The following is a 57671-nucleotide window of genomic DNA, read 5'->3' on the forward strand; positions in this document are numbered from 1 at the left end:
GATGTCGCAGAGCCGCGCCAGCTCGGCGGCGGTCAGGAAGGTGGGGGTGCCGCCGCCGAACGCCGCCGTCGCGAATCGCACCGGCTCCGTGTCGCCCAGCGCCTCCCGGACGGCCACGGCCTGCCGGTCGAGCGCGTCGAGGTAGCGGGTCGTCAGCTCGTCCGGGGCGCCGATCCGGGTGAAGAGGTTGCAGAAGCCGCAGCGGACCTCGCAGAACGGCACGTGCGCGTAGAGCGAGAGGGCGTCCTTCGGCTCGTCCGCCCAGAGCGCGGCGAGCCCCGGCCGCTCGGGCAGCGGCCGGTACGCCGTCTTGTGCGGGTAGGCGTACACGTACGAGCGGTACGGGCGGGGGAGCGGGGCGCCGGTCACGCGGCGGCTCCTTCCCGGGGACCGTCCAGCGTGAACTGCGCGTACGGCACCGTCCACACCACCTCGTGGCCGAGCCGGTGCCCCGTGTACCCGTCGTCGCCGTACGCCGTGCCGTGGTCCGAGCAGACGATCGCGAAGCAGCGGCGGCGGGAGGACATCGCGGCGAACAGCCGCCCGACGTGCCGGTCCACGTACTCCAGGGCCGCCGCGTGGGTGGCCCGCGAGTCGCCGGCCTCCCGGGTCGCCCCCGGCAGGTGGAACCAGTTCGGCTGGTGCAGCGCCGACACGTTCACGAAGAGGAACAGCCTCCGGTCCGACGGCAGCGCCGCCACCACCTCCTCGGCCCGCGCCACCTGCGCCTCGAACGAGGTCGGCGAGGCCACCCCGAAGGACGGCTCCCAGTGGCTCTCCTGGAAGAGGCCGGGGAGCACCGAACCGAGCGGCGGCCGATTGTTGAAGAAGCCGACGCCGCCCACGCACACCGTCCGGTAGCCCTCGGCGGCCAGCGCCGAGACCAGGTCGGGGGCGTCGTACACGTAGGTGCCGTCCGCGGTGGTCTCGCTGCCCGCGAACCGGGCCGCGAAGAGCCGGGGGTGCGGTCCCGGCGCGGCCGGAGTCGGCAGGAAACCGGCGAAGATCGCCTGGTGGGAGGCGTAGGTGAAACTGCCGGGGGCGTGCCGCCGCTCCCAGCGGCCGTCCGGGAGGTGCCGGGCCAGGTTCGGTATGCGGCCGGCGGCGGCCAGCTCGGCGGCCACGTCGTACCGGAGGGTGTCGAGGGTGACCAGGAGCAGGTCATGGCTGCCGACGATCCCGTTCATGTCGGGCTGGTTCACGTGGTGCTCGTTCCTGTGGTGCTTGTTTCCGCGGGAGCGGGTGTGGGGCGGTTCCGCAGCAGGTCGGCGACCTGGGCACCGTACGTGTCCAGGCCCTCGGCGCCGCTGCCGGGGAGGCCGGTGAGACCCGGCAGGAGGTCCCCGAAGGCGTTGACCTCGCCGACCGCGAAGCGCCGCCAGCCGGCGCCCGGCAGCAGGTCCACGCCGACGCAGCGGGTGCCGGGGAAGGCCGCCGCCGCCCGCTCGCACACCGCGAGGGCCTCCTCCCAGCGGCTTCCGGCCGCGGTGATCGCCGCCCGCGCGGCGGCGAGGTCGCCCCGGGCGCCGCCGAGGTGCAGATTGGTCATCGGCGAGCGGCTGGTGCGGACCACCGCGTGGGTGGCGCGCCCGCCGGTCACCACCACCCGCAGGTCGGCCGCCCGGCCGCCCAGCGCCGCCTTCGGCAGCCAGCGCTCCACATGGAGCCCGTCCGGGGCGAGCGCGTCGACCAGGGCGCCGACCTCCCGCTCGCCCCGGTAACGCCGCACCCGCAGCGAGTTGAAGAGCCGGCCGGCCCCGTCCCGCTCGACCGAGGTGGCGGCCTGCACCCTGCCCGCGCCGGCGGTCTCCACGGCCAGCACCCCCGAGGCGGAGGAGCCGTGGGCCGGCTTCACGAAGACCCGGCGCAGCCCTGCCCCGGCCATCAGCGCCACCAGGTCGTCCCAGCCCCGCACCGGCGCCCCGCCGGGACCGGAGGTCGGCGAGGCCGGCACCGGCACCCCGGCGGCGGCGAGCCGGCCGTGGGTCAGCCGTTTGTCGAAGAGGACGGCCGTCTCGGCCGGGTCGTCGACGAGCCCCGCCCCGGCCCGTGCGGCCCCGTCCGCGAGCCCGGCGACGGCGGCGGTGAACCGCTCGTACCAGAGCCGGCCGCCCTCCACCCGCGCCGGATCGTCGATGCCGCGCAGCAGCCGGTCCACCTCGGGCACCTCCCCGGGCGAGTCGACCCGCACGGTCTCGCCCGCCGAGAACCGGGCCCGGCCGCGCAGCACGTCGAGCCAGGAGACGGTCCGCGCCCCGGGCAGCCCGGCGGCGCGCAGCGCGTCCTGGAAGAACGCGACGCGGCGCCCCGCCGGGTCACCGACGACGACGAGGCGCGGGCCGCCGGTCATTCGGCGATGGCGACGTAACGCCAGACGCCCCCGTCGCCGTCGTCCTCACCGTCCTGCGGGTCGTCCAGGACGACCCGCACCCCGTGCGGGGCGAGCGCGGCCGTCAGCCGCTCCTGCATGGCCTTCGAGAGGTAGTGGTGCTCCAGGTCCAGCTCCCGCAGATGGGTCAGCGGCTGGCCGTCGAGCAGCGCGGCCGCGCCCTCGTCGGTGAGCACGCCCATGCTGAGGTCGAGCCGGTCGAGACGGGCGACGACCGGGGCGGACGCCACGGCGGCGGCCACCTCGTCCTGGATCACGCTGTTGCACAGCCCCAGGCTGCGCAGCGCGGGGAAGGTCTCGCCGGAGAGCAGCGGCGCCAGGTCGCCGGGCGTGGAGTCGCCCCCGTACTCGTCCGTCCCGAGCCACAGTTCGAGCTTCTCCAGGGCCGGCAGGTCGCTCCCGGCGATGCCGCGCACGACCTCGGCGCCGAGCCCGCCGGTCTCCACGACCAGGGTCCGCAGGCCCGTGTGCCGCACCGGCGGGAAGACGAGGTCCGTGCCGCCGCGCACGCCGAACTCCCGCAGGGCCGGGTAGGCGGCGAGCAGCGGCGTCACGTTCGACTGGACGATCCAGGAGATCTCGCAGTCCTCGAAGGTCATGTCCCCGAGGAAGACGGCCTCCAGGGCGGTCAGCCGGTTGTTCGCCCCGATGAGCGCGGTGACGATCCGGGTCGAGGAGGTCTCGTACGCGTCCTCCCAGCCGCCCACGACGATCGCGCGGACCCGGCCGGTGTCCACGGTCTTGAGGAAACGCTCGAAGACGTCCTCCCAGCGCTCTTCCTCCGGGTCGCGGTAGGTCGGACTCGACAGCCGCCAGGCCACGGCCGCCGCGTCGGGCAGTTCGGCGGGCGACCCGGCCTCCGGGAGGTCGAAGACGGGGAGGCCGTGGAACTCCTCCAGGTGGGCCCCAATGGTCATGACGGTGCTCCAGACGACGGACGGCTGTACGGACTGACAGGTGTACGGACTGACGGCAAGAGTTCTACCAAGTCCCACCGACAACGGGCGTGCGCGGGGCCGGGGCGGACGCGTTGTCAGTGGCGGCCTCTAGCGTCGTTCTCGTGTTCGGGCACCCGGCGCCGAACGGGGAAGGGGAGAGCCATGTACCGGCAGGGGGACGTGCTGATCGTGTCCGTCGACGAGCGGGCCGTGCCCGCACGGGCGAAGGACGCGCGGGGCGAGCCGAGGGACGCGCGGGGGCGGCTCGTGCTCGCGTTCGGGGAGGTCACCGGACACGCCCACGCGATCCCGGGGCCCGGCCGGCTGGTGCGGGAGCCGGGGCCGTACGGCCCGTACCTCCTCGAACTTCCCGAGGGCGGACGCCTGGTGCACGAGGAGCACGCGCCGATCGTCCTGCCCAGAGGCTGGTACCGGGTGGTGCGGCAGCGGGAGTACGTGCCCGGCGCGTACCGGATCGTGGCGGACTGAGGGGGAGGGGCGGGGCGACATGGCCGTGAGCACGAGCGTGAAGAAGAGGATGGGGACGGGGATGGGGACGTCGGGGGACGGCACGATGAACGACGGCGACACGTACGAGAAGTGGCGGGCCGTCGCGGCCGCCACCGGACCCGCCGACCGGGCGGCCGCCGAGGCCGGGATCCGGCTGGCCTACGAGGCCACCGGGCTGCCCGCGCCGGAGCGGGTGCTCTGGGCGGACTCGCCGCTCGCCGGCGTCGAGCTGGTGGCGGGCCTCGCGGACCGCGGGCGCCCGGTCCGCGAGGAGGTACGCACCCTGCCGTGGGCGGAGGAGCGCCGCCGGCTCCACGACGCGCTCGGTCCGGCCGGCTGGACGGCCCACTGGCAGGCCACCGGCGCCCGGCTCTGGGACCCGACGCGGGCGCTCGCCGAGCGGATCAGAGCCGGGGTCCTGGAGGCGCTGGAGGACCGCCAGGGGCCCGGCGCGCTCACCGGGGCCGCCGGGCGCGAGCTGCTGTACGACGCGGTCCTCGGACAGCAGGACGCCGCCTGGCTCGCCGCCTTCGACGGGCACGGGGACCGGCTCGCGGGCCTCGCGGCCGTCGCGGAGCAGGCCGGCTGGTGGTGGCCGTACGAGAAGGCCGCCGTGGTCTGCGAGCGGCCCGTCGCACTCCACCGGGACGAGGCGGGCCGACTCGACCGCGGCGACGGCCCGGCCCTCGTCCACCGCGACGGCTTCGCCCTCCACGCCTGGCGGGGCATGCCCGTCACGGCCGGATTCCTGGCGGAACTCACGGATCTGACGCCGGAGCGGATCCGCGAGGAGGAGAACGCCGAGCTGCGGCGCGTGATGCTGGAGTACTACGGCTACGAGCGCTACCTGGAGGAGTCGGGGGCCCGCCCCGAGGGCCGCGACGAGACGGGCGTGCTGTGGCGGATCGAGCTGGCCGACGACGAGGACGTCGTCATGGTCGAGGTGGTCAACTCGACACCCGAACCGGACGGCACCCACCGCACCTACTGGCTCCGCGTGCCGCCCGGCACCCGGACCGCCCGCGAGGGCGTCGCCTGGACCTTCGGGCTGGGAGCGGAGGTGTACGAGCCCCTCGTCCAGACCTGAGCGCCTGTCGGCAGCGGCCCGTCGGCTGGCCCGGAGAGGTGAAGGGCGGCCCTGACCAGGAGTGGCGCCCGGGCGGCGGCGGCCCCGGGTGCTGGGATGTGCCCGCCGGAGCCACCGGCACCCCACCGTCGAAGGGACCGCCCGTGCCGCACCGCCCCGCGCCCGCCCTCCCCCGCCGCGGCCTCCGCGCCGCCCGGCTGCTCGCCGCCACCGCCGTCCTCGGCGGCCTCCTCGCGGGCACCGCCGCCCCCGCACTGGCCGCGACCCCGGAGCGCCTCGCCCCGCGCGCCGCCGCCCGGGCCGAGACGCCCGCGACGGTCACCGTCACGGGCAGCGGCAGCGCCTCCGCCGCCCCCGACCTGGCGATCCTCTCGGTGGGCGTGGAGGTCACGAAGGCGACGGCGAAGGAGGCGATGGCGGCGCAGAAGACCGTCGCGGAGGCGCTGCTCGCCGTCCTCCGCGAGGAGGGCGTCGAGGACCGCGACATCCGCACCAACAGCCTCTCCCTCACCCCTGTCTACGCCCAGACGAGCGGCGGCGAGTCCAAGGTGACCGGCTACCAGGCGGGCCAGACCTTCTCCGTGAAGATCCGGGAGATCGGCCGGGCCGGCCAGGTCGTCGAGGCCGTCAACGACGCCACCGGGGACGCCGGCCGGGTGAACGGCATCGTCTTCGACGTGGCCGACCCGACGGAGCTGCGCGCCAAGGCCCGCGAGGCCGCCTACCGGGACGCGTACGAGAAGGCCTCCCAGCACGCCCGGCTGAGCGGCCACCGCCTCGGCCGGCTGGTCTCGCTCAGCGAGGGCGACTCGCTGCGGCCCGGCCCCGGGGCGCTGCAGGCCATGCCGGCCGACGAGCCGAGCGTGCCGCTCGCCCCCGGCGAGATCGAGGAGCAGGTCACCGTCTCGGCGGTCTACGAACTGATCTGAACCGCGGCCCCGAACCCCGGCGCGGCACCGTCCGTGAACGACGCCGTCCGCGCACGGACCCGTGGACCGGGTTCGGACCCCGCCGGCGGGAGCCCCGGCTCGCGGCCGAGGACCGCGTCCGCCCACCGGAGCATTGCCGCCCCGGGGAGGCCGTCGGTGCAGACCGTCGTCCGGACGGCGAAGCCGTCCAGCCCTCGGCCTGCCCGGTCGGGGCGTACCGGCGGACGGCGGCGCGCGGCCACCGCACCGCCGTCGAGCGGCGCCCGAGGATCCGGCGCAGCCGCACGAGGCCGCCCTCCGCCGCGATCAGCCGTTGTTCCTTGGTGGCGAAGCGGTAGAGCACCAGTGCGTTGCCGGCGCCGAGGGCGGCGGCTCCGCGTACGGCCGTATCGCCCGCCGGCAGCGGGCTGGGACGCCCCGGGCCCGGCCGCCCATAATGGAACGACCCCCAGAGACCAGGAGGTCCCGTGACCGGTACCGGCTCCGCCCCTTCGCTGCGGGCCCGGCTGCGCGCCCTGCGGCCCGAGTCCTTCGGCGCCGACCCCACGGGGGAGCGGCTGGCCCGCATCCGCCGCTCGCCGCACTTCGCCGACGGCGTCTTCCAGAACCCCGAAGAGGCCCGCCGCAGCCCGTCCGGGTCCACCGCCGACTTCGCTCGGACCTTCTTCGAGAAGGAGGCCCGTGCGCGCCGGGCCCCCTCCGGCCTGATCCCCGTCCACCCGACGACCGTGGCCGACCTGGCCCGCCCCGCCGCCACCGGCCTGCGGATCACCTGGCTGGGCCACTCCAGCGTCCTCGCCGAGATCGACGGCGTACGGATCCTCTTCGACCCGGTCTGGGGAGAGCGCTGCTCGCCCTTCTCCTTCGTCGGCCCCCGGCGGCTCCACCCGGCGCCCGCACCGCTCGCCGCGCTCGGCCCGGTCGACGTCGTCGTGATCTCCCACGACCACTACGACCACCTCGACCTTCCGACGATCAAGGCCCTGGCCGGTACCGACACCCTCTTCGCCGTCCCGCTCGGCGTCGGCGCCCACCTGGAGCACTGGGGCGTGCCCGCCTCCCGCCTGCGTGAGCTGGACTGGCACGAGTCCACCGAGATCGGCGACCTCACCCTCACCGCCACCCCGGCCCGCCACTTCTGCGGCCGCGCCCTCCGCAACCAGCAGCACACCCTCTGGGCCTCCTGGTCGGTCACCGGCCCCCGCCACCGGATCTTCCACAGCGGCGACACCGGCTACTTCCAGGGCTTCAAGGACATCGGCGCCGCCCACGGTCCCTTCGACGTCACCATGATCCAGCTCGGTGCCTACTCGGAGTTCTGGCCCGACATCCACATGACCCCCGCCGAGGCCCTCCGGGCCCACCTCGACCTCCAGGGCGGCACGCCCGGCGGCGTACTGCTGCCCATCCACTGGGCCACCTTCAACCTGGCGCCGCACCCGTGGGCGGAGCCGGCGGAGTGGACGAAGGACGCGGCCGAGGAGGCCGGGCAGGCGGTGGCGTTCCCCCGCCCCGGCGAGCCGTTCGAACCGGCGCGGAAGCTGCCCGTGGACGCCTGGTGGCAGGGGGTGTCTCAGCCCATCGCGCACCCGTGGCGTCGGCCGGAGCCGGTGGAGGGCCATGGCGGGGCCGTCCGGCGTGATCTCGACCTGGCGGGTGAACGGTGAGCTCGGGTGAGGACGAGCCGGGCAGGAGCCTTCGGTGAATGCCCGACGGTTCGTGCCTTCGCCGACCGGAGCGGGTTCGTCCCGAGGCGTCGTCCGGACACGCGTCACAGGTTCCTGAGCGTGCGGGAGGGGCGGGCCGCACAGCGGTCGGCCGTACCGTTCGGCCGGTAGTCCGCTGGTGAGCGTCCAGAGGATTTCTCGTGACCGAGGCCAGGCGCTCGCGCCGCGTCGGACCGCCTGGGAAGAATCCGGCGCGGTCGCGGCTTGCCGACGACCGGGAAGCGCGCGTCTGCAACACCGCGCAGAACGGACGGAGCGATACGAGAGGCGAACCGGATGCCTCCCGTGCCCCTTCGGCATGTGGCCCATCGGCCGAATACGAAGGGGCGGGGGTGCCGCGCGCCGCTCACGAGAGCGCCGTGGCCGTCCCTGACCGGTCCCTGGGCACCCGGATCGCGTCCAGGCCCGGCTCCGGCTGCGGGCTGTCGCTTCGCTGCTCGGCGGCGACCGGCAGTGACAACGACCTCCGGCCCTGCTCGCACACCGGATGGATCGTCGTGGTGACCTCGCCCCCTCACCTGCCCGGCGCGTCGCCGTCCGGCTCGGCGGTGACACCGCCGGACGGTTCCTTCTGTCCGGTGTCGTCCCGGCGGGCGTCGGCCGCGTGCTGGTGAGTCCGGCAGAGCGTGGGGTCGAGGACGGCCCCCAGGTGGTCGGCCAGGCCGCGTCGGCCTCGGCTGCGGCACGGTCCGGCCCGGCCGGCGAGCCCCCGTCGGCGGCCGATCGGCCGCTGGGGTACAACTTCCTTGACCTGCTTGTCCGTTGATCTCCCTGCGTCGGTGCGCGGTCGGCTCGTAGCGTCAGGGGCGTCAGGGTCGGGGGCGGCTGATCGAGACCGCCGCCGGGAGGGCACAGGAGGGGCGACGGCCATGTCGGAAGTGATCGAGAATCTGGCCTACGAGGGCGGCACCGTGCTCGTCACCGCACTGGCCGCCGGGCTGGTGGGCGCCGCGCGCAGACTCCCCGGCTCTGGCGCCGTTCGGGTGCCGAGGAGCGGATGACGGCGGAGCTGGAACGCTCGGCCCGGGAACTGGCCGAGGCGGAGACCGAGGACTCCGCTGCCGGGGCGCGCGTGGCGGTCGTCTGGGAGACCCGGCTGCGGGACCTGCTGCTGACCGACCCCGAGGCCCGCGGCGAGTTGGAGCAGCTCCTGGCCGAGACACGGCGCGAGAACCCGCAGGTGACGACGGTCACCCAGCACATCACGGCGAGCGGCCCCCATGCCACGGCGCAGGGCGTGGTCGGTGGCAGCATCCACAACCACGGCGCCCCCGCCCCCGATACCCGCTCCCTGCCGCCGTCCGGGGCCCAGGCATGACGGTTCCTCGTCCGCCTGGCGGAGACGGCATACGCGGCGGCGCTTCGGGCGGCAGGATCGTCCAGAACGTCTACGCCTTCGACGGGTTCGCCTACGGGGCGATCAACGCGGACGTACACGTCCACGGCGACGGTCGGCCCGTATACCTGCTCGCGGAGCATGAGCCGCCCAGCGGTGATCCCGACCCCGCGTGGATCGAGCAGCCCAGCCGGCTGCTCAACGCCGGCAACGTGGTCGTGCCCTTCACCGGACGCGAGGCAGAACTGCGGGAGTTGGCCCGATGGAGCGGTCCGGGCAGCGGTGGCCGCGCGGACGGCGGGAACGACAACGGCGGTGCGCCGGCCGTCCGCTGGCTGCACGGGCCGGGCGGCCGGGGCAAGACCCGCCTGGCCGGTCACTTCGCCGCGCACTCCGCCCGCCAGGGGTGGAAGACGATCGTCGTGCGGCACGGCGGCACGGTCCTGGCCGAGTCCGCGGGGAGCCACGACGCCCGCACCGGGAACCTGCGCGGGCTGCTGGTCCTGGTGGACTACGCCGACCGGTGGCCCCTGCGGGACCTGGCCTGGCTGTTCGCCAACAGCATGTTCGACGGGGGCACGCGCACCGACGACCGCGGACGGCGCGTACCGGTACGGGTCCTGCTGCCGGCCCGTACGGCGCATGCGTGGCCGGCGGTGAAGTCGATGATCGGCGACCGGGCCGCCACCTCGGAGCGGGAGTTGGCGGCACTGCCGGAGGAACTCGCCGGGCGGGAAGGCGTGTTCGCCGCCGCACGCACCCGGTTCGCCGAGCCGTACGGGCGACCCGACGCGGCCGCGGCCCCCTCGGCCGTTCCGCTGGCGGATCCCGCCTTCGGGCTCACGCTCACCGTGCACATGGCGGCCCTCGTCGCCGTGGACGCCCACGTCCACGGCCGGACGCCCGCCCGGGACCCGGCCGGGCTGTCGGCCTACCTGCTGGAGCGGGAGCACGAGAACTGGCGGCGGCTGTACGAGAACGGCGCGGCCGGACTGGACTTCCGCACCGCACCGGACGACATGGCGAGCGTGGCGTTCGTCGCCGCCCTGACCGGTGCCACGACCTGGGAGGAGGCCGCGGCGGTCCTGGAACGGGCGGGCGTGGCCACCGCGCCGGAGACCGTACGGTCGCTGCTGCGCGCCCCTCCTGCGGGACCGGCCGGACATCGCCCTCGACGCGGGCAGCGCCGCTCTGGTGGCGGTCAGCGCCGTCACCGCCGCCGGCAGAGAGGTCCTTGTGGGCATCGAACTCGCCGCGTTCCTCGCCCAGGTCGACCGGCCCGAGGACGCACTGGACTGCTCACGGTGGGCCGTCGGCCTGGCCGAGGAGCTGGTCGGGTCCGACCGCGAAGCCCACCTCCCGGAGCTGGCCCGCGCTCTGTGGGGGTACGCGTTCGTCAGGTCCTCATGGGACGCCGACCTCGACGACGGGCTCGTGGCAGCGGCCCGGGCGGTCCGCGCCTACCGTGATCTCGCCGAACGGGACCCGGAGTCGTACACCCCCGACCTGCTGGGCGGCTACGCGCTCGCCGCCGACCTGCTGGAGCGACTCGGCCGGCGCGAGGAGGCCGCCGAGATGCGCCTGACCGCCGCCAAGCGGCGGGCGAAGGCGGCGGGCGGCGGACCGGACCCGCGGGACGAGCTCGAACGGATCCACCGGCAGGAGGCCGAAGCCGGCCACGTGCCCGCCATGATCGACCTCGGCCGTCTGCTGGAGAGGGCCGACCGGATGGACGAGGCCGAGCCCTGGCTGCGACGTGCCGCCGAGACCGGGCACCCCACGGCCGTCGTCCTGCTGGCCGGGGCCCTGCTCACCCGGGACCGGGCCGAGGAGGCCGAGCCCTGGCTGGAGCGGTCCGCCCGCGCCGGCGACGTCACGGCCATGGGCCTGCTCGGCCGGTTGCTGGCCAGGACGCGTCGGGCAGCCCAGGCGGAGCCGTGGCTGCGGAAGGCCGCCGAGGCGGGCGACACCACCGCCATGTACGAGCTGGGCCTGGCGCTGGAGGCGACCCGGCAGGCCCCGGAAGCCGTGCGGTGGTTCCGCCGGGCCGCGGAGGCGGGCCATCCGCGGGCCGCCGCCACCCTGGGTGTCGTGCTGTACGAGGACGACCGCGCGGACGAGGCCGAGCCGTTCCTGCGGCGGGCGGCCGAAGCAGGTGACGCGGGCGCGATGAGCAACCTCGGGACGCTTCTGCACAAGGCCGGCCGCATGCGGGAGGCCGAGCAGTGGTACCGCCGCGCTGTGGACGCCGGGTTCGACCGCGCCCAGTACGATCTCGCGGTACTGCTGCAGAACACCGGGCGGGCGGACGAGGCCGTGCGGTGGTACCGGCGGGCCGCCGAGACCGGGCACCCCCTCGCCGCCGGCGCGCTGGCCGTCCGGCTCTGCGAGGAGGGCAGGCTGCGGGAGGCCGAACCGTGGCTGCGGCGCGCGGCCGGGGCGGGTGACGTCACCTCCATGGTCAACCTGGGGTTCCTGCTCTTCCACAGCGGGCGGAAGGCAGAGGCCGAGCAGTGGTACAGGCGTGCCGCGGCCGAGGGCGACATGACGGCCGCGAAGCTGCTCGGCGGTCGGCTGTTCAAGGAGCCCCAGGCACGCCCGCGGCGACGCCGGGGCTTCCGGAAGCCCCGGCTGACGCGGTCCGACAGCCGCCCCGGCGTCGCCCGGGAGTACCAGGTGCCGTGTTCGCCCGGGGCGGTGACACCGGCGGATCCGCGGTGTTCGTGGGAACCGTGGGGCGGGGGACGGTGAGCAGGAGGTACCAGCTGTAGGCGTGGGTGCCGGCGCCGCCTTCCGGTTCGGTCACGGCAGGGAGACGGGGGCGACATCTACCCCGGGCACCGCAGGCTTCGCTACCATTCCGGCTCCGGACTGTGGGGAGGCTGCGGTGAGCGAACGGTTAGTCCATACGGTCGAAGTGCCGTTGGAGGACCACGGCGGCGAGACGGTCCGCGTGCAGATCCGCGAGGTGGACGAGACCCTCGTGCGGGTCGGTCGCGGCGGACGGTCCATAGCCAGGGCCGAGCGGTCGTTCGGGCAGATGCTGGACACCGTGCGGCCCGTGGCGGAGAGCTTCGTGGGGCGTTTCCGGGAACTGGCCGACGCACCCGACGAGATCACCCTGGAGTTCGGCGTCTCGCTGTCCGCCGAGGCGGACGTCGTCATCGCCAGCACCGCCACCGCGGCCAATTTCTCCGTGAGCTTGACCTGGAACAGGCCTGACCCGCAGCCCGCGCCCGCTGATGACGCGCAGCCCGGCTCGCACCGCTGACCGGCCCGTCCCACCGAGGTGAGGGGGCCCGGTGGAGGAAACGGGAGCCGAGCCGGGTCGGGGGGCGCCGTCGCGCAGTGCGGACGAGGCCCTGGCCTCGGCGGTCGTACGGGTCGCCGGGCAGGACGGGACGGTCTGCGGCGCGGGCGCCCTCGTCGCGCCTGATCTGGTGCTGACCTGTGCCCATGTCGTGTCGGACGCCCTCGGGCGCCCTCGGCGGGACGTGGTGGCCGCCGGGGCCGTGGTCGTCGTCGACTTCCCGCTGGCCGGGTGGCACGCGGCCGGCGCCGGCCGGCGCACGGCCGAGGTCGAGCGGTGGATACCGATCCGCCCGGACCGTACGGGGGACGTGGCCCTGCTGCGGCTGCGCGACCCCGTCCCCGGGACGAGGCCGCTGCCGATGGTCGAACCCGACCGGGTGTGGGAACACGGGGCGCGCGCGGTGGGGTTCACCGGCGCCGAACCGACCGTGCTGTGGTTCCGGGGCCGGCTCAGCGGGGCGACGGAGGAGGGCTGGCTGCAGCTCTCCCGTGCCGGCGGGCAGGAGACGTACGTCAGGAAGGGCTTCAGCGGCAGTCCCGTCTGGGACAACGAACTGGGCGCGGCGGTCGGACTCGTGGTCGCGGCGCAACCGGAGCAGGAGACGCAGCAGGTCTTCGTGCTGCGTACCGCGACGCTCGTGCGCGAGATACCCGAGCTCGCCGGCGTCCTGCTGCCGGCCGCGCCCTTCCGGGGGCTGACCGCGCTCCAGGAGGACGACGCGGACGTGTTCTTCGGGCGGGACGACGAAGTCGACGAGACGGTCGCGGCGCTGCGGGGCCACCACGGCGCCGTCACCGTGTACGGCCCGTCGGGCTGCGGAAAGTCGTCCCTCGCCCTCGCCGGGGTGGTGCCGAGGATGCGCCGGGAAGGACACGAGGTCCTGGTCGTCGACTTCGGCGGTACCGCTTCCCCGCGGGCGGTCCTCGCCACGGAGCTGTTCGAGGCGGCACGGTCGGGGCGTCACGGCCCCTCGCGGGCGGACAGCGCCGACCAGGTCGAGCAGTGGCTGGACGGGCTGGGGCTCACCGGCGCCTTCCACCGGGCGACGGGCCGGCGTCCGGCACGGCTGTTGGTCGTACTCGACCAGGCCGAGGCACTGCTGAACCGCCCCGAGCCGGAGATCGCCCAGGCCGTCGCGCTGCTGTTCCCCGAGCGGCAGCCGGCCGGCCTGCGGGTCCTCCTCACCCTGCGGGCCGACTTCATGGACGCCGCGCTGAGCCACCCGCGGCTGGGTCCCGCCCTGAGGCGCGGAGTGACGCTCCCGCTCACCCCCATGACACGGGACCAGCTGCACGCCGTGATCACCGAACCGGTCAAGGCGGTTCCGGCCGTCGCGTACGATCCCGGACTCGTCGCCCGCATCCTCGACGACGCGGGCGACGAGCCGGGAGTCCTCCCGCTGCTGGGCTTCGTCCTGGAGCAGTTGTGGGAGCACCGGGCCGGCGGACGGCTGCGGGCGGTGACGTACGAGGAACTCGGCGGGGTGGCCGGTGCGCTGCGGCGCCATGCCGAGTCGGCGTGGCGCGCCTGCGTCAGGCCGGAGGACGAGGCGCGGGCGCGGCCGCTGCTGACCGGGCTTGTGCGGGTGCTGCCGGGCGGCGAGGCCCCGATGCGGCGCGTCCTGACCCGGGAGGAGGCCGGGGAGGAACCCTGGCGCCTGGTGCGGGCGCTGGCCGAGCGGCGCCTGCTGGTCCTGTACGGCGGCGACGGCCGCCCCGAGAGCGCGGAACTGTCCCACGAGGCACTGATCACGGCCTGGCCCGCGCTCGCCGAGGAAGTGCGGGCCGGCGCCGACTTCCTGGCGGGCCGCGCGGAGGTGCAGCACGACCTGGAACGGTGGCGGAACGCGGACGGGGCGGCCGACCTGCTGCCGGGCCCCCTCCAGCTCGCGGCCGTGGAAGCGAGGCTGCGGGGGCGCGAGGCCGAGCTGACCGCGGAGCAGCGGGAGTTCCTGGCGCGGGCCCGCCGACGCCGACGGGTACGGCTGGCACGGGCACGGGCGGGCTGGGTGGCAGGGGCGCTGGCCCTCGCCCTGATCGCCGCGCTGGTCACCTTCCTCGTGCAGGAATCGAACGTGAGCGAGCGGCGGGCGGCCGAAGGCCGGTCCCGGGCGCTTGCGGTCCAGTCGGACGAGCTGACGGAGACCAACCCCGGTCAGGCGGCGCTGGCCGCGCTGGCGGCGTACGAGACCGCCCCGACGCAGGAGGCCCGCAGCGCGCTGATGCGCCGGTACGACGCGCTGCGGGACGCCGCGTGGATGCTGACCGGCGCCGAGGGCAAGAACAGTGCCGCGGCCATGAGCGCGGACGGCGCGGTGACGCTCGTGACGTCCGAGAACGGCCGCGCCACCCTGTTCGTCCGCTCGGCCGCCGGCGAGGTGCGGCAGGAACCGCTCCGCCTCGCTGACAACGTCGTCTCCCCGGTGGTCAGCCGCGACGGGCAGCGCATCGCGTACGTGATCGACAAGGACGGGACGGTGGTCTGGCACGACGTGACGCCCTCGGGGAAGCGGCTGGCCGGGCCGCCGCACCGGCTCCGGGGAGCGCTCACCGCTCGTTCTCTGGGCCTGGGCACGGGAAACATGAAGATCATGGACTTCTCGCCGGACGCCCGCCGACTGGTCGGAGTGTCCGCGGCGGACGCGGCACTGCCGGTCCAGGTCTGGGACCTGGACACGGGACGGCCGCGGGCCCTGCCGGAGAGGGTCGCCCGGCTCACCGAGGTGTGGTTCGGGCCCGACGGGAACACGCTGGTGGCCCTGCACAGTCCCGCGACGGGGAAGGACTCCGCACTGGTGGCGGTCGACATCGCCGCAGGCACGGTGCGCGAACTGGCGGCCGGCCTGGAGCACGACGGCCACGCGGTCTCCGGCGACGGCGGCGTCGCGGTGGTGTGCAGAAAGGGCAGACCCGACCCGGACACCTACGGAACGGCCCGCTACGAGGCCGTCCGCGTGGCCGACGGACGGGTACTGCGCCGATTCGACCGAGGGAAGGGCACCTGGTGCGTCGACGTGTCCGTGTCCGAGAAGGGCGAGCGCTTCGCGGTGATGGGCGAGAGCGATTCCTGGAGCGTCGTCGGCACCGGGGCATCGGCGCGGACGGATGGACCAGCCACGTTCTTCGGCCCCTTGACCACCCCCCATGCGACCGCGCGGTTGCCGCTCCTGGGTACGGCGAGCGATCCCGTCGTCGTCACGAAAGAGGGCAACGCCATCACCGGCTGGGCGCTGACCGTCGACGACGGCGGCGTCGCCTTCAGCCCTCCCCAACTCGTCGGAGACGGAAGCAGGATGGTGGTCCGCGTGGGCAGGAACAGCGAGAGCCTGCGCCTCATGGAGACGGAGGGCAAGGGACGCGTCCTCGCCGAAGCGCGGACCCCCGCCGACACACCCCCGGACGCGACACAGCAGATCCAGGTCAACCGCGCCGCCACCCTGGTCGCGGACGTCTCCGACCGGAACCGCATCACGGTGCGCGCCCTGCCCTCGTTGCGCCGGGTGGCCGAGTTCACCGCGGCTCGACCGCCCGCCGGGAACGACGGCAAGCCCGAGCTGCTGAAGTTCTACTTCATCGACGACGACCGGCTGATCACGGTCGCCGGCCCGTACGTCGAACACTGGGACGCCCACGACGGCCGCCGTCTCACACCGCCGATCGACCTGCGCGACCTGGCGCTCACGGAGCAGGCCCGGCCGACGTACTTCGTGGGCCGCCACTCCGAGCCGGGGCACATCGGAGTCACCGTCGGCAACGAACCGGACGTCCACGCCGTGGATCTGGCCACCGGCAAGGAGACGGAGAAGCTGCGCATACGACTCGGCCCCGACCTCAATGTGGCCGTGTTCCTGCGAGACCCGCACTACATGGCCGTGATGACCACCGGAGGCATGGTGGAACTGTGGTCGGTGCGCCCCGGGCAGCCGGCCAGGAGAGTGGTGGGCCCGCTCGGACCGCTGAACCCGAATCGATGGGCGGCGGGCCTGACGACAGGTGCCGGGTTCTTCCTGGCCAACAACAGCTCCGTGCATTTCCTCCGGGCGGACGACCCCGGCTTCCGGGAGTCCTACCGGTTCGCGGAGCGGCAGGGCTTCCTCGCGGCGGCCGACGACGGCAGAGCCCTGCTGCGGTCCCCCGCCACGGGCGGCCGGATCGGGCTGGTCCGCCTCGACCCCGCCCTCTGGAAGCGCCACGTGTGCGCCGTCCTCGGCCGCGGCCTCACCGCCGACGAACGCGGCGGCCTTCCCCCCGGCCTGCCGGCCGACATCTGCCCCGCACCCCGGTAGGCGCTTGTGCCCGGTCCGTCCACGACCCGGCAGACGCCGACGGCGACCGTTCCGTCGGCGCCCCCGGAGTCCGCCGGGCAGCGCGCCGGCTCGGCGTGGAGACCCCGGTCGGCGAGACGCCGCCCCTCGGCCCCGCCCGGCTACCGGTCCGGCACCACCGGGAGCGCGGCCGCCTTCTTCCACACCGCCGACTGCACGTCGTCCACGGGCTTCATCTCGCCCTGGTACAGCTGCGCGTGGCCGTCCCTCGCCGTGTCCGCCCAGGCATGGGTGGCGAACACGTAGGCGCTGCCCTCCTCGAGCCGGTCGGCGGTGCCCTCGTCCAGCCCGTGGGTGACGTGCACGGTTCCCCTGAGGACGGGGCCGACCTCGACCCGGTAGACGCCCTGCGTCCACCCCTCGGCGTCCCGCCACTCCACGTCGGCGTACGCCGTCACAGTCACCGGACGACAGCGTTCCGTGACCGCCTCGTGGGGCGGTTCCGCCGTCACGGGCGCTCCCCTCCCGTACCGCCGGCCGCCGCGCTCCTTCTCCTCCCGGCAGGAACGCTACGCAGGAGGAAGCCGCCCGTGGACGCCTGGTGGCGAGCGATGACCCGGCATGGTGCGGATCGGCCCGGCGACGTGGCCGAAGAGGAACCCGGGCGGCAAGGAACGGCCCGATCGTGCGCACGAGTTCCTCGGGGTGATCGAGCTGCGGCGTGTGCGTGCCCGGGGTCCGCGGCAGCGCGGTCCCGAGGCGGGCGGCGAGCGCATCCGCCGGCGCGGCCCTGGTTCCAGCTGCTCCCAGCCGGCGTCGCCGGAGGCGAACCGCATGAAGTGCTCGACGGCCGCCGCCGGGCCTCCGGCGGCCATGCCTGCTTCGACGACCGCCTCACCGACGGGCCGGTGCCGCGCAGGTCGTGGGAGAAGCTTGTCCCGTTGACGGCGACCGAAGGCATGACCCCCTCCTTCACTCGGTACGGGTCTTCCCGCCGCGCGCTCGGATCCTGCCGGTCCGGCCACCCACGCACGGCTGACGCGGCGCGCGGTGTCGCCTGCGGGTGGGCACCACCCCATGGTTCGCCGCCTTGGAGGCGGCAGGGCTTGGACGGTTCTGTTGTCTTTGTGCCGCTACTCCCCGGCAGCCCTCCGCCCCTCGCCGGGGCGGCCGCTGACGGCGTCGAGCACCACCCGGGCGACCTGCTCGGGGTCGTCGGACATCGGGGAGTGCCCGCAGCCCTTGAGCGCGACGTGCCGGGCGCCCGGAAGCAGGCGTGCCGCCCTGAGGGCCTGGTGGGGCGGGGTCATCAGGTCCCGTGTGCCCCAGCCGACCGTGACCGGCACCGGGACCTCCGGGGTGAAGGCCCGTAGCCGGTAGGCACGCACGGCGCGCTGCGTCGGCTCGAAGCCGGGCGAGCGGGCCAGGTTGCGCAGCGCGCCGGCGGCCGCGTCCTCCGGGATCCGCCAGGGCCGGGCGGCGAGCTGCCAGAAGGCGACGGTGCGCCCGATCGGGTGTGCGGCGATCCAGTGGGGGCGTTCGGCGCAGGCGCGTGCCATCGCGTGGGCGACGCGGAGCGAACCGAGAGCGTACGCGGCCTCGGAACGGGTCCACAGCCCGATGGGGGACAGCGCGACGGCGCCGCCGACCGCGCCGCCGCGGGCCAGCTCCAGGGCGACGGCCCCACCGAGGGAATTCCCCACGACGGGCGGCCGGACGAGGCCGGCGCCGGGGAGCCACCCGGCGACGGCGGTGGCCAGCGCCTCGACGGTGGACATGGTCCCTTCCGGGAGCGAGGGGCTGTCACCGAAGCCCGGGAGGTCGACGGCCACCACCTCGTGCTCGCGGGCGAGACGCTCCAGGACGGGCGCCCAGCCGTCCCGGTCGAGCTGGAGGACGACCACCAGGGGCGGCCCGCTGCCGAGCCGCCGTGACACCAGCTCCATGTCCGGCATATCCGTATCGTAGGAGGGCGGCCCAGGACGCGCACCCGTGCACGGAAGCACGCGTCGGCGGTCCGGCCCCCCTCCGCGCCGGTGAGCAAATCGTCCGGCACCGGTGCGCTGTCCCCCGTACAGTTCGGCAGGCGGCGGGGAACCGCCACACCTAGGCTTGATCTCAGGAAGATCCCTGTCTCGGGTCCCGCGGGATGGAGGCACGATGCTGCGGACACCGGTGTGCGGAGTACTGGGCATCGAAGTGCCGATCGTGCAAGGGCCGCTCGGAGGGCCCTGGCGGCAGGGCATGCGGCTTGCCGCGGCGGTCAGCGACGCCGGTGCGTTGGGCAGCGTTCCCACCACGCTGCGCACGCCGGCGCAGGTCCGTGACGACGTGCGTCGGTTTCGGGAGCTCACCGACCGGCCGTTCGCGCTGAACATGACGCGGCGGCCGTTCGACCCCGAGGTCTTCGACGCGGTGATCGCCGAGGCCCCACCGGTGTTCTCCTTCGCGCTCGGCGAGCCGGGTGACCTGGTGACCCGCGTCCACGATGCCGGCGCGGTCTTCCTGCAGCAGGTGACGACGGTCGAGCAGGCGGTGCGCGCGGCCGAGGCCGGCGTCGACGCGATCAGCGCTCAGGGCACCGAGTCCGGCGGGTTCTGCGGCGATGTCAGCACGATGGCGCTGGTGCCGCAGGTCGTCGACGCCGTCCGGCCGCTGCCGGTACTCGCTTCCGGCGGCATCGCCGACGGCCGGGGCATGGCCGCGGCCCTGGCCCTGGGGGCGCAGGGCGTGAACATCGGCACCCGGTTCCTGGCCTCGGCCGAGTGCGAGGTCAGCGACGACTGGAAGGCGGCCATCGTCTCCGCCGCGAGCCAGGACGCCGTCAAAGTGATGTTCGCCGGGCTCGTTCTGCCCCCGCCGACCGAGGGCGGGTTCATGACCGTCCCACGGTCGCTGCGCACCCGGTTCGTCGAGGAGGGGAACGCCCGCCCCGAAGCGGCCGCCGCCCAGGCGGAGGCGTTGCGCACTGAGGTGATGACATCGATGCGCGACGGCACGGCGCACGAACTGATCCCGCTGACGGGCCAGTCCGCAGGACTCGTCCACGACATCGCCCCGGCCGCCGAAATCGTCCACCGGCTGATCACCGAGGCGGAGGCGGCGCTACGCGCCCTCGCCGACCTGGCGCCGGCGAAGAACGGCCCCGCCGATCCCGGGTAGGAACGGCTGACGCCGACGTCTCGATGTGCACCATGCCCGTCTCTACGGGCGGGCCGGATGCGAACTGCCCCGCAGAATGGTTCTGTTTCCGCGGCCGAATGGCCAAGTGGCCGCGTGGCCGCGTGCTTTGAGGATCAGCCGCGGTCGAGTCGTGGCAGCGACGTACAGAGGCGCGCGGGCAGCTTCGGCAGGATGTCATGGATGCCCGCGCAACCCGCGTCGCCGTTCATGGCGACCGGCTGCCAGCCCGATGCCTCGGCGCGGTAGAACCAGCGCTGGGAGACGCCCGAGGAGACGCAGCCGTCGCCGGTGTCACCGCACACCGGCCCCATCCGGGTCGACAGGTCCAGCACCAGCCACGTGTCGTCGCAGCCGCGTTCCTCCCAACTGGTGTGCTCGGGGACGTCCGTGTCGTCGACCGCCTGCCGGTACGAGGAGGAGGCGCAACGCGGGGGCGTGGGGTCGCAGCCGTTCTCACCGCACTTCCGCAGGGCAGGCGGGGTGGCACCGGCGGGGGTGTACACGTTGAAGCTGTTCACCATGACCCTGCGGGAGCCCAGGGGTTCGCCCAGCTTCACTGTCGCTTCGACCCGCCGCGTCCCGGTGCAGCCGGATTCCCGGTCCAGGGAACGGGTCTCGTACGTGACCCTCACATACACCGTGCCGTGCTCGACGGTCTCGAGCTCACCGCGCAGGCCGCGCACGCAGTCCGGTGCGCCGTCGGGTACCTCGGCGCCGACCACCAGGGACCGGCCGCCGTCGGCGGTGCGGACACCGTCGACGCGGATCGGAGCGGCGAGCGTCCAGGCGGCGGCCGTGGCCGCGTCCGCCGTCTCCTCGGCGGTCCCGGCGGTCTGGGACCCGCAGCCGACGAGGACCGCCAGGACCGCGCCGGACACCACCCTTCGTATGCTCTGCCGCCGCATGTCATGTCCCATTCGCCGAAGACCGGCAGCGTAGCGTTTCCTCGCGGTCTCCTCCCACACGGTTCGCGGGGCCGATGGGCGCGTCGGCGGGCTCGGCGGTGTGCGTCCGGGGCGGCGGCGCGCTGTCCCGGGTGAGGCCGGCGCGGTTGAAGAGGTACGAGGCCAGCAGCACCCCCGTGACCACGAGCAGCCCGCCCCACAACTCGTGGAAGGTCGGGGTCCGCCCCTCCCACAGCAGGTTGAAGGCGGCGCCGAAGACCGCCTCCATGCCGATCACCGGCCCCATCACCGTGGCGGGCAGCCGCTCGGAGGCCAGGTTCCAGAACCAGGTCGCACACCACGAGCCCAGCACGGCCAGCGCCACGCACCACGCGAGGAACGGCCACAGCGTCCCGGCGTCCGACACCGGCGACGGCCCGCCGCCGGTCACGGCGAGCGGCAGCAGGAACAGCGACCCCAGGCAGGCCCCCGCGCCGATGCAGGCGGTCCAGGTGGTGCCGTCGACGGCCGGCCGGCCGTCGTCCCGAAGAGCCCGGCGGTTGACGATGACGAAGTACGACCACACGGCGGCGGAGAGGAACCCCAGGACCGCGCCCAGCGCGAGGTCGCGACCGCTCGCGGTACGACCGGCGGGCTCCGCGCCGTTGACGAGCAGCAGACCGACGGAGATCGCCACGACGGGCATCACCAGCCGGCGCCAGGCGAGCACCTTCTCCAGCCGGTTCGAGACCAGGGTGACCATCAGCGGGATCAGCCCGGTCATCGTCGACGCCAGGACCCCGCCCCCCAGTTCGGCGGACATCGCCAGCAGCAGGTAGAAGCCGATGTAGCCCACCACGCCCAGATGGACGGCCGTCAGCAGCCGACGGGTGCCGAGGGCACGCGGCCCGCCGCGCCTGACGAGCAGCACGGCCAGGGACACCAGCCCGAAGACGGCGTACCGGCCCACGACCAGCCAGTAGACGTTGACGGGGGCCACGGCGGCCGGCCCGAGGAAGGTGAACCCCCACAGGGCCGTCGCCACCAGGGCCGTCGGCAGGCCGACCACGTAGGCGCGGTACGCCCCGACTGGCATGGCTGTCATGGGCGCAATCCTCTTCTCGTCGGCCGGGGTTCTGTGCGGAGAGAGAGGATGACACGGATGCGGCGCGGCTGTAGCGCGGCGGAAAGGAGCCGTCCGCCGCCCCGGCAGACGGGCTTGCCGATCGCGAGGGCCGCCGCCCCACCCACGAGGGCGAGGCGGCGACCATCGGTGAGGTCTCCGAGAAGGAGTGCGGCGGGGAGCTGCGGTGTGTCAGGTGCGGGTCCAGCGCTGGTTGCCGCCGCCCCAGCAGGAGTAGAGCTGGATCAGCGTGCCGTTGGCGGTGCCGTTGGCGGCGGCGTCAAGGCAGAGGCCGGACTGGACGCCGACGATGGAGCCGTCGGAGTTGAGGCGCCACTTCTGGTTGTCGCCGCCCCAGCAGCTGTAGATCTGCACCTTGGCGCCGTTGCCGGTGCCGGCGGCGTCAAGACACTTGTCGCCGTAGACCCTGAGCTCGCCCGCGGCGGTGTGGGTCCACTGCTGGTTGGTGCGGTTGTTGCAGTCCCACAGCTGGAGCTGGGTGCCGTCGGCGGTACTGGCGCCGGGTACGTCCAGGCAGCGGCCCGAAGCGACGCCCTTGATCGGGCCGGAACCGGGCGAGGGGGTCGGCGTGGGGGTGGGGGAGACGGCGTTGAGCGCGTTGAGGACGGAGGTGTAGGCGGACTTCTTGCTGCCGTCGCCGTTGAACAGCAGCGGTGTCTGCTCCGCTCGCCAGGAGTCGGTGTCGCGCACGCCCCAGACGGTGATGCCGACGCAGCGCGGGACGGCCAGGCAGTCGTTGGTCACGTTGGCGTAGGTCGTGGGCGAGGCGCCCTGGATGTCGAGTTCGGTGATGGCCACGTCGACGCCGAGGGCGGCGAAGCTCTGCAGGGTGGTGCGGAAGTTGCTGTGGTACGGGCTGTCGCTGTTGAAGTGCGACTGGAAGCCGACGCAGTCGATGGGCACACCGCGCTGCTTGAAGTCCCGGACCATGTTGTACATGGCCTGGGTCTTGGCCCAGGTCCAGTTCTCGACGTTGTAGTCGTTGTAGCAGAGCTTGGCGGCCGGGTCGGCGGCGCGCGCGGTGCGGAAGGCGACCTCGATCCAGTCGTTGCCGGTGCGCTGCAGGTTCGAGTCGCGCCGGGCCCCCGAACTGCCGTCGACGAAAGCCTCGTTCACGACGTCCCACTGGACGATCTTGCCCTTGTAGTGGGTCATCACGCCGTTGATGTGGTTGATCATCGCCTGGCGCAGGGCGCTGCCGCTGAGGTTCTGCATCCAGCCGGGCTGCTGGGAGTGCCAGGCCAGGGTGTGGCCGCGTACCTGCTTGCCGTTCTGCACCGCCCAGTTGTAGACGCGGTCTCCGGCGGTGAAGTCGAACCGGCCCTGCTGGGGTTCGGTGGCGTCGATCTTCATCTCGTTCTCGGCCGTCACCGAGTTGAACTCGCGGGCGGCGATCGTCGTGTACGCCGAGTCGCCCAGCCTGCCCGAGGCGATGGCGGTGCCGAAGTAGCGGCCGCTCTGTGCCGCCGCACGGCCGAGCGTGCTCTCGGCGGCGTGAGAGGTCTGCGGCACCGCCAGGGCGGTGGCCGAACCGAGGACGCCGACGATGAGCGCCGCACACAGGCCGCCGATTTTTCTGCGGACGGTGGACGGGGGACCGGCGTTTGAGCGCATGGCGAACCTCCAGGGCGGAAATCGCGGAAGGGTGTGAGCGCGGAAGGACGTGAACACGGCAGAGTGAATCCACGTCGGCTACGCCCGTATTCATGGGCGAATGGAGCAGACCATGGGGCGTGGTGAATCGATGCCGGAGTCCGGCGCCCGGTACTCGGGCAGAGGGGCGTCACCGGCTCGGGACTCAGTGTGGAAACCTCGAAGAAACATGTCAAGAGTTTCGAAAGCTTTCGAGATTTCTTCCCTCTGCGAGGTCCAGAGATGTCCTGTCCATTGCTCTGTACCTACCGAAAGTCTTTCGGTGGCGCGCACGGCCGCGGCCCGGTCGAGGGTGCTCCTAACCGTGGGGCGGGGCGGTGGAGAGGCGGACCTTGAGTTCGGTCGAGAGCTCCATCCGCGGCGTGACCAGGGGCTGGTCCTCCATGACCTGGAACAGGGTGCGGGCGGCGACCCGGCCCATCTCCTCCAGTGGCTGGCGCACCGTCGTCAGCGGCGGTGACAGCCATTCGCACATCGGCAGGTCGTCGAAACCGACCACGCTGAGGTCCCGTGGAATGCTCAGCCCGCACTGTCGGGCGGCTTCGTAGACGCCCATCGCCTGCTGGTCGCTGCCGGCGAAGACGGCGGTCGGCGGCTCGGGGAGGGTGAGCAGTTCCCGGGCGCGGCGGAAGCCGCCCTCGTGCTGGAAGTCGCCGAACCGGATCAGGTCGCGGTCGACCTCGATCCCGGCCCGGTCCAGGGCGGTCCTGTACCCGTCGATGCGGGCCTGGCTGCAGAGCATCTCCTTGCGTCCGCCGATCGTGGCGATCCGGCGGTGTCCCAGCTCCAGCAGGTGCTCGGTGGCGGCGAGGCCGCCCGCCCAGTTGGTCGCCCCGACGCTCGGCACGCCGTTGCCGGGCAGGTCGACGGGGTCGATGACGACCAGCGCCACCCCGGCCCGTTCGACCTGGGCGCGCTGGGCGCGGGTGACCGAGGCGGTGACGAGGATGATGCCGGCGCTGTGGTGCAGGGCCGGCAGCGCGGCCCAGCTGGACGGCGTGGCCTCGCCCGGCGGGACGAGCGACACGGCGGTGCCGACGCTTCGCCGGGCGCACTCGGCCTCGACGCCGCGCAGTATCTCCACCGCCCACGCGCTGTCCAGGCCGCCGATGATCAGGTCGACGAGGCCCGATCGGCGGGCTCTGCCCTGCCGGCCAGGTGGGAGGTAGCGGTGAGAGCGCAGCAGGCCCTCGATCCGTTCGCGGGTCGCGGGTGCGACATCGGAACGGCCGTTGATCACCTTGGAGACGGTGGCCTGGGAGACCCCTGCCGCCGCGGCGATGACGGCCAGGGTCGGACGCTGCTCGCTCAACTTCCCTCCTCCGGGCGCACGTCTTGGTCGGCGACAGGTATCGCAAACTTTCGGAGAGTTTCCGGGCGCCCTGACCTGCCTGTCAAGACCGTCAACAGGCGCTGATCCGAGGTAAATCAGCGAAAACCCTTGACCGGGGGGCCTGGTGTTCCTAGCTTATGGCGGCACAGAATTCGAGAGTATTTCGAAATGTTTTCGGGCGCATAACCGGCATGACCACCCCGGAGGTCCCATGACCAGCACCCTCCCGAGCCGACGACGCTTCCTGGCGCTCTCGGGCCTGGCCGCACTGTCCGTCTCGATGACCGCGGCCTGCGGCTCCGGCGGCGGACCGGCGGCCGACGGCAGGACGACCCTGGAGTGGTGGAACATCGCCACGACGGAACCGGGCAAGTCCCTCTTCCCGCAGATCTCCTCGGCGTTCACGGCCGCCCACCCGGACATCACGATCAGGACGACCTCGCTGGAGAACGAGGCGTTCAAGTCCAAGCTGACCGCCACCACCGCTTCGGGCAGACTTCCCGACGTCTTCCAGACCTGGGGCGGCGGCGTGCTCCAGCAGCAGGTCGAGGCGGGGCTCGTCGAGGACCTCACCGACGCGCTCGACTGGGCGTCCGACCTCACCCCCGTCTCGCTGCAGGCCTATCAGTCCGGTGGCCGGACCTACGGGGTGCCCTACGACATCGGCATGGTCGGCTTCTGGTACAACAAGAAGCTCTTCGCCAAGGCCGGGATCGCCTCTCCGCCGGCCACCTGGGCCGAACTCCTCGAAGACGTCAGGAAGCTCAAGGCGGCGGGCGTCACGCCGATCGCCCTCGCCGGCAAGGAGAAGTGGCCGGGCCACTACTACTGGGCCTACCTCGCGATGCGCGTCGCCGGACTCCCCGCCCTTCAACAGGCCGACACCACCAAGGACTTCACCGGTGCCGGCTTCGTCCAGGCGGGCGCCCACCTCAAGGAACTGGTCGACCTCCAGCCGTTCCAGGAGGGCTTCCTGGGCGCCGGCTACGCCACCCCCGGCGGGCAGGCCGCGACCATGGGCAACGGCAAGGCCGCCATGGAACTCATGGGCCAGTGGGGGCCGTCGGTGCAGAAGGACGCGGGCGCCGATCTCGGAGCGGACCTGGGCTTCTTCCCCTTCCCGACCGTCGACGGCGGTGTCGGCCAGGTCACCGAGGTGTTCGGCGGTGGCGGCGGCTTCGCGCTCCGCAAGGGCGCCCCGAAGGAGGCGCTGGACTTCCTGAAGTTCTTCGTCCTGGAGAACGAGTCCAAGCTGCTGGCCTCCAACGGCTACCTGCCGGTGGTCAAGGGCGCGGAGAGCCAGCTCACCGACGCCAACAAGAAGGTGGTGGCCGACAGCCTGGCCAAGGCGACGGGCTTCCAGCTCTTCCTCGACCAGGCGTATCCGCCGGCGGTCGGCCAGGAGGTCAACGACAGCGTCGCCGACCTCATCGCGGGCAAGAAGACGCCCGAGCAGGTCACCGCCTCGATCACCGAGGCTGCGAAGGGTGCCTAGCCCCGTGTCCACCCTGACCCAGGACCCGGCAGGGGGCCCGGCCGAGAAGCGGACGGAGGACGCCGTGCCGGTGCGCCCGCCCGCCCCGGCCCGCTCGCTCCTGCGCGGGTGGGGGAGCTGGGTGTCGGTCGTCTGGTTCCTCGTCCCGGCCCTGGTCCTCTTCCTCGTCTTCGTCCTCGCCCCGATCGCCGTCGCCGTCTACACCGGCTTCTTCAAGTGGGGCGGGATCGGCCCCATGGACGACTTCGTCGGCCTCGCGAACTACACCAGGCTCTTCGCCGATCAGGTCTTCCTCGGCGACATGGGACGCGGGCTGTACCTGATCGTCCTGTCGGTCACGGTGCAGCTGCCGTTCGCGCTGTTCACCGCGGTCCTGCTCAACCAGAGGCTGCGCGGCCGGGCCGTCTACCGGATGCTGTTCTTCGCCCCGTACATCCTGTCCGAGGTGGTCACGGCGGTCCTCTTCACCATGATCTTCCTTCCCGGCGACGGCATGGCCGACCACCTCGCCGGCGCCCTCGGCCTGGAGGGGCTGCAGGGCAGGTGGCTCGCCGATCCCTCGACGGTCATGCCGACCCTGTTCGTGGTCATGACCTGGAAGTACTTCGGCTTCCACATGATGCTCTTCCTCGCCGGGCTGCAGGGCATCCCGCGCGAGGTCCTCGACGCCGCCTCCATCGACGGCGCCGGCGCCTGGCAGCGCTTCCGGTACGTGACGCTGCCGCTGCTCGGCCCGACGATCCGGATCAGCGTCTTCCTCTCGGTCATCGGGGCCATCCAGCTCTTCGACCTGGTCTGGGTCATGACCGCGGGCGGGCCCAACCACTCCTCCGAGACGATGGCGATCTCGATGTTCCAGTTCGGGTTCAAGCGCTACCAGGTCGGCTACGCCAGTGCGATCAGCGTGGTGCTCTTCATGATCAGTCTGGTCTTCTCCCTCTTCTACCAGCGCTATGTGCTCCGCCGTGACCTGAGCGGGGCCGTCACCACGGGAGGCGGCCGATGAACGCCCGCAAGGCGGCACGCGGTCTGTCGCTGCACGCCGTGGTCTGGCTGATCGCCGCGTTCGTCGTCGTACCGCTGATCTACGCGGTGATCTCCGGGTTCAAGAGCACCGGCGAGCTGACGAGCAATCCGTTCGGGCTGCCCGGGCAGTGGAAGACCGGCAACTACACCGGCATCCTCGGCGACGGGATGTTCTGGCGGCAGATCGCCAACAGCGCGGGCATCGCGATCGGCACGACGCTCTGCACGGTGGCGGCCTCCGCGATGGCGGCGTTCGTCCTGGCCCGCTACGCCTTCCGCGGCAGGGAGTTGTTCTACACGCTGTTCACGATCGGGCTGATGTTCCCGTTCGCGGTGGCCGTCCTGCCGCTCTTCCTGCTGCTGCGCACCTTCGGCCTGCTCGACAACCCGCTCGGAGTGATCCTCCCGCAGGCCGCCTTCGGACTCCCCATGACGATCATCATCCTGCGCGGCTTCTTCCGGACCATCCCGGCGGAGATCGAGGAGGCGGCCGTCATGGACGGCTGCGGCAAGTTCCGCTTCTTCTGGAAGATCCTGCTGCCGATGGCGCGGCCGGCGCTCGGCACGGTCTCGGTCCTCGCGATCGTCGCGAGCTGGAACAACTTCTTCCTGCCGCTCCTTGTGTTCAACGACCCGAAGTGGCAGACGATCCCCGTCGGCGTCCAGCAGTTCCAGGGCCAGTACTCGACCGACTACGCTCTCGTCCTCGCCTACATCGTGCTCGCCATGGTCCCCGCCCTCGCCTTCTACGCCGTCGCCGAGCGCCAGCTGATCGGCGGCCTCACCGCGGGCGCCACCAAGGGCTGACCCGTCCCGCTCGACCCCACCTCCCGAGGAGACCTCGTGAAACGTCTGACCGCCCTGACAGCCGTCATAATGTTAGCGCTAACATCACAGGCCGCGGCCGACCCCGCGCGACCCGCCGCCGCCCCCGCCCGACCCGTCATCGACTTCCGTTCCGAGCTCCAGCCCATCGACGGATTCGGCTTCTCGATGGCCTTCCAGCGGGCCGACCTGCTGCACGGCGCACGCGGCCTCGGCCCGGCCAAGCGGCGCGAGGTGCTCGACCTGCTGTTCAGCAAGGACAAGGGCGCGGGCCTCTCGATCCTGCGCCTGGGCATCGGATCGTCGACCGACACGGTCTACGACCACATGCCCACGATCCTGCCGGCCGACCCCGGCGGCCCCGACGCCACACCGGCGTACGTCTGGGACGGCTGGGACGGCGGCCAGGTCTGGCTCGCCAAGGAGGCCAAGAAGTACGGCGTCGAACGGTTCTTCGCCGACGCCTGGAGCGCCCCGGCCTTCATGAAGACCAACAACAACGAGAACGACGGCGGCGAACTGCTGCCCGCCTGGCGCCAGGCCTACGCGAACTACCTCGTCCAGTACGCGAAGTTCTACCAGCGCGAAGGCATCGGGATCACCGACCTGGGCTTCACCAACGAACCCGACTGGACGGCGACCTACGCCTCCATGCGGTTCACCCCGCAACAGGCCGTCGACTTCCTCAAGGTGCTCGGGCCGACCGTCCGCGCATCCGGTCTGAAGACCGAGCTGGTCTGCTGCGACGCCGCCGGCTGGGACCGGCAGATCGCCTTCACCGAGGCCATCGAGGCGGACCCCGAGGCCGACAAGGCCGTACGGACCATCACCGGCCACCGCTACAGCGGCCCGACCACCGTCCCGCAGCCCACCGACAAACGCGTGTGGATGTCGGAATGGTCGCCGGACGGCACCACCTGGAACGAGAAATGGGACGACGGCAGCGGCTACGACGGCCTCACCGTCGCGGCCGACATCCAGAACACCCTCACCGTCGGCAACGCCAACGCCTACGTCTACTGGGTCGGCGCCTCCCTCGGCACGACCCGGGGACTCGTCCGGCTCGCCAACCCCGGTGACGACTACCGCGTCTCCAAGCGGTACTGGGCACTGGCCGCCTTCAGCCGGTTCATCCGCCCCGACGCCGTCCGCGTACCGGTCACGAACACCGACCCGGCACTCCAGATCACGGCCTTCCGCAACACCGACGGCAGCCGCGTCATCGAGATCCTCAACACCGCGACCACCGAACGCTCCACCACCTTCTCCCTGCGCGGCGGACACGACCGGCACCCCGAGGGCTACGTCACCGACGAGACCCGCTCGATCGCCCCGGCCGACATCGTCTCCACGCACGGCACCAGCCTCACGGCGAAGCTCGCCCCGCGCGCGCTGACCACGATCGTCCTCGACTGAACCGCCCATCCCCCGAGGAGTCCTCCATGCCCACGTCCCGGCATCTCATCGCCCTGTCCGCCGTCGTCTGCCTGACGGCCGGCCTCGCCGCCGCGCCCGCCACCGCCGAACCCCGCCCGAAGACGCTCGGCGAACTGGCCAAGAAGCACCACAAGTACTTCGGATCCGCCACCGACAACCCCGAGTTCACCGACGTCGCCTATCTCAAGCTCCTCGGCAGCGAGTTCGGGCAGACCACCCCCGGCAACGCCATGAAGTGGTACGCCACCGAACCCGAGCGCGGCGTCTTCGACTTCACCGAAGCCGACGAGGTCGTGGCCTTCGCCAAGGCCCACCACCAGAAGGTCCGCGGCCACACCCTCATCTGGCACAACCAGCTCCCCGACTGGCTCACCGAGCGCACCTGGACCGCCGACGAACTGCGCGCCGTCCTCAAGAACCACATCCAGACCGTGGTCCGGCACTACAAGGGCCAGGTCATCCACTGGGACGTCGTCAACGAGGCGTTCGACGAGGACGGCACCTACCGCGAGACCCTCTTCTACAAGACGCTCGGCCCCGGCTACATCGCCGACGCCCTGCGCTGGGCCCACGAGATCGACCCGCACGCCAAGCTGTACCTCAACGACTACAACGTCGACGGCATCGGTCCCAAGAGCGACGCCTACTACACCCTCATCAAGCAGCTGAAGGCCGACGGCGTCCCGGTGGAGGGCTTCGGCATCCAGGGCCATCTGGCGCTCCAGTACGGCTTCCCCACCGACGTCCGGCAGAACATGCAGCGCTTCGCCGACCTCGGCGTCGAGGTCGCGGTCACCGAACTCGACATCCGGATGAACCTCCCCGCGACCCCGGAGAAACTCGCCACCCAGGCCACCTGGTACGCCGACTACGTCAAGGCCTGCCTGGAGGTCAAGAGATGCGTCGGCGTCACCATCTGGGACTACACGGACAAGTACTCGTGGATCCCCTCCGTCTTCCCCGGCGAGGGCGCCGCCCTGCCCTACGACGAGAACCTGATGCCCAAGCCCGCCTACCACGCCATCAGGAAGGTACTGGGCGGATGATCAGGACGGCGATCGTCGGAACGGGCGGGATCGCCGGCATCTGCCACGTCCCCGCCCTCCGGGCCCAGGCGCACCGGGCCGAGATCGTGGCGGCCGTCGACGTGGACGCCGTACGCGCCGAGGCGTTCGCGGCCGAACACGGAATCCCCGCGGTCTACACCGACCTGTCCACGATGCTCGACGAGCAGCGTCCTGACCTCGTGCACCTGTGCACGCCGCCGTTCCTGCACGCCGAACAGGCCGTGGCCTGCCTGGAGTCGGGGGCGTGGGTGTGGTGCGAGAAGCCGGTGGCGCTGTCGCTGGCCGAGCTCGACCGGATCCGCGCCGCCGAGGGGCCCGCCGCCGCGGGCGCGGTGTTCCAGCACCGGTACGGCCCCGGCGCCCGGTACCTGCGCGACCGGATCGAGGCCGGGACGCTGGGCCGCCCGCTGGTCGCGCAGTGCGTCACGGCGTGGTACCGCGACGAGGCCTACTACGACGTGCCCTGGCGCGGCACCTGGCGGAGCGAGGGCGGCGGCCCGACGCTCGGCCACGGCATCCACCAGATGGACCTGATGCTCCAGGTGCTCGGCCCGTGGGCCGAGGTACGCGCGATGGCCGGCCGCCTCGAACGCGACATCCAGACCGAGGACGTGTCCACGGCCCTGGTCCGGTTCGAGAACGGCGCCATCGCGACGGTCGTCAACAGCGTCCTCTCCCCCCGCGAGGAGAGCTACCTGCGCTTCGACCTCACCGACGCCACCGTCGAACTGCGGCACCTGTACGGCTACTCCCACACGGACTGGACGTTCACCGCCAGGTCCCCCCGCGCGACGTGGGAGCCGCCCGACGACCGGCCCAGCTCGCACACCGTCCAGCTCGCGGCCTTCCTGGACGGCTACGAGGCGGGGATCCGGCCCGACCTCGGCCGGTCGACCATGGAACTGGTCACCGCCCTGTACAAGGCCGCGATCACCGGCCGGCCGGTCCGGCGCGGCGAGATCGACACGGCCGACCCGTTCTACGGATCGCTGCACGGGGGACGCCCGGAGGTGTTCCGATGACCTTCGAACTCACCCGGAACGAGGACTCGTCGACCGTCCGGACCCGCGGAGTCGACCTCTTCCGCTACGTGCACCGGCCGGTCATGGACCCCTTCGAGGCGCCGAAGCCCTACCTCCACCCGGTGCGCACGCTCGCCGGGAACGTGGTCACCGGATACCGCCCGCACGACCACCGCTGGCACAAGGGCGTCCAGATGACGGCCTCGTGGGTGTCGGGGCAGAACTTCTGGGGCGGTGGCACCTACCTGCGCGGGCAGGGGTACGTCGACCTGCCGAACCTCGGCACCATGCGCAGCCTCACCGTGTCCGCCGAGACGGGCCACGACCGCGCCGTCATCACCGAGGACCTGGCCTGGCACACGCAGGCGGGGGACCACTGGATCGACGAGCGCCGCACGCTGACCGCACGCGACGTCGAGGCCGACTCCTGGACCCTGGAGGTCACCACCGCACTCACCAACGTCCACGACACCACCCTGGTGTTCGGCAGCCCGGGCACGCAGGGAAGGGAACTCGCCGGATACTCCGGCCTGTTCTGGCGCGGCCCGCGCGACTTCACCGGCGGGCAGGTGATCGGCCCCGCGATGGGCGAGAAGGGCGACTGGCTGGCCTTCGTCGGCACCCACGACGAGGTCGACCGCTCCTCCACCCTCCTGTTCCTGGACGACCCGGAAACCCCCTGCCGCTGGTTCGTCCGCAGCGATCCCTTCCCCGCCGTCAACCCGTCCCTGGCCTTCGACGAGGAACTGCAGCTGGCCCCCGGCGACACCCTGTCGCGCCGCCACCGGATCGTCGTGGCCGACGGCGCGTGGACCCCCGCGCGCCTGTCCCGGCACGTCGCGGAGCACCCGTGGTGACCCCGCTCCCCGGCGGCGTGGGGATCTCCGAGCTGACCGTGTACGACTGGGAGGCCGCCGACGGCCTGTGCGGGGGCACGCCCCACATGCACCTCGTCTGCTCGGAGGCGTACGTCGTCATCGGCGGCGCGGGCAGCGTCCAGACCCTCACCACCAGCGGCTTCGCCGACACCCCGCTGCACCCCGGCGACGTCGTCCGGTTCACCCCCGGCACGATCCACCGCCTCGTCAACGCCGGCGGTCTGCGCCTCCTGGTGCTCATGCAGAACAGCGGACTCCCCGAGGCGGGCGACGCCGTCTTCACCTTCCCCGCCCCCGTCCTCGCCGATGCCCACGCGTACCGCAGGGCGGCCACCCTGACCGGCGACCACGCCGCGGCGGCGCGCCGCCGCCGCGACCTGGCCCTCGAAGGGTTCCTGGCCTTGCGCGAAGGCGGGCTGCGGGAGTTCCACGCCGCGGCCCGCCGCCTGAAGCGCGATCTCCTCGACGCCTGGCGGATCCGCTGGCGCGACGGCCCGCTGGCGGCGGCCCTCGCGACCGGCCGCCAACTGGAGGCGCTGAAGGCCGGAGACCTCTCCCACCTCGACCAGGGCGCCGTGTCACGGCTGGAACGCCCGGAGCGCCGAAGCTTCGGCATGTGCGGCCGCCTGCACCCGTACGCCGTCCCCGACCCCCCGACGCGACCGCCCCGCGGTCCCTCGGGTCCATCGCACCCCCACACCCCGAAGGAGCACTTCTGATGCCGTCCCGACCTCGCTCACCGATCTCCCTGAAACGGCTCCTCGCCGTCCTCTCGCCCCTGCTGCTCCTGGCCACCTTCTTCGGCGCCCAGCCGGCCGGCGCGGCGACCGTCGACACCAACGCCTGGTACGTCCTGGTCAACCGCAACAGCGGCAAGGCCCTGGACGTCTACAACCTGGCGACCGGCGACGGCGCCCGCATCACCCAGTGGACCAGGAACGACCAGAACCAGCAGCAGTGGCAGTTCGTCGACTCCGGCGACGGCTGGTTCCGCGTCAAGTCCCGCCACTCGGGCAAGGTCCTCGACGTCCAGGGCCGGTCCACCGCGAACGGCACCGCGATAGTCCAGTGGACCGACGCCAACGCCACCAACCAGCAGTGGCGGCTCGCCGACAGCCCGGACGGCCACGTGAGGCTCATCGCGCGCCACAGCGGCAAGGCCCTCGAAGTGCAGGGCGGTTCCACCGCCGACGGCGCGAACATCGTCCAGTACGACGACTGGGGCGGCGCCAACCAGCAGTGGCGGATCGTCAGGGTCGGCTCCGGCAACCCGGGCACGTGCGAGCTTCCCTCGACGTACCGCTGGTCGTCGACGGGCGCGCTGGCGCAGCCCAAGACGGGATGGGCCTCGCTCAAGGACTTCACCGTCGCTCCCCACAACGGCAAGCAGGTCGTCTACGCGACGACCCATGGGAGCGCCGGGACGGGGAAGGCGTGGGGCGGGATGAACTTCACCCCGTTCACGAACTGGCAGGAGATGGCCGCGGCCGGCCAGAACGCGCTGCCGTTCACCGCCGTCGCGCCCTCGCTCTTCTACTTCGCGCCGAAGAGCGTCTGGGTGCTCGCCTACCAGTGGGGCGGTTCCTCGTTCTCGTACCGGACGTCGAGCGATCCCACGAACCCGAACGGCTGGTCGTCGGAGCAGGTGCTGTTCACCGGCAAGCTCGACCAGTCCGGAACCGGTCCCATCGACCACGCCCTGATCGCCGACGAGTCGAACATGTACCTGTTCTTCGCCGGTGACAACGGCAAGATCTACCGGGCGAGCATGCCGATCGGAAACTTCCCCGGCAGCTTCGGCTCCTCGTACACGACGATCATGAGCGACACGGTGAAGAACCTGTTCGAGGCCCCGCAGGTCTACAAGCTCCAGGGCCAGAACAAGTACCTCATGATCGTCGAGGCCCGGGGGGTGAACGAGCACCGCTTCTTCCGCTCGTTCACGGCCACCAGCCTGAACGGCACGTGGACGCCCCAGGCCGCGACCGAGTCCAACCCCTTCGCCGGCAGGGCCAACAGCGGCGCCACCTGGACCAACGACATCAGCCACGGTGAACTGCTGCGCACCAGCGCCGATCAGACCATGACCGTCGACCCCTGCAACCTGCAGCTTCTCTACCAGGGACGCAGCCCCGGCTCCGACGGCGTCGACTACGGCCTCCTCCCCTACCGCCCCGGCCTGCTGACCCTGCAGCGCTGACGGTGTGACACGGAGGTCCGGCTCCGACAGGGAGCCGGCGTGGCGGGCCCGGTGTACGGCCGGGCCCGCCACGGCCGGGTACCGGGAGCGAGCGGAGCGCGGCTTCCGTATGTGAACCTGGTGGACATGTCGATCATCGCAACCGTCGTGGTGCTGCTCATCGCCGCGCTCCACGTCTACATCCTGGTCCTGGAGATGTTCCTGTGGACCGGTCCCCGGGCCCGGGCCGCGTTCGGGACCAGCGCCGAGTTCGCCGCCGAGACGAAGGCGCTCGCGGCCAATCAGGGCCTGTACAACGGCTTCCTCGCCGCCGGCCTCGTGTGGGGCGCGGTGGCGTCCGACCCGGTGGGCTTCCAGGCGAAGGTGTTCTTCCTGGTGTGCGTGGCCGTGGCCGGTGCGTACGGTGCCGCCACGGCCAGCCGGAAGATCCTCTTCGTCCAGACCGTCCCGGCGCTGATCGGTCTGGCACTGGTGCTGGCCGCCCACTGAGCGACGGGCTTTGGCGGGACTCTGGGGCGGCTTTGGCGCGGCGCAGAAGAATCTCCGGTGGCCGACAGGCCATGTGCCACCAGCCGTCACCAGAGAGAGGAACCGCCATGCAGAAGAACAAGGCGCAGAAGAACAAGATGAAGAAGATCCAGATCCGCAAGGCCGGTCCGGTCCGCCTGACCTCCTCGGCCTGCTCGACGTACCCGGTCGCCAACTGAGTCCAGCGCACGTGAAGTGCCGTTCCGGGTTCCGGTGGCGGGCCGCGGCCCGCCACCGGAACCCGGGCGGTGGACGGGCGCCGCGCGTGCGCGGCGCCGGACCACGCCGACGAAGGAGCCGGGATGGCGGATCAGGAACTACGTGAGGGCACCGCGCCGCCGGACGCCCCGGACGTCGCCGCGGCGCGCGACCTCGACAGCCCGCTGGTGCTCCACCGCCTCGTCCATCTGGAGGAGGACGGCGAGGTCACGATCGGCCGCCCGGACACCGACTCCTTCGCCATCTTCCCGCCGGACGGCGCCGCGCTGGTGCGCCGCCTCCAGGAGGGCGCCACACCGCGGCAGGCCGCCGACTGGTACGCGGCCGAGTACGGCGAACCCATCGACGTCGCCGACGTCGTCGAGGCGCTGTACGAACTGGACTTCGTGGCCCCCGGGACCGGCCCCGCCCAGGACGGCGCCCCGCCGGTGCGCTGGCAGCGACTGGGGCGGGCGCTGTTCTCGCCGGTGGCGTGGCTCTGCTACGGCGCCGTGGTGGCCTGGGCGACGGTGCTGGTGGTACGCAGCCCCGAACTGCTGCCCACCCCCCGGGCCATGGTGTTCAGCGAGTACTACTCCCTGATCATGGTGGTGATGACGGTCGCCGCCGCACCGCTCATCGCGATCCACGAGATCTACCACGCGCTGGCCGGCCGCCGCCTCGGCATCGGGTCGCGCACCCGGATGTCGTACCGCTTCTACTTCCTCGTGGTCGAGACCTCGCTGGACGGCCTGGTCGTGGTGGAGCGCCGCAGACGCTATCTGCCGATCCTGGCGGGGATGCTCGTCGACGTGGTCCTGATCGGTGTGCTGATCATCGCGGCGGACCTCACCGGCGGGCCCGGCGCCGGAGGACCGGCCGCCCGGGTCTGCCTGGCGGTGGCCTTCGCCGCGGTGATCCGGGTGCTGTGGCAGTTCTTCTTCTACCTGCGCACCGACGTCTACGTGCTGATCAGCACGGCCCTCGGCTGCGTGGACCTGCACACCACGGCCACCCGGATGCTCCGCAACCGGTGCAACCGGCTGCTGCGGCGCCCGGACCGGCTCCTCGACGAGTCCGCGTGGCACCCGGCGGACCGGCGGGCGGCACGCTGGTACTCCTGGCTCATCCCGGTCGGCTACACGCTCAGCCTGAGCACCTTCCTGCTCGGCCTGGGGCCGGTCTTCTACGACATGATCGGCGCCGCCCTCGGCCGCTTCACGGCGGACCGGCCGGACTGGGTCATGCTCGCGGACGGCACGGTCTTCCTGCTGCTGACCTTCCTCCAGATCGGCATCGCCCTCTGGCTCGGCGCCCGCGACCGGCTCCGCAGGCGCCGCGACCGGACCCGGCACGTCATCGCCTGACGCCGGCGCCCGCCACGCGCCCCCGCCCACCTCCGAAGGCCCTCAGTGAAAGGCAGAAACGTGAGCGGTCACCACTGGATCTCCGCCCCGCACCCCCGCCGACGCGAGCGGCTGCGGGACGCCCTCGGCCTGCCCGGTCCGTCGCTCGCCGTGGACGCGCACCGCCGGCTGCGCGGTCCGTACACCGCCGCCGGGACGCTGCTGCGCGCGTTCGCGCCGGAGGTCCTGCGGGCCAGGCCCGGGCTCGCGGACCGGCACTACATCGAACTGCAGCAGAGCACCCCGGAGTTGACGCCCCTGGTGCCCCCGCTGGTCCGGGGCCTCGAAGAACAGTCCTCGGCCGGCGAGATCAGCCGGTACCCGGCGCGGCTGCACTCGCTGCGGGTGGCGCACGGGCTCGTGGAGTTCCTCCTCGCGGCGCTGCCCGATGCGACGGACGCGCCCCGCACCCTGATCGTGACGAACGTCGAGCACGCCGACGTCACCGACCAGGAGTTCCTGGCCGTGGCGCTGCGCCGGATACCGCCGGAGCTGCTGACGATCGTGGCCTGCTCGGGCCGGGAGCCGCTGCGGGAGCCGCCGGGCGAGGTCTCGATCTCGCTGCCGGAGGCGCTGACGACGTACGCGAACCTGGTCACCGGCCCGCCGGAGCCGGAGCCGGACGCCGGGCCGTCGGCCGTGGCCGGGGACCCGGCGGCGGTACGGCGCGCGGCCCGCCGCTTCGTGGACGGCGACTGCGTCGGCGACGAGCCGGGCCCGGCCGCCGCCTACGCGGCGCTCACGCCCTCCGAACGGGCCGCCCTGCACGAACGGAGGGCCGGGGAGCTGGCCGGGCGGGTCGAGGCCGGCGAGACCTCGTGGCGCCTGGGGGCCCTGCCGTACCACCTGCTGCGGGGCACGGACCCCGTCGGTGCCGGAGTGGCGGCGGCGCGCCGGGCCCTCGACCACTGCAAGTACCTGGGCTTCTACCACATCTCGGCCGAGCTCAGCGAGGCCGCGAGGGCCTTCCTGACCGTCGAGGAGCACCCCGACGCCTGGTGGTACTTCATCCGCGAGGCCAGCGCCTGCCTGGCGGCGGGCGGCCGGCCGGACGAGTCGGCGGCCCTCCAGCACGAGGCCCGTACCCACACCCAGAGCGCGACCCACCACATGAAGCTCGCCTACGAGACCGGGATGCTCTACGCCCGCCACTACCCGCCGGAGCGGCGCGACGAGGGCCTGGCACGCGCCTGGGTCAACCAGGCCATCGGCATCGCCGACCTGCTGCCGGACCCCGACGAGCGGGCCTTCTTCTCGGTGTTCAACCGCAACGGCCTGGCGCTGGTCGAGGTCCGGGCCGGGCGGCCGGACGAGGCGCTGCGGCTCCTCGACGAGGGGATCGAGCGGCTGGACCGGGAACTGGGCCTCGGCAGGCGCAGCTGGCACCGGACCGGGCTGCGCTACAACCGGGCCCAGGTGAACGCGATGAGCGGGCGGCTGGCGGAAGCCCTGGAGGACTACGCCGAGATCCTGGAGGCGGACGCCGGCTTCTCCGACCACCACTTCAACCGGGGCACCATCCTGCGCAAGCTGGGCCGCGCGGAGGAGGCGATCGCCGAGTACACCAGGGCGCTGCGCCTGGAGCCGCCGTTCCCCGAGGCGTACTACAACCGGGGCGACGCCCGGCTGGAACTGGGGGACACCGAGGGTGCCCTGGCGGACTTCGACCGCACGCTGGAACTCGAACCCGGCCATCCGGAGGCCTCGCTCGGCCGGGCCGGTCTCCTGGCCGACCTCGGCGACACCGCGGCGGCGCTGGAGAGCGTCACCGGCGGTCTCGCCCAGCACCCGGACCACCCGCACCTGCTGTCGCTGCGCGGACGGCTCCTCGCGGAGGAGGGGGACGTCCCCGCCGCCCGGGAGGCGCTGGAGGCCGCGCTGCGCAACGACCCCGGACTCGCCGAGGCCTGGGCGGTACGCGCCGAACTGGCGTACCTGGACGGCGACCTGGACCTGTCCGTGGCCGACTTCGACCGGGCCGTGGGCCTCGCGGACCGCGCGGACTTCCGCTTCAACCGCGGTGTCGTCCACGAGGCGGCCGGCCGCTACGGCGAGGCAGCCGCGGACTTCGAGGCGGTCCTGGCCGCCACCGGCGACCCCGACGCCCGCAGCCGCCTGGACGACTGCCTGCGCGCCGCCGGGCAGGCCCGTGCGTAGGGTGACGGAGGGCACCGCTCTGGCCGACGGACAGCCGCCGGCCGGAGAGCCCGCCGAGGGCGTGCTCGCCGAGCGGTTCACCGAGGCCATGTCCCGGCTGGTGTCCGGCGTGGCGGTGGCGACCGCGCGGCGGGCGGACGGCCGCCCCACCGGCATGCTGGTGTCCTCGCTGTGCTCCTACAGCGTGCGGCCCCCGTCCGTCCTGATGGCCGTCGCCGACGGCTCCCGGACCGGCCGGGAGCTGAGCGCCGGGCCGGGCACGGCCTTCGGGCTCCACCTGCTGGGCGCGGACGGCGAGACGCTGGCCCGGGTGTTCGCGGGCGGCGCGGACGACAAGTTCGCGGACGTCCTGTGGGAGTGGGACGGCGAGGTGCCCCGGCTGCTCGGCGCGGACGGCTACCTGCGCTGCCGGGTCGCCGCGGCCTTCCCGCACGGCGACCACACGGCGCTGGTGGGCGAGGTGTCCTCCTGCGTACCGGGGGAGGGGCAGCCCCTGGTCTACTACCGGCGCCGTCTGGACTGGCGGCTGCGCTGAGCACGGGAAGGCCCGCGTCGGCGAGGTCTACGCCGGTGAGGCCCGCGTCAGCGCGAGGGAAAACGTTCCTGCACGCCGTTCGGTGCCGGCCGGCAGTGCTCGTGCCCGGCGTTGAGCGGAGGCCGTACCCGCAACACCGCCTGCTGTGCCGCCCGGAGGGCGGCCCCCGGTTCGATGCCACCGGCCGCCACCACCACCCGCCGGGCCTCGGCGTACACCTCGAGGGCCTCGGTCTGCCGGCCGGTGGCGGCCAGCGCCAGCATCAGCTGCTCGTGGAAGGCCTCCCGCAGGGGATAGCGGGCGCACAGCTCCCGGAGTTCGCCGGTGACCTCCCGGGCGCGACCCTGGCAGATGTCCGCGCCGATCCGGTCCTGCACCACCGCCAGCTGCTCATCGGCGAGCCGGTCGCCGTAGAAACCGGGCAGGTCCGCGTGGGTCAGATCGCCCAGCGGCGTACCGCGCGAGAGCGCCAGGGCGCGCCGGAAGGCGTGGTCGGCGGCCCGGCAGTCGCCGGCGGCCAGCCGGCTGCGGCCCAGGGCCGCCTGCTCGCGGAACTCGTCCAGATCGAGTTCCCCTGGCCCCACGCGCAGCAGATAACCAGCCCCCACCGTCGGCAGCAGCGGATGGTGGCGGGCGTCACGGCCGTCGCGGCTGTGACCGGGATCCAGAACCCGGCGCAGGCCCGACACGTACATCTGGAGCGCCGCCGACGCCGAACGGGGCGGCCGGCCGTTCCACAGGTCCTCGATCAGGGCGTCCGCGGAGGACTGCTGGTTGGCGCGCAGTAACAACAGGGCCAGCAACGCACGGGACTTGAGCGCCGTCGGCGTACACGGCCGCCCTCCGAGCCGCAGCTCCAGCGGCCCCAGGACCAGATAGCGCGGCCCATGCCGCGCCGCCCCTGCGCCCGCCGGCCCCCAGGATTCCGGGGGCATGCCGGGACGCCATCCCGAACCGCCCTCAGCACCGCCCGCCACCGTGCTTTTCACGCGCTGTAACGCCACCGCTGTCGACTCCCCCGTCACCGTCAGTTGTGCGCAGGATGTGCGTGAACCGTGCCCAATGTGAGGGGATCCGCCCTGGACCGGCAAGGCTCGAATCGAGCCATCCTGGGTCGCGGAGGTCCCGGACGGCGCGGTCCCCGTCTCCTCCGCACAGGGGGCCGTCCGCGATCGCAAAGTGGGGAAAGCGCCCCAGGAGCCCCACGCTCCGGCGTAGTCTGCGTGCGTAACCGCAGGCGGGCCGGGGTGGCCTGCCGTGCGGCGGAGGTGTCATGGGCGGGGACCCACAAGTGTCAGCAACGGTCGGCGACCACCGGCGAACGGGGGTGCCCGATCCGTACGGCGACCAGGCCCTGCTGACCCCCGCCATGACGAAAGGCCATGACGCCGCACCCGCCGGGGAACGAGCTCTGCTGCTGCGCTATCTCGAGGCGGTGGCCGCCGCCCGCCGGGCACCGGTGCACACCGCCGTCGCCTTCAACGCCGCGTACTTCGGGTACGACCTCGGGGGCGACGGCTACGGCGGCAGCCCGCTGAGCCTCGACGACTTCCCCGTGATCACCCTCGGGGAGTACGCGCCCCCGCTCCCCGTCGGTGCCATGGTGTGCGTCGCCACGGGATCGGATCCGCTCTACGCGGAGATCGTCTACCGGGAGGGCGCGCACCCGGAGGTGGGAGCCCTCGGGAACGTACCGGCCTGGGTTTCCGGGGCGCCCGCGGGCGCCGAGGGACCGGGCAGGCCGGGGAGCGACGCGACCCCCTGCCGAAGGGAGCTCCTGGTCCCGGATCTCCACGCCTTCGGACCGGCCCTGAGCCTGTCACCGGCCAAACTCCACCGCTTACGCACGCGCCGGCGCTGGATCAACGAGGACGGGCACGTCGTCGTCGACGTCCGCTATCCGTCCCCGGAAGCGGCCCGGCGCGACGACCTGACGGCCTACGCGGATCACCTCCTGACCACGGCGCGGGAGCAGCTGCTCAGTCCCTTCGTCCCCGTCTCCCTCGCCGACCTCGTGGGCAGCACGCGTGACGACGATCTGCGGGCGGGCCTGCTCGGTCTGCTCGACACGGTGCGGGGGGTCCTCCGCTCCAGCGCCGCCTTACGCACCTGGGGGCACTACGCCGTGACCCGGGCCTCCCTCACGGAGTGCTGGGGCGACACCGGACCGCTGGGCGGCGACGATCTCAGGTCCCTCGCGGCAGCGGTGGAACACGCGGCCACCCCGGCAAGGCGGCGCCATCGCCTCACCGCCCCCGCCGCGGTGTACACGGCGGTCGGACCGCGGCTCCGCCAGTTCCCCGGCGCGACGGAACTGCTCGGAGGAACGGGCTACGCGGCAGCGGTCGTCCGGGCGAACGTGACACTCGCCGACGTCGTACGAGGCGACAGCGACCAGGGCCTGTTCGAGAACGGCTCCCGGATCACGCTCGACGACGCTTTCGAGAGCGGGGGCATCTGGCGCTCCCGCCATCCCGCCGATGCCGCGGCGCCCGGTGGCCCCCTGGCGCCGGCAGGACGCGGCTGGGCTTCGACACTCCCCGCGCCGCCCGAGCCGGAAACGGAAGCGGACCCGGTCGATCTCCCTCTCGCCGACGACGCCACCCTCGGTCCCGGCGAACTCCTGCGGGACGACGCGAAGGAGACCGTCTGGCGGTCGCCCCTGCGGCTCGCCCATCTCATCGACGGCTGGTTCCCCCTGCACCCGTCCGCCGCCCGCGGACTCCGCCGCTCCCACGGCCCACGCCCCGCACTGCGCCTCGAACTCCACCACGGCGGCCGGACCCCGGACGAGCGCGGGACGACCCAGGACGTCAAGGCCGAACTCGAGGGCGAGCCGGGCCGGTTGACGGGAATCCGCTGGCCCCGGGACTTCTTCCCCGGCCTGATCCTCGAGCTGCGCCTGCCCCGCGGCGGAACGGTGATCCGCGCGGCCACGACCCCGCTGACGGAGCCGGTACGGATCGACGAACGGGTGATCGAGCACGGTTACGACCCCCGCGTGCTCACCCGGGAGGACGCTCCGGGCAGCGACCGCCATGGCGACAGCGCGGCCGGGCTCGGCCCCCGGCAGCTGGTGATGCGCACCGTACGCCGCTGCGGGCTGCTCACCCTGGACGGGCATGCCCTGCTGGACCGCTCGGTCCTGCCGAACGCGGTCTACGGAGGCCGGCCGGCACGGTCCCAGACCGTCGCTCTGGAGTCGGCGGTGGCGGAACTGCTCGCGGAAGGACGCCTGGAACCGGCCCTGGGCAGCCGGGACGCCTGGGGCCGACCCCACTACCCGGCGCGCGAGGCACAGCCGACCATCCCGCTCATCGGCTACCGCCCCCTACGACGACGGGTGATACGCCCGTGGGGCGGCGCGGAAGCGGACGGCGCGGGGCTGCTCGCCCTCCAGTTCGTCTCCGGTCACCTGCGGCGCCTTCGGCCGGGCTGCTCGCCCAGCGAGGCGCAGCGAGCGGCCTTCCGCGACCACTGCCGCCTCCTCGGCAAGGCGGACGGCTGGGAACTGCCCTACGGCTACACGTTCGTCACCGAGCACACCCGCGGCCGCTGACCCCACGCCCACGGCCCTTGTCCCTCCCTCCACCGTCCCGTCCCTCCCTCCCGGCTCCTCGGTGCCGAGCGAGCCGTTCCTCCAGAACCAGACGCAGAAACGGAGCAGGCGTCCATGCACGACCGCTATCACGTCATCACGGGGCCGCCGTCGTCCCCACCGACCGTCTCGGCCGGAGAGCTCGAAGGCCTGGCCACCGCGCTCAACGCCCTGGACCCCCTGGCCGCCGCCGCCCTGAACGACCTCACGGTCGGCATGGTGGAACTCGCCTTCAACTCCCTGTCGCCCAGGAACCGGCAGAGGGTGCTCAGCGGCCTGGGCATCCGGATGGCGGCACCCCGGCGGGCGGGCAACGCCCTGTGCCGGGACGTTCTGGCCCGCCTGCGGCGCGAGGCGCGGCAGCACTCCTGCACCTGTGGGGTCAAGGACCTCACGCGCACGGTGATGGACCAGATCGGCGCGCTCGTCTTCGCCCGGGACGACAGGACGGTCTCCGACCCCGTCTCCCGGTGGGGTGCGACGCTGCTCAGGGCCGCGGTCTTCGCGTGGTGCGACGCCTCCGTCGCCGACGCCCACATCCTCGCCTGGGCGGCCGATCAGGAATGGTTCGTGGCGCCGGCCGACGAGGAGGAGTCCGCGCGTCTCGCCGTCGTGGCCGAGGAGGCCCGGTCCGTCGTGGCGGCGTACCCGGACTTCGACGGCGTACGGGAGGGCGTGGAGCGGCCGTCCGCGGATGACGGGAAGGACAAGGAGACCGCCGCCGTCGATCGGCCGGCCGGACAGCCTCTCGTCCCCGAGGCCGCCGTGACGGATCCCGACACTTCGTACGACGCGCCCGTGACGGCCTCCGAGGACGCCCGCACCGAACAGGGCACGGACCCGGAGACGGCCTGCCGGCAGCTGGAATCGGCCCTTGCGGGGGCTCGGCAGGCCGCGGCGAACGTGACCGGCGCGGTGGCGGACGGCCGCCCACCGCACGAGGAGGACCTGGCTCCGCTGACCGCCCTGGGCGCCGTCTTCGACAGCGCGGAAGCGGTGTTCCGCGCGGCGGGGATGAAGGAGGTGCCCCGCCGCCTGGACGACATGACGCGCGCCGCACGCGAGCACCGGACGGCACACGAGCGTGACCGCCGGGCACGGGAGGCGCTGCGGGAACTCCTGGACGTCGCGGGCCGTCCGGACGGCCCCGCCGTCTTCGCCGCCGAGGCCGTGCGAGGAGCGACCCGCCGACTGCTGGACACGGCGGTGTGGGAACAGACCCACCGTCAGGAGAGCGCCGCACTCGCCGACTTGGCACAGCTGATCCGGGAAGGGCGGGAGGCGTACGCCGCCACGGAGATCCTGGCGCTGCAGGATCGGATGGTGCGGGTGCTGCCCGGGTGCGCCATGGCGGTGGTCATGGCACCCGACCTGGTGCTGGCGCGGTCCGGGGAAACCTTCGCCGAACCGGCGGGGACCGAGGCGGACGACCCCGGCGGCGATGCCGGGGGAGCCGACGAGCCCGCCGGGCGCGGAGAGCCGACCGCCGAGCAGACGGACGGGAGTCCGGCGGAGGAGACCGGCGATTCCGCCGACGGAACCGGGCTTCACTCCGTACCCGGCGTGGAGGCCCCCTCTCCCGAACCGAAAACCCCCACGTCCACGTCCACACCCGCTCCGGCGCCGGAGCCCGCCCCGCTCGACGCCGCCGACGAGCCGGCCCCGGCGCCCGCCACGGATGCCGACGCGGACCTCCCGGCCGCCCTCGTCCCGACGACCGCGCCCGCGTCCCCTCCCGCCGCGCCGGAGGACGAGGACGACCGGTTCTCGGAGTCGGCCCGGACCGTCCTCGCCGCCGTCGCCGCGGAGGAGGGAACCGACCGGACCGAGGTCGAACGGGCCCTGACGAGGCTGGTCGTGGAGCGGCGCTTCGGACTCGCCCACCGCGTGGCGAGCGCTGCCGGCCACCCCGAGCCGCAGGTGGCGGCGCTCCATCTGGCCGGTGCCGCCGGGCTGCTCACGTCCGGCGACAGCCAGGGCGCCCGGATGGTCGCCGACCTGCTTCAGCAGTACGGCGCACACGTCGGCCGTGACGCGGAGGGCAGCGAACTCCTCCTGCTGCCCGCTCTGTTGCGTACGGCGCTGATCACCGGAGACCACCTGGCGGGAGCTCAGCTCAAGGCCCTGGTCCCCCGGCTGCCGGAGCGGTTGGCGGAGGCGGCGACCACGGTCGCCGACCGCGCGCTGAGCGGCGCTCTGATGATGGCCTCGCCGCTGGTCGTCAGCGCCGACGTCTCCGGGGCGGAGGCGCGGCTGCGGGAACTCCTTGAGCAGTGCCGTGTCCTGCTCGTGCCGCCGAGGCTGCGGTTCGCGCGGGCCACGGAGATCGCCAAGCACTGGCTGGCCGACGACGGGCTGCTCGGGTCGCTGCTCGTGCCCGTCGCGGACGACCGCCGCGACGAGGCGGCGCGGGTGCGTGAGCAGGCCGAACGCCTCTCGAAACTGGCGGAGATCAACACCGAGGTCGACCGCATGGACCGGAAGCACCGGTCGCCCAGCGGCAAGCCGCTCCAGGGCTCCGGGCGGCAGGACCTGGTGCATCTCGTGGAACGCGCCGCCGGCCTGGCCAAGGAGTGGTGCCTGGCGGCCGACACCATCCGTCGTGGTGACCGCTCCGACGGCAACCGGGCGGTCAAGGAGATCTCCTCCCTGCGGCGGTCCCTGCTGGACGGCAAGGAGGCGGCGCTGGACGAACTGGAGCGGTCGGCGCGGAGCTCGGGCGTCGTCAAGGCCGCGACCGCCTGGGCGGCACGCGCCTCGATGGAGGAGCTGTTCGCCCTGCTGGCCGGTGACACCACGGCCACGCGTCCCGGCGGCCCGGTCGACCCCGGACTCGTGCTGGACGCGGAACTGCTGAAGGTGTGCGACCGCCGTGACGAGCAGCCGTCGCTCGACGAGTTGCTCATCGCGGTCGACCGGAGCTGGCAGGAGGCCCTCGCCGAGCGGCTCTCCCGCGACGCCTTCGCCACCGCCCGTACCCTCGTCGAACTGGCGGCACGAGGGCTGCTGCCCGCCGCCGGGGAGTTCACCCCGCCGACGGTCGCCGAGATCGAGGCCAGGGCGGCCGGCCGGCGTACGAAGCTGCGCGCCGCGCACGACGAACTCGTCGCCGAGCTGCACCGCGCGCAGGCCGATGGCGCCGTGACCGACGACCAGGACCTGCGGCTCCAGGAACTCCTCGCCGATGCCAAGGGCCTGCTCGACGGCACCGGCGCACACGACCTGGTGGACGTGCGCCGGGCGCTCGACACCGTACAGGGCGACCTGCCGGCCTTCCGGCAGCAGGCGGCCGACCGGATCCGGGCGCGACTCGACGCCCTGGACCCCACGGAGCAGCAGCGGGCGCAGGTCCTGCGGCACCTGGACACCGGTGGCCTGGCCACGGCCGCCGACCTCGTCTACTTCCTGGAGATCGGGGAGGACGTCCCGGAGATCGACGGCGGTGAGTCCCATCTCACCGAGTTCTTCCCGGCCGTGCCCGACGGGCTGCCCAAGGGCATCGACCGCGGCCTGGTCGACCTCGTCCGGTCCGGGGGGAAGCACACGGACATCCCCGCTCTGGACTACAGCGCGCTCTCGACCGACGAGGCGGCTCTGGCGGCCGACGTCCTCGACGAGTGGCGTGAGCTGGGCGCGACCGAGCCGAAGGACCGGCTCGACGTCTCCGCGAGGAGGCAGCTGCCGCCCCTCCTCAAACTCCTCGGTTACGAGGCCAAGAGCGCCAGGCCGCTCGACGAGCGGTCCCCGCACCTGCGCCGGCGCGAGTACCGCCTCTTCGAAGCGACCGAGGTGGAGACCAACGGCAGGGCCAAGGCACCCGCGTTCGGCTCGCAGATCCAGGAGCAGGGCGGCAGCCTCCGCGTGCTGATGGTCTGGGGCCGTCCTTCGGCCGAGTTCGTCATGAGCCTGGCGGAACGCGACACCAGCGGAGCGAGCCTCCTCGTCCTCTACTTCGGCACGCTGAGCCGTGAGGCCCGCGTCGAGCTCGCCGTAGGTTCCGGCCGGTTGCAGCCGATGCTGGTCGTGGACGACGCGGCCTTGGCCTATCTCGCGGCGCGGGGCAACCGCCAGGTCAGCACCGCTACGCAGATACTGCTGCCGTTCTCCGGCGTCAACCCGTACATCAGGGAGAAGCGGGGCCGGATCGGCGGCGAGATGTTCTACGGCCGTGACGCCGAACGCAAGAGCGTTCTCGACCGGCACGGCACGCAGGTCATCTTCGGCGGCCGGGGACTCGGAAAGTCCGCCCTGCTCAGCGATGCCGGAGAGCGGTTCGAGGGGCAGCGCCCCGGCTACCACCTGGCGGTGTACGTGAACCTCGACCAGGAGAACATCGGCAAGGGCAGCTCGCTGGGGCCGGAGGCGCTGTGGAGCGTCCTCGACCGGGAGCTCCGGGCGGCCAAGGTGCTGGAGGGGCAGCCGAGCCGCAAGTCGCGGGCGGGCATCTCCGACCGGGTGCGCGCCGGCATCCGGACCTGGCTCGACGGGGACTCCCGGCGGAGTCTGCTGGTCCTGCTCGACGAGTGCGACCAGTTCTTCGAGGCGGACGCCCCCCGCTTCGACCAGACCAAGAAGCTCAAGGGCCTCGGGTCCGACACGAAGGACCGTGCCAAGGTCGTCTTCGCGGGTCTGCACTCCGTGCAGAGGTTCTCCAAGCTCGCCAGCAACGGCCCGTTCGGGCACCTCGCACAGACCCCGAAGGTCATCGGTCCGCTCGCGCCGCAGTCCGCCGCCGAACTGCTGGTCGACCCGATGCGGGCCCTCGGCTTCGAGTTCCAGGACGTCGATCTCGTCAACCGGGTGCTCGGCTACTGCTCCTACCAGCCGTTCCTCCTCCAGATGTTCGGCCACCGGCTGGTCGAGGTGATGCACCGCAAGCGCGCGCGGCGCGGAGCCGAGGGACCTCCGTACGCGGTGGAGATCGCCGACATCGAGGTCGTGGAGTCGGACACCGGGCTCAGGGACGGCATCTCGGCGGCCTTCAAGGACACCCTGAGCCTCGACCACCGCTACGACGTGATCGCCAACGTGCTGGCCTACCACGCACGCCACCGCGGTTTGGAGGTACGGCTGAGCGACGCCGAACTGCGCGAGGAGTGCGAGACGTTCTGGCGCAAGGGCTTCGAACAGCTCGACACCGAGGGGTTCCGCGCCTATCTCTCCGAGATGGTGGGCCTCGGCATCCTCGCCCCCAACCACGACGGCCAGGGCTGGCACCTGAGGGGCCCGAACGCCCTGCGTATGATCGGCACCTCGCACGAGGTGGACGCCCGTCTGCTCAGGGCGGAGCAGGACTGCGAACTGCAGGAGAGCATCGTGCAGGAGGGGCGCCCCGAGCTGCCCGACGGCCGGCCGGCGCCGCTCACCATCACCCAGCTCGACGACCTCCTCGGCGAGCGGTCCAACCAGACGAGGGTGGTCCTCGGTACCTCCGCGACCGGTGTCGGCGACGTCGGCGACACCCTCCGTGCGGTTGCCGGACGGATCGCCGACTGGACGCTGCCGCCCATCGGCAAGCCCAGTGTCTACAAGCAGGAACTCGTGGGCGGACGTCCGCGCGAACGTCGGGTCGTCATCAGTGACTTCGCCCGGCACCCGGATGCCCGGCCCGAGGCCCCCCGGCAGGCCGTGGACCTGGCCGATACGATGCTGCCGACCACCCCGGGGGTGACCCGCGCGGTGGTCGTGGTCACGGATCCCACCCAACTGGGCCTGTGGCGCACCCTGTTGACGGGAACCGAATCCACCTCGGCCGCTCCCGTGGTGCTGCGCCGGCATGACCGCCGCAGTCTGCGCGGCTGGGCCCAGCGGGTCGAGAAGTTCCACACCGAGGACCGTCTGGACCGTCTCCACGAGCTGACCGGAGGCTGGCCGGTCCTGGTCGACCGGGCCCACCGTCTCCACGGCGAACTGGGCGACCCGGACGCGGTGCTGCACCGTCTGGCCGGTCTGCGCGCCGACCGGGCCGAGTCCCGTGCCTTCGTCCAGGCGACCGGCTTGTACGTGGACCCGATGCTGGCGACCGGATACCGGTCCCTCGCCGAGGAGTTCGAGAAGGACCCCTTCGACGTGGAGAGCGCGGTGACCGCCGTGGCGGTCCAGATCGAGGACGAGGACGAGGCCCGTTGGGTCGTCACCTGCCTTGACGCGCTCCAGGTGTTCGACCACGAGGGGAACCAGTTGCTCCTGGAACCGCTGCTCCGGGGGTGCGTGGCGCTCCAGGGCTGACCCTGCTCCCTGTCCGGCTTCTGCCGGGCGGGGCAAGGCTCCGTACCGCGGCGCTCGGCGAGCACGGCGACGAGGAGGCCCCGTCCTGACGGGGCCTCCTCCGGCTGGATGCCGTCGTGGGATCCATGGCGAGGGCGGCGCCTGGGCCGCCTCGTTCTGGTCGGGCACCAGCCCGTACGGCGCCTTCCGCCTCGACCGGCCAGGGCCGCCACCGGTCCGGAGGCCGCGCGGTGGTGTCTCCTTCGGTCCAGGTCAGCCGTACATCGCCACGCGGTGGAGAGCCGCGAGCGCGTCGTCGATGGGATGGGGCTGCGGTTCGCCGGAGGAGTCGAGCCTGTTCCACCTCTGCAGATTCACCGCGACCGCCAGCTGCCGCTTGCCGTCGGCGCGGATCACGGCCAGCGCCCCGCCACCCCAGACCGTGCCGCCATGGCCCCAGAAGGTGCCCTCACCGGGACCCTCCAGCGGGTACAGGCCGAGGCCGTAGTCGATCGTCTTCCCCTCCTGGGAGACGATCGGGACAGTGCGCCGCATCTGCGCCAGCGACGACGGACTGACGATCTCCCCGGCCAGCAGCAGGCGGTAGAAGCGGTTGAGGTCCGCGACGGTCGATATCAGCGAGGCCGACGGCCCCGTCCACGACATGTCGTAGACGCTGTAGTCGCGCGGCGGGTCGATCATGCCGAACCACGCCTCGTAGAGCTGCGAGTGCGGCCCGTCGACGTACGGCCCGGCGGGGAACGCGGTGTCCCGGAGCCCGGCGCGCTCGATGACGTTCCGGGTGATGCACCGCTCGGCCGTGGTGCCGGTCACCTGTTCCAGGAGCCGGTCGAGAAGCAGGTAGTTGGTGTTGGAGTAGACCCCCGGGGTGCCGCCCGGGGCGCCGGCGGCGGGTGCGGAGACCCCCATCCCGATCAGCTCGACGGGGTCGAACCGTGTGAACCGGTGGTCGTCCAGGCTCCGGGGCCCGGTGTCCGCGAGGACGGGCAGCGCCTTGAGGGAGGGGTAGGCGTACGGGAGGTACTCGGCGAGGCCGCTGGTGTGGTTGATCAGCATCCGGACCGTGATCGCGTCACCGCGTTCTCCGGGAACCAGCTCCGGAAGGTACCGGCCGATCGGTGTGTCGAGGCCGATCCGACCGCTCTCGACCTGCTGGAGCACCGCGGCCGCGGTGAAGGTCTTGGTGACGCTGCCGACGCGGTGCCGCATGCCGGCGGTGACGGGGCGGCCGGTGTCGACATCGGCGACCCCGACGGCGCCGCGCCAGACCTGGTCGCCGTCCCGCACCTCGGCGAACAGGCCCGGCACACCGGCACGGTGGACGTTCTCCAGGGCGGTGTCCAGTGCGGCTAAGTCCAAGTGCCTCTTCATGACGTACGTCCTTTCGCACTGCCTCGGCGAGCCCCGCGTCAGGCTCATGTCCTTATTATGCGCGCGGTGCGCGCAACAGTAAGTGCACGGTTAGACTGAGGTGGACGAGAGGGGCGCAATGGCAGGTCGCAGGCGTTGGTCGACCGAGGAGATCCTGGACGCCGCAGCGGAGTTGCTGCGCACGAGCGGCACGGAGTCGTTCAGCGTGCGCAAGCTCGCCGCGACCCTGGGCACCGATTCCTCCAGCCTCTACCGGCACTTCCGCAGCAAGACCGAACTGCTGCGCGCGGTCGCCGACCGGATCCTCCTGGCCTCCATGGACGGTTACCGCCCCGAGGGCGACTGGAAGCAGCGCATCACCACCCTGGCCCTGCGCCTGAGAGAGGCGTTCGGCCGGCAGCCCCAACTCGCCGCGGTCTGGGGGCAGTACGCGTCGGGCGGCGCCGGTTCCCGGCTGGTCGTGGAAGAGGTGCTGCAGGCACTGCGCGCGTCGGGGCTGCCCGACGAGGAGATCCCGGTGCGCTACCACCGGCTCGCGGTCCTCATCGCCGCGCTGATCGCCTCCGAGGCCGCAGCCGGCACCATCACCCCGGAAGAGCGCGAACAGGGCATGGAGCTGTTCCGCGTGGCGGTACTGGGGGCCGACCCCGAACGCTTCCCTGCGCTGGCCCACTTCGCCCGTGACGTCCGCCCCCTCGGGGCGGACCGCCGCGCCGCGTTCGAGGAGCTCCTCGCCGCCCAACTCGCCGACATCGAGGCCGCGATCCGCCCGAGCTGACCGACCGGCTCGGGAACGCCGGAGAACGGCCCCTCGGATGGTGTCCGGCGACGTTCATCGGCCGCTGCCGTCCCTCGACAGCCGACGAGAACCCCGATCGCTGAAGACGGTCCGTCAGCTCCCTTGCAGGGCAAGGTAGTCGGAGAGGAGAGCGGCCGCCCTCAGCGTCGGCGTCTCCACCGACATGAGCTGCGGCCTGATGGACCGCTTCCGCTCGATGCCGATGAGCCGCTCCGCCGTCCTCGTCGGCCGGTCCTTCTCGGAGATCGTCCGCAACCTCGCGTCCGTCCTGGTCGTGGTGGCGATGGGGCTGCTCATAGGCTTCCGCTTCCAGGGCGGTTTCCTGTCCGCCCTCGGCGGCGTCGCGCTGCTGCTCTTCGGCTACGCGCTCACCTGGGTCGGCGCCGTGATCGGCCTTTCCGTGGCCGGTCCCGAGGCGGCGCAGTCGGCCGGCCTGATCTGGATCTTCCCGTTCAGCCTGATCTCCTCGGCGTTCGTCCCCACCGGCACCATGCCGTCCTGGCTCCAGGTGTACGCGGAGGCCAGCCCGATGACCACCACGGTCGACGCGCTGCGCGCCCTCTTCAACGGCGACCCCGCCACCGACCACGTCCTGCTCACCATCGGCTGGTCGATCGCCCTGATCGCGGTCTTCGCCCCGCTCGCCACCCGCAAGTACCACCGCCGCTCCCGGTGACCCGGCGCCGGCCCGGCTCCAGGGCCCCGCCCGGCTCGTACGGGCGTTCTCCACCTGGAACGCCCGCGGCGCCTTCGCTCATATCACCCCGGTCTCCCCTGCGGGTTCGGATCCAGGGGAGGGCCCGGCGGCCCGACATCCTCCCGCTCCTCGGCCTGCGCGATGGCCCAGGCGGCGTTGACCAGGCCGATGTGGCTGAACGCCTGGGGGAAGTTGCCCAGCAGGGCCCCGGTCCGAGGGTCGGTCTGTTCGGCCAGCAGGCCGAGGTCGTTGGCGTGGGCGGCGGCCCGCTCGAAGGTGGCGCGGGCCTGGGCGGTCCGGCCGGCCAGGGCCTGGGCGTGGGCGAGCCAGAAGGTGCACAGCAGGAAGCTGCCCTCCTGCCCGCTCAGCCCGTCGACGCCGGTCGTCGTGAGGTAACGCCGTACCAGGCCACCGCGGTCGGTCAGGCGCTCGGCGACGGCGTCGACGGTGGCCAGGACGCGCGGGTCGTCGGAGGGCAGGAAGCCGGTGAGCGGCAGCATCAGGGCGGAGGCGTCCAGGGCGTCGCTCCCGAAGGACTGGGTGAAGGCGCCGGCCGCCGGGCTCCAGCCCTCCCCGAGGATCGCCTCGCGGATCTCGTCCCGGGTCGCGCGCCACGCGGGGACGCGGTCGGCGGCCCGCAGCCGGTCGGCGAGGCGTACGGCCCGGTCGAGCGCCACCCAGCACATGAGCTTGGAGTACAGGAAGTGCCGCGGCTCGCCGCGGATCTCCCAGATGCCGTGGTCGGGGCGCCGCCACACCTCGGCCGCGGCGTCGGCCAGGCCGGTCAGGAAGACGCGCAGCGCCGGGCCAGAGGAGAGCTGGTCCTCGAAGCGGGCGGCGGTGTCGAGGAGTTCGCCGTACACGTCGAGCTGGGGTTGGCTCCAGGCCCCGTTCCCGACGCGTACCGGACGGCTGCCGCGCCATCCCGTCAGATGGGGCAACTCGCGTTCGGTGAGGTCGTGTTCGCCGCCGATGCCGTACATGATCTGAAGGTGCGTGCCGGTCCAGCCGGTGGCCGCGGCGGAGGCCATGAACGCGAAGAACTCGTCCGCCTCGTCGGGACAGGCCGCCACCCACAGGGCGTCCATGGTGAACGCGGCGTCGCGGACCCAGGCGTAGCGGTAGTCCCAGTTGCGCACCCCGCCGGCCTCCTCGGGCAGGGACGTGGTCGCGGCGGCCACGATCGCACCGGTGGGCTGGTAGGACAGGGCCTGCAGGAACCGCCCGGACCGGTGCACCTGCTCCCGCCAGGGCCCGGTGTACGTCTGGTGCATCCGCGACCACGCCTGCCAGGCCGCGACGGTGTCCGCGAGCTGCCCGGCGAGCTCCTCCTGCCCCCACACCCGGGGCCCGGGGCCGCCGAGCGGCGCCCAGTGCAGGCCGAAGTGCAGGGTCCGGCCGGCCTCCAGGGCGATAGTGCCGGTGGCCGCGCCGGCGCCCATGTCGAGCGGCAGCGGGCTGCTGAGGACCATGACGGCGGGCCCTCCCCGGGCCTCGATCCCGCCGGGGCGCGGCGACAACAGGGGCACCACGAGCCCGTACTCGGGGCGGGGCCGGAAGTCCAGCGCGAGCTCGACCGAACCCCGCGTACAGGTGACCGAGCGGACGAGCAGATGGGGGGCCAGGGCCCCGAGCCGGTGCGGATCGGGGTCGGAGCCGGTGGCCAGGGCGTCCGTGAGGGTGAACGCCCCGGTGGACGTGGTGAAGGCGGTACGCAGCACCATGCTGTCGTCGACGTAGCCGCGGGAGACCCCGGCCTCGCCGACCGGCCGGATCGTCCAGCTCCCGGCCCGCTCGTCGAGGAGCGCGCCGAAGACGGCGGCGCTGTCGAAACGGGGGAAACACAGCCAGTCGACCGCGCCCGCGCGGCTGACCAGGGCCGCGCTGTGCCGGTCGGACAGCAGCCCGTAGTCGCCGATCGGCGTGCCCACCCCCGCGCCGTCCGCCACCGGTCCCGTCATGCCGGATCCTCCGGTTCTCGTCCCACGACGCCACCGTGCCAGAACGCCACGCGTCCCGCGATCGCTGCGGCGGCCGGGCCCCGTCGACACGGACCGCTCAGGGCCGCGCTCGGTGGTCGCCGGCCGGCGGCGGAAGGCGCCGAGGGCGACGTACCGGCGGTGGTGAGGGAGGCGTTCGAGCGCCTGGCGCGGGAGCGGCCCACGGTGGTCTTCCTCGACGGCCTGCAGGGGGCGGACGCCGCGACGCCGGCCGCCCTGGGCGGCCGGGGGGTGCCTCCGACCGGGCTCCCGCTCCTGGTCGTCGGGGCGTTCCGCAGGGACGAGCTGCCGCGCGGGCATCCCGTGCGCGACCTGCGGTCACAGCTGCGGCAGGCCGCCGGGGGACACGGCCCCTCAGGACGTCGTGGACACCGTCGTGCGCCGCGCCCGCGGCCCGCCCTTCTACCTGGAGGAACTCGCCTCCGCGGTCGCCGAGACGGGGGACACCGCCGTGGTGCCGGAATCGGTCACCGACGCCGTGCTGCAGCGCATGGCCCGGTTGTCGGAGGCGGCACGGGCGGTCGCCCGGGTGGTCGCCGTGAGCGGCCCGGTCCGGCTCGGCGTACTGGCCGAGGCCGGCGCGGAGGAGGTGTGGTGGGAAGCGGGGATCGAGGAGCTGTTCGACGCTGGTGTGCTGGTGCGGTCGGGGCTCCCTCGCGCTGTGGCCCGAGGGAGCGGACGACGAGGGCCGGCCGCGTGCGCTCGCGGCCCGGTACGTCAACGCCGAGAAGCACGCCAGGACGGGCCGCCCGGCCGGTGCGGCGGCGGAACGCCTCGCGGTGGCGTCGCACCTGCACTCCGCCGGCGACCTCACCGGGGTGATGCGGACCGTACGGGAGGCGTGGCGGGGCATCGACGCGGCGCGGCTCGGGTCGGCGGCCGAGCTCCGGATCCGCGCCATGGGCACGGAGGGCCTGATCGGGGCCGAGCTCGGCGAGGGCGCGGCCGGCGTCGAGCCGACCCGCCGGGCCCTCGACCCGGCCCTCGGCGCCGGGCCCGGCGCCCGCACCTACCTGTACACCGACGCGCTCGAACAGAGCGCCTCCTGCTCCGCCGCACCGGCCGGTGGGACCGCGCCCTCCAGGCCGGTGCTGCCAAGGGCTCCGTCCCTGGGCTTGGCGAAGTCCCGGAACCGGGTTCGCTCCCCGAGCCGGGCGAAGCCGTGGTGGAAGAAGCGGTTGACCCCGTGGTCACGGATCCTCGCGCCGGTTCCGCAGCCGCTTCGGCACCAGCCCGAGCAGCTGGCGCAGCATCCGGGAACCCCCGAGCGCGATCTGCTCCGAAGGGCACGCCTCACGCGGTGAACGTGTTCAGGGCGACCTCCAGCACGCCGACGACGGCCACACCCGCACCCTGCCGCTGCCGGCCACGTACGTCATCGGCCAGGGCGGCATCATCCGCTGACGGCCGCTGACGACAGGGGTCGCAGGGGGTGTCGGCGTGGCCTAGCGTGGACGGAGGGGGCCGGTTCCGCTCGGCTGAGAGGAGTGGTCGCCATGGCGGGACGTAGCCGGAGCGAGGTGGAGGCGGAGATCAAGGAGACGCTGGGAGTCGTGCCTCATTTCTTCTCCCGGATCCCCGACGACCTGCTTGACTACGAGTGGGAGATCTTCAAGAAGCTCGAACTCGGCGAGACGCTGATCCCGAACAAGTACAAGGAACTGATCGGGATCGCCCTGCACTCGGAGACGAAGTGCCGTTACTGCACCCTCTTCCACACCGAGGCGGCGAAGCTGTTCGGGGCCACGGACGAGGAGATCCAGGAAGCCGTCCACTACGCGAAGAACAGCCTCGGCTGGAGCGCGTACCTCAACGGCATCCGTGAGGACTACGACGACTTCGAGAGCGAACTCGGCCAGATCAAGGAATACCTGTCGTCGAAGGGCTGATCATGCAGCTGGAGTGGGCCCGGCCCGGCGTCCTGCGGGTGACCGCGCACGCCTTCGAGTTCGCGGCGCTGGTGGCCGCCGCCCGTTACGTGGCCGAGTCCGCTCCGCCCGACATCCCCGAGGAGTCCCTGGAGCAGCTCAAGCGCGTGCTCGGCGACTACGACATCCGGGCCCGCCGCCTCCACGAGGCGCCTCCCCGGACGAAGGACTCTCCTGAAGGGCCGTGAGCCCGGCGCGTTGCCGGGAACCGGCAACCACGCATGCCGCCGCCTGCGCGGCAAGGACCTGCCGACGCCCGTAAGGGACACGTAAGTTCGCAGGTGTGGGGTGCCGGGAAGCTCTGGTCGGCGGACAGCGACCGTTCTCGCACCCTTGCCGACAAGGAGCGCCCTGTGAGCCACGACGACGAGCCCGTCTTCAGGAAGAGCCCCTGGGGGACGAGCCGTTACACCTACAACCCCCGCAACCCCGTCGGCCTCGGCCTGATCATCGCCGGCTCCGCGTTCGCCATCGTCATGATGGTGATGATGCAGAACCGCACCGGCCCGTTCGCGCCGCCGTCGGAGAAGCCCTGGAACCCGCCGACGTCCACGTACGAACCGCCGGCGTACACGTACGAACCGCCGACGGACGCACCCGCCCCGCGGCCCTGAGGGGCGTCAGTGTCCGGTGTCCTCCAGGCGGACGAAGGGGATCTGCTCACCGGCGGCCCGGTAGGCGGCCTCCGAGCCGTCGACCCCGAAGCCCATGAAGCGGCACAGGGCGCGGGCGGCCCGCGGGTGCCGGCGGGCGTACGCGGCCATGATCCGTCCGCCTTCCTCCGGGGTGGGGAACCGGGCGGTGACGGCGTGGTAGCGGCGTCCGGACTGGACCGTCGCGGCGGGCGTGCTGCGGAGGTTCCGGTACCACTGGGCCCCGGGGCCGAAGCCGGAGGCGACGATCCAGCCGTCCCGGTCCCGGCCGACGACCTCGAGGACCACCTCGCGGGACCGGCCGGAGTTCCGGCCGGTGTGGATGAGCAGCAGCAGGCGCCCGCCGAAGAGGGGCCCGAGCCCGCCCCGGAAGAGACGGATGGGAAGGCGTGCGAGACGGCGCTTCCAGCCGGTGGGCGGGTGGGGGCGTCGGGGTGCGAGAGGCATGGGGGCGGTCTCCTGCCGCGTCGCCGGTCGCCCGGCGGCTTCGGTTCGGTAACGGCTGGGCGGCGGGTATCACTGAGAGAGCATAAACCATTGCATAGTCTAAAGGTGAGGGTGAGGCAAGGGCTGACGGACCGGCTTCTGGGCGCGGCCGCGTATCCCGGCCGCCCCCCGTTCTGGCTGGTCACCGAGGGACTGCTGGTCGCAGGCGTGGGCACGGCCCTGGTCGTGGGCGCCGGCGCCGCCGCCGTGCTCGCCGGCCTGCCGCCGCACGGGGCCCGGCTCGCCGCCGGGGTCGCCGTCGCCGCCGTCGTGCTCTACCTCCTGATCGTCCGGGCGGGCCACGTACTGGTGGCGGCCGCCGCGATCCTCGGCGTCCTGCTCGTCCCGGACGTCTCGCGCCTGGCGTCGGAGACGGCGCTCGGCGGAGCGGGACGCACCCAGGACGGGGCGGTGACGAGGGTGGCGCACGCGCCCGCCCGCACCCCC

46 protein-coding genes and 2 pseudogenes (2 of these 48 only partly in view) are annotated in these 57671 nt (G+C 73.0%); 33 read left to right on the forward strand and 15 right to left on the reverse strand.

From position 1 onward, the window contains the following. The 4 genes in view from QK442_RS22925 to QK442_RS22940 are tightly spaced (at most 11 nt apart) and all read right to left on the reverse strand, a layout consistent with a single transcriptional unit that may run on beyond the window. Positions 1-369: the start of an STM4012 family radical SAM protein gene (locus QK442_RS22925; protein ID WP_282695910.1), read on the reverse strand. Its footprint begins 969 nt before the window's first position; only the first 369 of its 1338 coding nucleotides appear in the window; the start codon lies at positions 367-369; its stop codon lies beyond the left edge, outside the window. Next, on the reverse strand, positions 366-1187 hold the full coding sequence (locus tag QK442_RS22930) for an STM4013/SEN3800 family hydrolase (protein WP_282695973.1): 822 nt from the start codon (positions 1185-1187) through the stop codon (positions 366-368). Before QK442_RS22930 ends, QK442_RS22925 begins: the two co-directional genes overlap by 4 nt. Positions 1188-1198: 11 nt before the next feature. Then, complete coding sequence (locus QK442_RS22935; RefSeq protein ID WP_282695911.1) at positions 1199-2350, reverse strand: STM4014 family protein; 1152 nt, start codon at positions 2348-2350, stop codon at positions 1199-1201. Further along, positions 2347-3306, reverse strand: coding sequence for an STM4015 family protein (locus QK442_RS22940; RefSeq protein ID WP_282695912.1), 960 nt, complete (start codon positions 3304-3306; stop codon positions 2347-2349). Before QK442_RS22940 ends, QK442_RS22935 begins: the two co-directional genes overlap by 4 nt. Positions 3307-3489: 183 nt before the next feature. Here QK442_RS22940 and QK442_RS22945 point away from each other — a divergent pair, with 183 nt between their 5' ends. The 3 genes from QK442_RS22945 (at position 3490) to QK442_RS22955 (ending at position 5853) form a co-directional block, all read left to right on the forward strand. Then, positions 3490-3816 carry a hypothetical protein gene (locus tag QK442_RS22945; protein ID WP_282695913.1) on the forward strand — a complete coding sequence of 109 codons (327 nt, stop codon included), beginning with the start codon at positions 3490-3492 and terminating at the stop codon, positions 3814-3816. 61 nt (positions 3817-3877) lie between these two features. Further along, complete coding sequence (locus tag QK442_RS22950; protein ID WP_282695914.1) at positions 3878-4924, forward strand: DUF6745 domain-containing protein; 1047 nt, start codon at positions 3878-3880, stop codon at positions 4922-4924. Positions 4925-5067: 143 nt separating this feature from the next. Beyond that, complete coding sequence (locus QK442_RS22955) at positions 5068-5853, forward strand: SIMPL domain-containing protein (protein WP_282695915.1); 786 nt, start codon at positions 5068-5070, stop codon at positions 5851-5853. Positions 5854-6040: 187 nt separating this feature from the next. On the opposite strand, the pseudogene QK442_RS22960 reads toward QK442_RS22955, so the two are convergent. Then, positions 6041-6226, reverse strand: a pseudogene (locus QK442_RS22960) (TetR family transcriptional regulator); the annotation flags it as partial. Between the two features lie 94 nt (positions 6227-6320). On the opposite strand from QK442_RS22960, the gene QK442_RS22965 reads away from it, so the two are divergent. The 7 genes from QK442_RS22965 to QK442_RS22995 all read left to right on the forward strand — a co-directional run bounded on the left by QK442_RS22965 (position 6321) and on the right by QK442_RS22995 (position 16514). Continuing rightward, positions 6321-7520 (forward strand): MBL fold metallo-hydrolase, encoded by a 1200-nt coding sequence (locus QK442_RS22965; RefSeq protein ID WP_282695916.1) that lies wholly within the window; start codon positions 6321-6323, stop codon positions 7518-7520. 929 nt (positions 7521-8449) lie between these two features. Then, positions 8450-8581 (forward strand): hypothetical protein, encoded by a 132-nt coding sequence (locus tag QK442_RS22970; protein WP_282695917.1) that lies wholly within the window; start codon positions 8450-8452, stop codon positions 8579-8581. Then, on the forward strand, positions 8578-8898 hold the full coding sequence (locus QK442_RS22975; protein ID WP_282695918.1) for a hypothetical protein: 321 nt from the start codon (positions 8578-8580) through the stop codon (positions 8896-8898). The genes QK442_RS22970 and QK442_RS22975 overlap by 4 nt, the downstream gene beginning before the upstream one ends. Continuing rightward, the gene (locus QK442_RS22980; RefSeq protein ID WP_282695919.1) at positions 8895-10385 is read left to right on the forward strand and encodes a hypothetical protein; all 1491 of its coding nucleotides are present in this window, start codon (positions 8895-8897) and stop codon (positions 10383-10385) included. Before QK442_RS22975 ends, QK442_RS22980 begins: the two co-directional genes overlap by 4 nt. A 220-nt stretch (positions 10386-10605) precedes the next feature. Next, on the forward strand, positions 10606-11667 hold the full coding sequence (locus tag QK442_RS22985; protein ID WP_282695974.1) for a tetratricopeptide repeat protein: 1062 nt from the start codon (positions 10606-10608) through the stop codon (positions 11665-11667). A gap of 136 nt (positions 11668-11803) precedes the next feature. Continuing rightward, positions 11804-12187, forward strand: coding sequence for a CU044_2847 family protein (locus QK442_RS22990; RefSeq protein WP_282695920.1), 384 nt, complete (start codon positions 11804-11806; stop codon positions 12185-12187). A 31-nt stretch (positions 12188-12218) separates the two neighbouring features. Further along, positions 12219-16514 carry a trypsin-like peptidase domain-containing protein gene (locus tag QK442_RS22995; RefSeq protein WP_282695921.1) on the forward strand — a complete coding sequence of 1432 codons (4296 nt, stop codon included), beginning with the start codon at positions 12219-12221 and terminating at the stop codon, positions 16512-16514. A gap of 140 nt (positions 16515-16654) precedes the next feature. On the opposite strand, the gene QK442_RS23000 is transcribed toward QK442_RS22995, so the two are convergent. Together QK442_RS23000 and QK442_RS23005 are read right to left on the reverse strand one after the other, a co-directional pair. Further along, positions 16655-16957: a hypothetical protein gene (locus QK442_RS23000; protein ID WP_282695922.1), complete on the reverse strand. Its 303-nt coding sequence runs from the start codon at positions 16955-16957 to the stop codon at positions 16655-16657. 669 nt (positions 16958-17626) lie between these two features. Next, entirely contained in the window at positions 17627-18448 is an 822-nt protein-coding gene (locus QK442_RS23005) for an alpha/beta hydrolase (protein WP_282695923.1), read from the reverse strand. Between the two features lie 205 nt (positions 18449-18653). On the opposite strand from QK442_RS23005, the gene QK442_RS23010 reads away from it, so the two are divergent. Further along, positions 18654-19655, forward strand: coding sequence for a nitronate monooxygenase (locus tag QK442_RS23010; protein WP_282695924.1), 1002 nt, complete (start codon positions 18654-18656; stop codon positions 19653-19655). 134 nt (positions 19656-19789) lie between these two features. On the opposite strand, the gene QK442_RS23015 is transcribed toward QK442_RS23010, so the two are convergent. The 4 genes from QK442_RS23015 to QK442_RS23030 form a co-directional block, all read right to left on the reverse strand. After that, entirely contained in the window at positions 19790-20581 is a 792-nt protein-coding gene (locus QK442_RS23015; protein ID WP_282695925.1) for a hypothetical protein, read from the reverse strand. Position 20582: 1 nt separating this feature from the next. After that, positions 20583-21665, reverse strand: a complete 1083-nt coding sequence (locus QK442_RS23020; protein WP_282695926.1) for a DMT family transporter — start codon at positions 21663-21665, stop codon at positions 20583-20585. A 210-nt stretch (positions 21666-21875) separates the two neighbouring features. Next, positions 21876-23318: an endo-1,4-beta-xylanase gene (locus tag QK442_RS23025; RefSeq protein WP_282695927.1), complete on the reverse strand. Its 1443-nt coding sequence runs from the start codon at positions 23316-23318 to the stop codon at positions 21876-21878. 337 nt (positions 23319-23655) lie between these two features. Beyond that, the gene (locus QK442_RS23030) at positions 23656-24669 is read right to left on the reverse strand and encodes a LacI family DNA-binding transcriptional regulator (protein ID WP_282695928.1); all 1014 of its coding nucleotides are present in this window, start codon (positions 24667-24669) and stop codon (positions 23656-23658) included. 232 nt (positions 24670-24901) lie between these two features. Between QK442_RS23030 and QK442_RS23035 the strand changes: the two genes are divergently transcribed. From QK442_RS23035 to QK442_RS23095, 13 genes are all read left to right on the forward strand, one after another. Further along, complete coding sequence (locus QK442_RS23035; protein ID WP_282695929.1) at positions 24902-26185, forward strand: extracellular solute-binding protein; 1284 nt, start codon at positions 24902-24904, stop codon at positions 26183-26185. 64 nt (positions 26186-26249) lie between these two features. Next, entirely contained in the window at positions 26250-27191 is a 942-nt protein-coding gene (locus QK442_RS23040; protein WP_282695975.1) for a sugar ABC transporter permease, read from the forward strand. Continuing rightward, positions 27188-28018, forward strand: coding sequence for a carbohydrate ABC transporter permease (locus QK442_RS23045; protein WP_282695930.1), 831 nt, complete (start codon positions 27188-27190; stop codon positions 28016-28018). The genes QK442_RS23040 and QK442_RS23045 overlap by 4 nt, the downstream gene beginning before the upstream one ends. A gap of 69 nt (positions 28019-28087) precedes the next feature. After that, on the forward strand, positions 28088-29452 hold the full coding sequence (locus tag QK442_RS23050; RefSeq protein ID WP_282695931.1) for a glycoside hydrolase: 1365 nt from the start codon (positions 28088-28090) through the stop codon (positions 29450-29452). Between the two features lie 26 nt (positions 29453-29478). Then, entirely contained in the window at positions 29479-30519 is a 1041-nt protein-coding gene (locus QK442_RS23055) for an endo-1,4-beta-xylanase (RefSeq protein ID WP_282695932.1), read from the forward strand. After that, positions 30516-31562 (forward strand): Gfo/Idh/MocA family oxidoreductase, encoded by a 1047-nt coding sequence (locus QK442_RS23060; RefSeq protein WP_282695933.1) that lies wholly within the window; start codon positions 30516-30518, stop codon positions 31560-31562. The genes QK442_RS23055 and QK442_RS23060 overlap by 4 nt, the downstream gene beginning before the upstream one ends. After that, complete coding sequence (locus QK442_RS23065) at positions 31559-32419, forward strand: PmoA family protein (RefSeq protein ID WP_282695934.1); 861 nt, start codon at positions 31559-31561, stop codon at positions 32417-32419. The genes QK442_RS23060 and QK442_RS23065 overlap by 4 nt, the downstream gene beginning before the upstream one ends. Then, the gene (locus tag QK442_RS23070) at positions 32416-33159 is read left to right on the forward strand and encodes a cupin domain-containing protein (protein ID WP_282695976.1); all 744 of its coding nucleotides are present in this window, start codon (positions 32416-32418) and stop codon (positions 33157-33159) included. The genes QK442_RS23065 and QK442_RS23070 overlap by 4 nt, the downstream gene beginning before the upstream one ends. Next, complete coding sequence (locus QK442_RS23075) at positions 33159-34640, forward strand: non-reducing end alpha-L-arabinofuranosidase family hydrolase (protein WP_282695935.1); 1482 nt, start codon at positions 33159-33161, stop codon at positions 34638-34640. Before QK442_RS23070 ends, QK442_RS23075 begins: the two co-directional genes overlap by 1 nt. A 126-nt stretch (positions 34641-34766) precedes the next feature. Further along, on the forward strand, positions 34767-35129 hold the full coding sequence (locus QK442_RS23080) for a DUF1304 domain-containing protein (protein ID WP_282695936.1): 363 nt from the start codon (positions 34767-34769) through the stop codon (positions 35127-35129). Between the two features lie 341 nt (positions 35130-35470). After that, a complete protein-coding gene (locus QK442_RS23085) occupies positions 35471-36733 on the forward strand; it encodes a hypothetical protein (RefSeq protein WP_282695937.1) in 1263 nt (420 codons plus the stop codon). Positions 36734-36793: 60 nt separating this feature from the next. Then, positions 36794-38929 (forward strand): tetratricopeptide repeat protein, encoded by a 2136-nt coding sequence (locus QK442_RS23090; RefSeq protein WP_282695938.1) that lies wholly within the window; start codon positions 36794-36796, stop codon positions 38927-38929. 1 nt (position 38930) lies between these two features. Further along, positions 38931-39464 (forward strand): flavin reductase family protein, encoded by a 534-nt coding sequence (locus QK442_RS23095; RefSeq protein WP_282695939.1) that lies wholly within the window; start codon positions 38931-38933, stop codon positions 39462-39464. A gap of 47 nt (positions 39465-39511) precedes the next feature. Here the strand turns inward: QK442_RS23095 and QK442_RS23100 are convergent, their stop codons facing one another. Beyond that, positions 39512-40399, reverse strand: a complete 888-nt coding sequence (locus QK442_RS23100; protein ID WP_282695940.1) for an AfsR/SARP family transcriptional regulator — start codon at positions 40397-40399, stop codon at positions 39512-39514. 356 nt (positions 40400-40755) lie between these two features. Between QK442_RS23100 and QK442_RS23105 the strand changes: the two genes are divergently transcribed. Further along, the gene (locus QK442_RS23105; RefSeq protein ID WP_282695941.1) at positions 40756-43023 is read left to right on the forward strand and encodes a hypothetical protein; all 2268 of its coding nucleotides are present in this window, start codon (positions 40756-40758) and stop codon (positions 43021-43023) included. Positions 43024-43137: 114 nt separating this feature from the next. Continuing rightward, entirely contained in the window at positions 43138-49290 is a 6153-nt protein-coding gene (locus QK442_RS23110; RefSeq protein ID WP_282695942.1) for a hypothetical protein, read from the forward strand. A gap of 252 nt (positions 49291-49542) precedes the next feature. Here QK442_RS23110 and QK442_RS23115 read toward each other — a convergent pair whose 3' ends face one another. Beyond that, positions 49543-50661: a serine hydrolase domain-containing protein gene (locus tag QK442_RS23115; protein WP_282695943.1), complete on the reverse strand. Its 1119-nt coding sequence runs from the start codon at positions 50659-50661 to the stop codon at positions 49543-49545. 118 nt (positions 50662-50779) lie between these two features. On the opposite strand from QK442_RS23115, the gene QK442_RS23120 reads away from it, so the two are divergent. Together QK442_RS23120 and QK442_RS23125 are read left to right on the forward strand one after the other, a co-directional pair. Then, positions 50780-51439 carry a TetR/AcrR family transcriptional regulator gene (locus QK442_RS23120; protein WP_282695944.1) on the forward strand — a complete coding sequence of 220 codons (660 nt, stop codon included), beginning with the start codon at positions 50780-50782 and terminating at the stop codon, positions 51437-51439. A 172-nt stretch (positions 51440-51611) separates the two neighbouring features. Further along, positions 51612-52136 (forward strand): annotated as a pseudogene (locus tag QK442_RS23125) (ABC transporter permease); the annotation flags it as partial. 83 nt (positions 52137-52219) lie between these two features. On the opposite strand, the gene QK442_RS23130 reads toward QK442_RS23125, so the two are convergent. Further along, the gene (locus QK442_RS23130) at positions 52220-54118 is read right to left on the reverse strand and encodes a glycoside hydrolase family 15 protein (RefSeq protein ID WP_282695945.1); all 1899 of its coding nucleotides are present in this window, start codon (positions 54116-54118) and stop codon (positions 52220-52222) included. 668 nt (positions 54119-54786) lie between these two features. On the opposite strand from QK442_RS23130, the gene QK442_RS23135 reads away from it, so the two are divergent. The 4 genes from QK442_RS23135 to QK442_RS23150 all read left to right on the forward strand — a co-directional run bounded on the left by QK442_RS23135 (position 54787) and on the right by QK442_RS23150 (position 56699). Continuing rightward, on the forward strand, positions 54787-55461 hold the full coding sequence (locus tag QK442_RS23135; RefSeq protein ID WP_282695946.1) for a hypothetical protein: 675 nt from the start codon (positions 54787-54789) through the stop codon (positions 55459-55461). 192 nt (positions 55462-55653) lie between these two features. Further along, positions 55654-56046, forward strand: a complete 393-nt coding sequence (locus QK442_RS23140) for a carboxymuconolactone decarboxylase family protein (protein WP_282695947.1) — start codon at positions 55654-55656, stop codon at positions 56044-56046. Between the two features lie 2 nt (positions 56047-56048). Then, on the forward strand, positions 56049-56273 hold the full coding sequence (locus QK442_RS23145; RefSeq protein ID WP_282695948.1) for a hypothetical protein: 225 nt from the start codon (positions 56049-56051) through the stop codon (positions 56271-56273). A 165-nt stretch (positions 56274-56438) separates the two neighbouring features. Next, positions 56439-56699, forward strand: coding sequence for a hypothetical protein (locus QK442_RS23150; protein ID WP_282695949.1), 261 nt, complete (start codon positions 56439-56441; stop codon positions 56697-56699). Positions 56700-56705: 6 nt separating this feature from the next. Here QK442_RS23150 and QK442_RS23155 read toward each other — a convergent pair whose 3' ends face one another. Further along, entirely contained in the window at positions 56706-57185 is a 480-nt protein-coding gene (locus tag QK442_RS23155; RefSeq protein ID WP_282695950.1) for a nitroreductase family deazaflavin-dependent oxidoreductase, read from the reverse strand. A gap of 105 nt (positions 57186-57290) precedes the next feature. Here QK442_RS23155 and QK442_RS23160 point away from each other — a divergent pair, with 105 nt between their 5' ends. Further along, positions 57291-57671 carry the 5' portion of a hypothetical protein gene (locus tag QK442_RS23160; RefSeq protein ID WP_282695951.1) on the forward strand. The gene runs 300 nt beyond the window's last position, so 381 of the gene's 681 nt are visible here — the first part of the coding sequence; the start codon lies at positions 57291-57293; the stop codon falls past the right edge of the window.

It is taken from the genome of Streptomyces sp. CC208A, assembly GCF_030010625.1.
Taxonomy (GTDB): Bacteria; Actinomycetota; Actinomycetes; order Streptomycetales; family Streptomycetaceae; genus Streptomyces.

Excerpts from the sequence above, each read along its gene's own strand:
- QK442_RS23050 (WP_282695931.1), top strand. The coding sequence starts at position 28,088 with ATGTTAGCGCTAACATCACAGGCCGCGGCCGACCCCGCGCGACCCGCC.
- QK442_RS23005 (WP_282695923.1), bottom strand. The coding sequence starts at position 18,448 with ATGCCGGACATGGAGCTGGTGTCACGGCGGCTCGGCAGCGGGCCGCCC.
- QK442_RS22975 (WP_282695918.1), top strand. The coding sequence starts at position 8,578 with ATGACGGCGGAGCTGGAACGCTCGGCCCGGGAACTGGCCGAGGCGGAG.
- QK442_RS23045 (WP_282695930.1), top strand. The coding sequence starts at position 27,188 with ATGAACGCCCGCAAGGCGGCACGCGGTCTGTCGCTGCACGCCGTGGTC.
- QK442_RS23015 (WP_282695925.1), bottom strand. The coding sequence starts at position 20,581 with ATGCGGCGGCAGAGCATACGAAGGGTGGTGTCCGGCGCGGTCCTGGCG.
- QK442_RS23010 (WP_282695924.1), top strand. The coding sequence starts at position 18,654 with ATGCTGCGGACACCGGTGTGCGGAGTACTGGGCATCGAAGTGCCGATC.
- QK442_RS23120 (WP_282695944.1), top strand. The coding sequence starts at position 50,780 with ATGGCAGGTCGCAGGCGTTGGTCGACCGAGGAGATCCTGGACGCCGCA.
- QK442_RS23140 (WP_282695947.1), top strand. The coding sequence starts at position 55,654 with ATGGCGGGACGTAGCCGGAGCGAGGTGGAGGCGGAGATCAAGGAGACG.
- QK442_RS23115 (WP_282695943.1), bottom strand. The coding sequence starts at position 50,661 with ATGAAGAGGCACTTGGACTTAGCCGCACTGGACACCGCCCTGGAGAAC.
- QK442_RS22970 (WP_282695917.1), top strand. The coding sequence starts at position 8,450 with ATGTCGGAAGTGATCGAGAATCTGGCCTACGAGGGCGGCACCGTGCTC.
- QK442_RS23025 (WP_282695927.1), bottom strand. The coding sequence starts at position 23,318 with ATGCGCTCAAACGCCGGTCCCCCGTCCACCGTCCGCAGAAAAATCGGC.
- QK442_RS23075 (WP_282695935.1), top strand. The coding sequence starts at position 33,159 with ATGCCGTCCCGACCTCGCTCACCGATCTCCCTGAAACGGCTCCTCGCC.
- QK442_RS23155 (WP_282695950.1), bottom strand. The coding sequence starts at position 57,185 with ATGCCTCTCGCACCCCGACGCCCCCACCCGCCCACCGGCTGGAAGCGC.
- QK442_RS23145 (WP_282695948.1), top strand. The coding sequence starts at position 56,049 with ATGCAGCTGGAGTGGGCCCGGCCCGGCGTCCTGCGGGTGACCGCGCAC.
- QK442_RS23085 (WP_282695937.1), top strand. The coding sequence starts at position 35,471 with ATGGCGGATCAGGAACTACGTGAGGGCACCGCGCCGCCGGACGCCCCG.
- QK442_RS23055 (WP_282695932.1), top strand. The coding sequence starts at position 29,479 with ATGCCCACGTCCCGGCATCTCATCGCCCTGTCCGCCGTCGTCTGCCTG.
- QK442_RS23035 (WP_282695929.1), top strand. The coding sequence starts at position 24,902 with ATGACCAGCACCCTCCCGAGCCGACGACGCTTCCTGGCGCTCTCGGGC.
- QK442_RS23080 (WP_282695936.1), top strand. The coding sequence starts at position 34,767 with ATGTCGATCATCGCAACCGTCGTGGTGCTGCTCATCGCCGCGCTCCAC.
- QK442_RS23130 (WP_282695945.1), bottom strand. The coding sequence starts at position 54,118 with ATGACGGGACCGGTGGCGGACGGCGCGGGGGTGGGCACGCCGATCGGC.
- QK442_RS22950 (WP_282695914.1), top strand. The coding sequence starts at position 3,878 with ATGGGGACGTCGGGGGACGGCACGATGAACGACGGCGACACGTACGAG.
- QK442_RS23020 (WP_282695926.1), bottom strand. The coding sequence starts at position 21,665 with ATGACAGCCATGCCAGTCGGGGCGTACCGCGCCTACGTGGTCGGCCTG.
- QK442_RS23060 (WP_282695933.1), top strand. The coding sequence starts at position 30,516 with ATGATCAGGACGGCGATCGTCGGAACGGGCGGGATCGCCGGCATCTGC.
- QK442_RS22980 (WP_282695919.1), top strand. The coding sequence starts at position 8,895 with ATGACGGTTCCTCGTCCGCCTGGCGGAGACGGCATACGCGGCGGCGCT.
- QK442_RS23110 (WP_282695942.1), top strand. The coding sequence starts at position 43,138 with ATGCACGACCGCTATCACGTCATCACGGGGCCGCCGTCGTCCCCACCG.
- QK442_RS23100 (WP_282695940.1), bottom strand. The coding sequence starts at position 40,399 with ATGCCCCCGGAATCCTGGGGGCCGGCGGGCGCAGGGGCGGCGCGGCAT.
- QK442_RS22945 (WP_282695913.1), top strand. The coding sequence starts at position 3,490 with ATGTACCGGCAGGGGGACGTGCTGATCGTGTCCGTCGACGAGCGGGCC.
- QK442_RS22985 (WP_282695974.1), top strand. The coding sequence starts at position 10,606 with ATGATCGACCTCGGCCGTCTGCTGGAGAGGGCCGACCGGATGGACGAG.
- QK442_RS22935 (WP_282695911.1), bottom strand. The coding sequence starts at position 2,350 with ATGACCGGCGGCCCGCGCCTCGTCGTCGTCGGTGACCCGGCGGGGCGC.
- QK442_RS22930 (WP_282695973.1), bottom strand. The coding sequence starts at position 1,187 with ATGAACGGGATCGTCGGCAGCCATGACCTGCTCCTGGTCACCCTCGAC.
- QK442_RS22940 (WP_282695912.1), bottom strand. The coding sequence starts at position 3,306 with ATGACCATTGGGGCCCACCTGGAGGAGTTCCACGGCCTCCCCGTCTTC.
- QK442_RS23065 (WP_282695934.1), top strand. The coding sequence starts at position 31,559 with ATGACCTTCGAACTCACCCGGAACGAGGACTCGTCGACCGTCCGGACC.